Here is a 57,671-nt window from a genome sequence, read left to right as displayed (position 1 = left end):
TACAAAACAAATCCTGCCCTATTGAACTTTGTGAAAGGCACATCACAAGCTCTGGCACCAATCGGCGAGTTTTTCGCTGGAGTAAATAACGCTTTATTATCTGTAGCACCGGGCTTCAGAAATTTTGTCTTGGCTTTGGGCTCTGTTTTTGAGCCTTTAGCCAGTTTAGATAGTGTTGGAAAATATTTGGTTTTCCAGAATGTTGCGGCTTGGATAGCTGCTTTGGTAGCGTTGGTTTATGGGCAGTATATGCGGAAAAGTTACCGTTATAGGAAGAGTAGGAGAAGCTAAAGCGTTTTCTTGTTGCGATACATTTTTTATTATTGTTTACAATGCTGTTTTGGGGTACGCGTTTTGGTGCGACTGAAGGGATTCCAAAAGCTGACATCAGTGGATGAGGCATTACAAACTTTCTTTAACACAGTTCAAATCAGGAAACCAAAAACGGTTATTATTTCTTTAGATTTAGCCTTGAATCGCGTCTTAGCAGAAGATGTCGTGGCAGAGGAAGACTTGCCAAGATTCGACAGATCAACGGTTGATGGCTATGCGGTTAAGGCTAAGGATACTTTCGGAGCGTCTCAGTTTAAACCTAAGGTTTTTCGGGTCACGGACGAAAGGGAAGTGGATGAGGGAAAGGCTAAGCAAGTATGGACTGGAAATCCCATTCCAAAGGGTGCAGATGCAGTCGTCATGTTGGAAAACACCAAACGAATCGACGGTGATAAAATAGAAGTTTGGACGCCAGTTACGCCTGCAGAAAATGTTTCTAGAAAGGGCGAAGATGTTGCGAAAGGAGAAATAGCAGTAAAAGCTGGGACTCGATTAAAACCTCAACATTTAGGATTAATTGCTGCTTTAGGATTTTCTAAAGTTAAGGTTTTTGAATTGCCTAAAGTTGCCTTATTAGCCACTGGAAACGAGTTAGTTAGCGTAGGCGAAGAGCTTGGAGAAGGACAAGTTTTTGAGGTTAATAGGCTTGTTCTTTCAGCCATGTGCCGCGAATTAGGCGCGGAACTTGTTGATTTGGGAATAGCGAAGGATAACGTTGCTGAGATTGTCTCGAAATTGAAGGCGGGATTTGCGGCTGACGTAATAATAACTACTGGCGGGACTAGTGTTGGTCTTTCAGACCTTGTTCCAGAAGCGGTAAACAAGCTTGGGAAACCTGGGGTAATCGTTCATGGTGTTGCCATGCGCCCTGCAATGCCAACTGCTCTTGCTGTTGTGTCTGGAAAACCTATTATTATCTTGTCGGGCAATCCTGTTGCTGCGATGATTGGGTTTGAAGTTTTTGCTAGACCGTTAATCAGTAGAATGCTTGGAATGAAGCGGCAGGAGCTCAGACCAGTCGTGACTGCTAGGGTGACGAGAAAAGTAGCTATGACGTTGGGAAGAAAAACTTTTGTCCGTGTTCGCGTTTTTCAGAAAAATGGAGAGTTTTTTGCCGAGCCTGTGAGTGCAAAAGGGTCTGGGATGATTTCAACTGTGGCCAAAGCGAATGGTTATGTGATTGTTCCAGAGAACCGAGAAGGACTTACAGAAGGAGAAACTGTCACGGTTTACTTGTTCGGTTATGTAGAGATGGGTGAGGCAGATGTTTAGAAAGCTCCTTACGCTGGATGAAGCAAAACAGACTATACTGGAATATTTTAGACCAAAGCCTCTGGGCGTTGAAGAGATTCAATTGTTAGAAGCTTATAATCGTGTTCTCGCAGAAAATGTAATCGCTGATTTGGATATTCCGCCTTTTGACAGGTCAACTGTTGATGGTTATGCGGTGAAAGCTGAAGACACGTTTGGTGCAGAAGAAAACAAACCGGTAAAGCTTAAAATTTTTGGCATGGTCAATGTTGGAGAACCGCCAAAAATAGCTGTTGTTTCGGGCGAAGTTGTTGAGATTGCAACTGGAGCGCCTATGCCTAATGGGGCTGATGCTGTTGTGATGGTTGAACACACGGAGCGGAAGAATGGTGAAGTTTGGATTTACAATGCTGTTGTGAAGGATGAAAATGTAATGAAAGCTGGTGCAGATATTAGGGAGGGGGAAACTGTCTTAAAGAATGGACAGTTGCTTGGGTCAAGAGAAATAGGTGTCTTAGCGGCAATTGGAAAAACTAAGGCTAGGGTTTACAAGATTCCACGAGTTGCGGTTCTTTCAACAGGCGCTGAAATTACTGAGCCAGGAAGAGTATTGTCTTTTGGTAAAATTTATGACATAAACGCTTACAGTTTGAGCACTGCAGTGTTGGAAAGTGGCGGAAAACCAGTTTATTTGGGTGTTTTTCCAGACGATAAGGATGAAGTACAAAAAGCGTTAAAACAGGCTTTGGCATCTGCAGATATGGTCGTAACTTCAGGTGGAGTTTCAGTTGGTCCAAAAGATGTTATGCCACAAACGTTAAATTCGCTTGGAAAACCAGGAGTGATTGTTTGTGGAATCGCGACTAAGCCGGGAAAACCTACAACGGTTGCTTTGGTTGATGGGAAACTGGTTTTTTCGTTGCCGGGGCATCCAACTTCGGCGTTGTTAATTTTTCATTTGCTTGTTCGTCCAATTATTCAGCAATTGGCGGGACGAAAAGCGAAAGGGCTTTCAACTGTTAAGGCTTTTGCGGCTACGAGAATGTTTCCAGCGAAGGGTAGACGAACGTTTGTTATGGTTAAGTTGAAACGTGACAAGTCAAAGCGGTTGCTTGCGGAGCCAGTTCCATCGGGGCTTTCGGGAGCTATTACTACGCTTGCAAAGGCGGATGGTTTTGTGGAAATAGCTGAAAACCAGCAGTTCGTTGATGCTGATGAGGAGGTTTTGGTTCGTCTTTTTAGAAGCTTAGAAGAAAGGTGGTTTTAGCTTTCTAAGGTTTTTCTTTTGGTTGCTATGTATACTGTGAAAATCCATGTTAAGATTAAGTAAGCAATTGTACTTATGTCATAAATTAGGTTCTTTCCTAGCGAGGAAATGGACGTGAATATTGTGTAGGCTGAGAAGGTTGTGGCTGTGAAGAAAAGTATAATGACTAGCCATATTGTCCAGAACCGTTTTCTAATTAATCCATACGCTGTTACTATGCTTAGCATGCCGATTATGCTGATGTGTAGTGGAAAATTGGCGAATGGTAATATGGCGAGGAGTATTATTCCAGCAATTATGTAAAATACGGATGCAGCGTACATTCCCAAGTTTTCCATGGTAAATTTTGATTTAATGGACATTCAATCACCGCTCTTTTTAAAGATGCATTGACACTAACATTAATAAATTTAATGTTTTCTTGGCAAGCCATTTAAGAAGTGGATTAGCTTTAGCCAGTAGTTAACGAAAAAGTTTAGAACACCAGCATTAGAATAGAGAAGAGAAAAAGAGGAAAATGCATGAGTCACCATGAGCTTTTTGTTTCTCAATCGAACGTTTTCAGCGGTTTTCAGAAGCCTTTCGAAAAAGCGAAGTATGTGATTTTTGGCGTTCCCTTTGATGTTACAAGCACGTATCGTACTGGGGCAAGATTTGGTCCAAACGCGGTTCGGCAAGCGTCGCTTAATATAGAAACTTACAGTTTTCGCACGGGTGTGGATGTTGAGGATTTACAGTTGCATGATTTGGGTGATTTGCATGTGCTTGCAGACACGGAAAAGACTTTGGAAAGAATCAAGTTGGTAGTTGCTGATATTTTGGAAGCCGGAAAAATTCCAGTAATCATTGGCGGAGAGCATACTATTACGTTGGGCGTTGCGAAGGGGTTGGGTAAAAGAGCGTCTAAGACGGCGATTGTGAGTTTTGATGCGCACTTGGATTTGCGTAGCGAGTTTATGGGATTGACGCTTTCTCACACGACTTTTATGCGTAGAATAAATGAGGAAGTCAAGCCTGCGAAAATTGTTGAAGTGGGCACGAGAGCTGTTTGTAAGGAAGAGTTAGCTTACGCAAAGAAGGTTGGAATAGAATTTTTCACGGCGCAACAGATTAGAAAGGATGGAGTTCAGCGCGTTATAAAGCAGTTGCATGAGAAACTTGCAGGATGCGAGAGCATTTACTTGTCTGTGGACATGGATGTGCTTGACCCAGCATTCGCGCCTGCAGTGCAGAATCCGGAACCAGAAGGGTTAGAACCGCACGTTTTGCTGGATATTCTATGCGGTTTATGCGATAAGCGGGTTGTGGGCTTTGATGTTTTGGAAGTTGCGCCAAACTATGACCAAGGGGTTTCGGCTGTTCAAGCGGCTAAAGTGATTTTTGAAGTTCTTTGTTTTTTGGAAAAGTCTAGGAAAGGTGCGAGATAAAAGAGTTAAGTCGTACTAGTAATGAAAAAGCTAAAAAACTGTGTGTTTGCGTGTGTATAGCCCCCCCTTATATATAGGTTCAATTTTCTGGAGAAAGAGGGATTCACTGGGGTCTTATTCTTTTGATAGTTTGGCGATGAAGAAGCCATTGCATTGATGGATATGTGGGTATAGTCTTTGGCATTTTTCCAGTCCTCTCAGTGCTGGTAAGCCTATTTTCGGTGTTGTTTCAGCTAAAGCGAATTCTGGGTGCCATTTTAGAAATCGTTCAATGATTATTTCGTTTTCTTCTAATGTTATGCTGCACGTGGAATAAATCAGAGTGCCTCCGGATTTAACATGCGCTGCGCAATTGTTTATCATCCGCCATTGAATCTCAGCCATTCTATCAATAGAACGCCTTGTAAGCCTCCATTTTGCAGAAGGCAATTTTCCAAATGCGCCTGTGCTTGTGCAAGGCGGGTCTAAAACTACAATGTCGGCTTCAAGATTGAAAGGCAGCTGGCTGCATGCATCAGCAATGACTGGCACTGCATTTACAACGCCCATGCGTGCAACTTCGTTCTTCCACACGTTCATTCTGCACTTCGAATAATCCACAGAAAACATGACGCCTCGATTCTGCATGAGCTGAGCCAAATATGTGGTTTTAGCTCCAGGCGCAGCACAAACGTCTAAAACAGTCATTCCGGGTTTGGGATTTGCTGTTTCTGCTGCGAAGCAGCTTGCTTTGTCTTGGATGTAGAATAAGCCTTCGCGAAAACTTGTGGTTTGGGTTAAGGGTTTCTTTGTGCCAAGAACCTTGTATGCGTGTCTTAGCTGCTCAACTTTCTCAATTTTAATGCCTTCTTCCACAAGTTTTTTTAAAATCTCGTTTTCTTCAGCCTTAAGCGTGTTCACTCTTATGTATGCCGGCGGCGACTGCATATTTGCCTCTAAAAGAGTTATGGTTTCTTGCCTTCCGAACGTCTTTAAACAGTATTTCACGAACCATGTTGGATGAAACGTTAAAAGCTCAATTCTTTCTTCGTCGCTTAAGCCTTCAAAAATCAGCTTTGGCTTTTGCGTTAACAACTCACCAAGGACATGTTCAACTTTTCTGAGAGTTTTCCAGCCGAGAATAGAACGCGCAAGCTTTGCTATATTCTCAGCTTCTTTAATGTCGATTTTAGCCCAGTTCTTGGCTATGCGCGTTTGGTAAACATAGAGCCGCAAAAAAGCTTGAACACCAAGGTCAAACTCGTCTATTGTTTCTGGTTCCAATGTCTTGTTTATGAACGCGTCTATGAAGTTTCGCCGCCTAACTGTTTCGCACACAAGCAAGTGAGCCAATCGCACCGCATCAGCATCTCTTATGTCCAGTTGCTGAACGGTTTTCGCCAAAGCTAACCGCTCACTTAATCTTCGCATTTCCATCCAGCTTAAAGCTTCAATAGCAAGCGTCCAAGCTTCCTTAAGCAAACATTTCAACCCACAGACTTGGCAATCGTCAAAACAGCAACATGTTGTAAATGAGAATTAAAGACTTTCCTATACATACTCAGTGTAGATAATTGTTGGGCATAGTTTTTTGCTATTGTCTTCAAACACCGTATTAATAGCAACCGATGTGTTATCTTAAGAGAAATCCAAAAACAAAGTGGGTAGTAAGAGATTTTAGTAAATACTTCTCATAAAGTTAAGTAGGTCAACGACAAGATGGCGCAGAGACGTTTAGAGGACTTCTCTAAAGTTGAAGCTAAACCTTTAAAGGAAAAAGAAGCGGAAGCCTTACCATTCACAGAAACCATAACAAAAGAAAAGAAAGAACACGCTTTTCCACCGTTAGCGCCGGATAATCTGCCGCCTTCCTATTTTGTTTCAGCCACCTACGACGGAAAAACCGGAAAAGCCCTAATCAAACTTTACGAACCAAACTCCGGCAAAATCTACTTCTGGTACGACAACACTGGACATAAGCCCTATTGTCTAACCAACCTTTCACAATACGAACTGGAAAAAATCACCCGCTTAACACAACATGAAGGCTTCGACCATTTCGAAATTGTCGAAAAATTCGACCCACTATCCGAACGAAATGTAAAAGTAACAAAAATTGTTGCAAAAGACCCGCTTGCAGTGGGTGGACGCCCAACTGGATGCATAAGAGACATAATTCCAGAAGATTTTCCAAAAGTTTCAGAAACTCCCATTGAGCCGGAGAAAATTAGGGTTTGGGAATCAAAAATAAAGTATTACCAATCATACATTTACGATAGAAATCTTCAGCCTGGAATGCTTTATGAAGTAAAGAATGGCGAGTTAATTCCCAAGAGCCTAGAAGAAGCCGAAAGAATGGTTCATAATATACGTGAAATTTTCAAAGAAGCCACGGATGAGGAACTACAATATGTTGAGCAATGGGCTAGGCTGTTAGAGTATTCAGCTCCAAAATTCCACCGCGTAGCCTTAGACATCGAAGTTTACACGCCTGTCCCAACAAGAATGCCCGACCCCAGAGAAGCAGCTTACCCAATCGTGTGTGTTTCACTTTACGGTTCAGACGACCAAAAGAAAGTCTTACTCCTAAAGCGCGAGGGAGTCCGCGAAGGAAACGAACGCTTGCCAGCAGATGTAACCCTAGAATATTTTGACTCAGAAGAAAAACTAATCAGAGCTGTGTTTGACGCTTTATGGAATTATCCTTTCGCATTAACATTCAACGGCGACGACTTCGACCTACGATATTTAGCACATAGAGCATTAAATTTCGGCTTCAAAAGAAATGAAATTCCAATAGAGGTTGGCAGACGCGTTTGCCTATTAAAATATGGCGTGCACATTGACCTGTACAAGTTTTTCTTCAACCGTTCAATCCAAATTTACGCCTTTAACAACCGATACCGCGACGTAACGCTGGACGACGTAGGCAAAGCCCTAATCGGAATGGAAAAAATCAAACTGGAAAAAAGTTTAGGCGAACTATCCTACACAGAACTCGCCCAATACTGCTTCAGAGACGCAGAAATCACCTTCAAACTAACAAGCTTCGAAGACGAACTAGTCATGAAACTAATTCTCGTTTTAGCCAGAATCAGCAGCATGCCAATGGAAGACGTAAGCCGCCAAGGCGTTTCACGTTGGATAAGAAACTTCATGCACCACGAACACCGCCGAAAAAACATGCTCATCCCAAACATAGAAGACATTCTAGCCGTAAAAGGCAAAACAGTAACCAAAGCCATAATCAAAGGCAAAAAATACAAAGGCGCAATAGTTGTCGAACCAACACCCGGCGTCCACTTCAACGTTGCAGTCATGGACTTTCCAAGCCTATACCCATCAATAATAAAAGTTTGGAACCTCGGCTACCAATCCATACTCTGCCAACACCCAGAATGCCGCAGCAACCTAATCCCAGACACGCCACACTGGGTCTGCACCAAAAAACGAGCATTAGAAAGCCTCCTAATCGGCTCGCTTAGAGACTTGCGAGTACAATGGTACAAGCCGAAAACAAAAGACAAAACATTACCCAACGAACTTCGAAGCTGGTACAACCTAATCCAAGGAGCACTCAAAGTAATCTTAAACGCCAGCTACGGAGTCTTCGGAGCAGAAACCTTCGACCTCTACTGTCCACCAGTAGCCGAAGCAACAGCAGCAATTGCAAGACATTCGCTAACACAAATACTAAACAAAGCAGAGCAGCTTGGCATTCAAGTTCTTTACGGCGACACAGACAGCATATTCCTAAAAAACCCCTCAAAAGAACAAATCGAAAAGCTCGCCCATTGGACAGAGCACGAATTAAAAATGAGCTTAGACGTAGACAAAGTTTACAGATACTCCGTTTTCAGCTCCCGCAAGAAGAATTACCTCGGAGTTTTCGAAGACGGAAGCGTCGACGTGAAAGGATTAACAGGCAAAAAGAAGCATATTCCACCATTCATCAAAAAAGCTTTTGACCGAATGAAAGAACGCTTAGCAATGGTCAAGACGCCAGCAGATTTTGAAAATGCCAAAAAAGACATAAGCCAAATAATCCGCGACTGCTACATGCGACTAAAACGGAGAGAGTGGGAAAGCCTAAACGATTTAGCATTCAATGTGGTCTTAGGTGAAGAACTGGAACGCTACACAAAAACGACGCCACAACACGTCAAAGCCGCAAAAATACTGAAAGAAAATGGAGTAGAGTTGAGAGCAGGCGACTTGATAAGCTTTGTAAAAGTTGCTAAGGAACCTCATGTGAAGCCTGTTGAATTAGCCACAAACAATGAGATTGACGTGGACAAATACATAGCTTACTTGCATTCAACATTCGACCAAGTACTAGACGCGTTAGGTTTGGATTTTGATGAAATAATAGGGTTAACAAAACTGGAACGGTTCATGTAAACCACATTGCACATCTCTTTATCATGTATGCTTTTCAGCGTATTTCTTTGCTACACCACTTCGATAGAAAACTTCTAGAAGCGCAAAGCCCAGAATGTTTATCGCCACCAAAGAACCAATGAAAATGCCAAGCAACCCAATCTCAACTGGCACTTCGAACAGAAGCGCAAGATAACCTCCAACAATCGCTGTTATAACCACTGTCTCAACGAAAGCGCCTAGAAACCTTCGAGCAAACCCGCCTCTGCCAACATACCATGCTAAAGCGCACGCCACAAAGTTTGCAATTGTCCCGCCTATAATGTCTACAATGCCTAAGCCGCCGTAAACATTTGCGACCAAGCAGCCAAGACCTGACCCGACAGCAACGGGCATGCCAAAAATCATCGAAAGCGGCAACAAAGCATCGGCAATTCTAACCTGATAGACTCCAAAGCTTATAGGCGCCAGAAAGATAACTCCCGCCGCATATAATGCAGCGAAAACTGCACTCAAAGCCAAATCTTCAGTGTCAAATTTCACTTTTCCACCTCCTACTCCCGGGGTTTATAATGGCGGAACGGGTGGAGGCCCACTCACCCGCCAATAATCCATATGCACAGAGTTTTAGACTATTAAATGTTTACTACAAATCACTTTGCAGAAGTGCTGACCTCGCTTGTCTCTTCCGCCGCAGTTGCAGCTTGAACACTCACAGCCTCTACCGCTTCTGCTCCAACTTCAACGCTTACGTCCTCAACTGGAACCCCTTGCTTTGGCGGGACAAGCAAATTGTTTGGAGGCGGAGGCGCATTCAAAATTGTCGACATCAAATACATTGCAGTAAAGGCATGCTGGTAAATGCTTTGAAAAACATACGGCACTTTAGTTTCAGGGTCTACCTCTAGCATTTTTTTAATTTCTGCGTCCTTACCCGTTATGGTTGCTATGCCCTCAATCTCAAATTTTACAACGTTCGGTTTAGTATTTAAAAGCAAACCAAAACCCACAACAACTATTTGGCTTTTGCGTTCTTTTTCTTCCAGCTTTGCTTTAACATCAAAATTAATGTTTTCAACTCCGCCGCCCTTCACACCTAGACGGACGCCTATTAAATTGGTGATTTCCACTTTAACTGAAACGTTTGGAACATACAAAGCTGGGCAAATAATTGATTCCTCACATTAGCCAATTACATGGTGAGCTAGTCCTCTAACCTCTTGCAATTAAGCCTCGCTTGAAACTGATTTTTGCCTTTTGTGTGTAACACCACAATACATACAGCTAAGAATAGAACAGACATAAACTTGAACGTTAGTAAACTAGTAAAGCAAGCGTGGTTGAAGCTGCAAAAAGAAGCGAAATTGTAACAACTACTTGCCGTTCAGTCAAAGGACGATAATAAGTAATCAAAGTAACCAAACTACGCCTATGATCTGAAGACAACTTTTTACCATCAAACACAACCTGCGCTTTAGACTTATAAAAGAAATAAGTTAACAGAATAAGCACCGAATTAAAAACGTACGGCAATATAGAAACAATCAAAAAAGATTTTACATCAGAAATAATGGCGAAGGCAGCCAACGTTATTCCAATCGCAAAGGACCCAGTGTTTCCAACAAAAATTTTCCCCTGAAAATTAAGAAACGCAAGAAAAAGCCATGCAACTAACGGAGCATACAACATAATGGCATGCTCTCCAGAAACAACCATCAACCCAACCAAAACAATTGCGGGACAAACTGTTTCTACACCATTCAATCCTCCAAGCTGATTCACAGTATTAGTAGTCACGGTCACAATTAACGGAATAACCACAAAATAGTATAAGAGACCAAAATCTAGAGGTTCAAAAAACGGAATTGTCAAAGAAGTGCGCAATCCAAGCTTGACTGCTAAAGAAACGAGCGGAATAGAGGCTATTAGAGGAAAGAAAGCCTTGTAACGCCACCGCAGATCCATCCAGTCGTCAAGCAAGCCCATAAAACCTCCAAACAAAATGCAAACAGCTAATGTCAAAGCAGAAGAAATATTGTTGGATGCTGGTGGTTGGTTAAAGTAATATAAGGCAAAGAGGTAGGTTACGCTCACTAGAACATAAATTACGCCTAAACCGTTTGGGACTAAAGGCTTGTTTGGCTTGTGGTAGTCCGGAACCTTAGGAAACAAGCTATCTCTCCTTTGTTAGCTTGGATACTTAATCTCGTAAAGGCACACTAATGGAACAAGATTGCCATATTTGCTTTGGGCCTCGCTTGGAGATAAATTCAGTCCAGCGATGTAAGCTTCTTTGAAGTACAATAGTTCTACGGATGGTTCTGTTTGTCCTTGTTCATTAACAGACGCAGCATTATTGACCCCACACCATCTCTGTTTCCCATAAAGCATCAGTTTATATATTGTGGAGTTTTTTCCTACATCATTCCAAGCCCATCGATTTTCTGTGTAGTTCCCGAAAGTTGCTTCATCAGTCCACGCAGAGCCTTCATCAAGAATACCTTCCTGTATAAATCGGTCTTTTGCCTTGCCAGAGATGCGCGCCATCCACATCCATTTCCCTTCGTCGCCATAACCAGCCCAGCCAGCATAATATTGATTATTCTGCTGTCCCACCGAGAGCGTTGTGAATATTAAAATGTATTTTGCGTTGTAACGTTTCAACATGTCCACTGCTTGTGTCTCGTTAGCCATGAATGTGAAACCTATATTCTCTATTTGAGTGCCATTTATTGTCGCGTTGTCTGCAAGGGATGTTACGTTTCCAAGTATGGTTAGCCAGTATCCATAGTCCCACCAACTGCAAACAACTTTTTCGTCTATTGGTAGATATCCCACGTTGCTTTTCAGCCAGTCTAGCATGTCTAGCCATTCTTGCACTGGTTGATTAGGAACAATGGGAAGGCTTCCAGCAGTGATGGTTACTGGAGCGTAGGCTTGACTGTAGACTTTTGGTATTCCGCCTGATTGCGGTGAAAAAGCGAAGTTAGTCATTAAGATGATGAATATGAGAATGATAGCAACTCCGCTGAATTCTTTTCCAACATGTTCCAAACCGAACTTCTTTTTTGTAATAATCTTTGGAGGTTCTTTTAATAAGGCGACAAAGGGTTTCAAAACGCCCATTATGCCGACGGAAGCTAAAATGGCGAAAGCAGGAGCCAAAAGAACAAGCAGACGCACCATAGAGCTGGCGAAGTAAAGCGATGTGATACCAAAAAGCAACATAAACAAGTTTCTATTGTTAAGATTCTTAAGAAGGAAATAGAAACCAACAACAAAGAAGAGTATTCCAATTCCCAACTCGTAATAAATGGAACCCCACGCTGAAATTCTATGCTCAGCAACAGACTCTACGAGAGGAGATTCTGCCCGTGCAAGAGGGTTAATGACGGAAAAGAACTTCCCAGCTATAGTTCGCATGTAGCCTAGTTGCCAAAGTACTGCGAAGCCGCCAATGAGCAATGCTAAGAGTAACGCAACAAAAAGCACCTTTGATTTTGTTGACGTTAAAACACGGAGTATCTCACAAATACATAGCAACACGAAAACGCCTGCAACTGGCAAAATCACGAAAGTTGAAAGGTATGTTGGTGAAATATAAGGAACATTTATGGATATGAATAAACCTAACCCAAATGTCAGGCTGTAGGACAGTAACAATCGCGAGGTATACCGTTTCAACAAAACCAGTAAGAAAACAAAAAGTGCAGTGAGAGCAATTGGATAATACGCGGCACCCCATCCAGAAATGAAATATGCTAAGGCTAAACCTGCGCCAATTGAATATTTCACACTTGAACCTACAGGTCTTTCTGTCTCAATCGCTCTTAAAAATAGAAACGCGAACAGCAAAAGGGCAAATATACCTATTGTCTCGTCATCAAAAAATCCCAAAGAAGTCCTCTGAATAAAAGAGGGACTTAAAGCCAGAAAGAGCGAGGCAAGCAATCCAATAGATGTTCCGCCAACATCTTTACCGAGGAAAAAAATCATAAAACAAGCTAATGTGCCCATTATCGCTGGAAATAATGCACAGAAACTCATCAAATCAATGTTAACGCCTAACGCAGTAATTACCATGTACACCGAAGCCGCAGTCATCGGCAATGCTGGATAGGACATGCCCATATTTATTCCGCCAGGATACCAACGTTGAGTGTCAACCCACTGTGTTGGCCAATAAGGCGAAAGTAAACCATTCTTTACCATGTAGCTTGCTAAGCTAAATTGGTAGTAAGGGTCAAATTCAGAAAGATGTAGCGCTCCGGTTTGTATTTCCCAGCGCAATGGAAAGATGCGAACGGTAAACGCTACTAAAAGGATGAGCAATAAAGCTGAAAAAGTCATTATTGCACTGTGGCTTATTTTAATCCGCAGTTTTCCAAGATTCTTCAGAGCACTGACAACGCGTTCTCTTGCTGGGAACTTCATTTTGAATTCATCTCTCCTACAGAGATTAGTGAGGTGTTTTATTTCCCTTGCGGTTAACTGAGAATTTTCACGTTGTGATTTTTCGTTTATACCCGTATTTTTCAGCGTCATAAAATGGAAATGACACTATCTTTGCACGTGCCAGTTTGCCACGTATTTTCACATTTACGATTGTTCCTTCCAAGGTTTGAGACGCTTCCACGTAACCCATTCCTATGCCATACCGCAATAATGGAGAAAACGTTCCACTGGTCACGTATCCAATTTTTGTGCTATCAGCGCTATAGATTTCGAAGTTTGGTCTGGGTATTCCTTGGTCTATCATTTGTACTCCTACCCGTTTGCGTTTAATTCCATCAGTTTTCTGCTTCAGCAAAGCCTCCTTTCCTATGAAGTTGTCTTTTTGAAGTTTCACCACAAATCCTAATGCCGCTTCCAAAGGCGTTGTGCTCTCGTCTATGTCGTTTCCATAAAGGCACATTCCAGCTTCCAACCTCAATGTGTCTCTGGCTCCTAAACCGCATGGTTTTACTTCAAAGGCTTTTCCCGCCTCAAGAATGGCATTCCACAGTTTTACTGCGTTCTCTGGTTTGGCGAGTGAAACATTCCACACGAAAACTTCGAATCCGTCTTCGCCTGTATAACCAGTTCTGGAAACAAAAACTTCCACATCTAATAATCGTGTATGCCCGCATTTGAATCTTTCAATTTTACTCAAATCTTCCGTGGATATTTTCTGCAAAGTTTTTTCAGCTTTTGGACCTTGAACCGCGAACATGGCTACGTTATCTGAAACTTCTTCAATTTTCACGTTAAACGCGTTGGAGTTTTTGATTAGCCAGTTATAGTCTTTTTCTCGGTTGCTTGCATTGAAAACCACCAGAAATTTCTCCATTTCTAGCCGATAAACAACGAAATCGTCGATTATACCGCCTTTCTCGTTGCACATGACCGAATATTGAGCGCTGTTTGGCAGTAATTTTGAAACATCATTGGTTATAACATAATTCAAAAAGCGCTCCGAATCTGGACCAGTGACTATTACTCGCCCCATATGCGAAATATCAAAAATGCCAACACTGTTCCGCACAGCTAAATGTTCTGGTATCACATCCGTGTACCATAAGGGCATCTCAAAACCCGCAAAAACAGTCATCTTTGCCGTTCGCTTATGTACTTCGTAAAGTTGTGTCCTACGCAGTTTTTCAGTCAAAAATTATCCCAGCAGTTCTCATTTTACTGGCTTAACCTCTACATTAATGGGGATTAGCGAAAGTTTCTTTCCACATCCCGGACATTTTCCATTATGTTGATGTAGGATTTCATCAGGAGGTTTGAGTTCAGCGCCTTCATACAAAACACAACCACACTGTTGACATACAACACGCTGAGGCAACACAACACACTCCTTTCACGCAAAGCAATAAAGTTCTCTCGCGTATTTATCAATTGCTGGTCAAAGTATACAACATCGTTTATTTGGCACAGAAACTTTTAATTTCAGATAACGCTTAATTCTGGGAAACCATTCCCAATAAACTGCGTGGTTTGTGCTAACCATGGGAAAATACACTTTAATTGTAACTGAGAAGCCGGATGCAGCACAAAGAATAGCTTTAGCTTTAGACGCAAAGGGGAAAGCCAAAAAAATGGAAGACAATGGAGTCCCATATTATGTGGCTAAACGGGACAAGGAAATAGTTGTCGTTCCGGCTCTTGGACATTTATACACAGTTGCGGAAGAAAGAAGAGGAAGAAATTACTATCCTGTTTTCGGTTTCAAATGGGTACCAAGATACGTCGCCGAGAGAGGCGTAAAACAAATTCGCACATGGTTAGAAACCATATCAAAGTTGGCAAACGAGGCTGACTTGTTCATTGACGCTTGCGACTACGACATTGAAGGAAGCATCATTGGATATTGCATACTAAAATATGCATGTGGTGATAAAGAAAACGTCGCAAAACGAATGAAATACTCCACTCTAACCAAAGAAGAATTAGAAGAATCATACACGAAACCACTACCAAAATTAGATTTTGCGTTGATAGAAGCAGGACGCGCAAGACACGAGATTGACTGGCTTTACGGCGTGAACCTTTCCCGTGCCTTAACCATAGCAGCAAGAGATTGGAGCGGAAAATACGCCACATTAAGCACGGGAAGAGTGCAAGGACCCACATTAAAGTTTCTTGCTGCCAGAGAAAAATCCATCAGAAGCTACGTGCCAACGCCATACTGGGAAATCAAGGCTGAAGTGGAAATAGACGGAAAACCCTTCGAGGCAGAGTATGAAAAGGAAACAATTGAAACAAAGAAAGAAGCAGAAGCCATCCTAAGCGCATGCAAAGAAAAAAATGGAATAGTTGAAAAAATCGACGTTAAACAATTCCAGCAATCACCGCCGCTGCCCTTTGATTTAGGCGCTCTACAAAGCGAAGCCTACGGTTTATTCGGATACACGCCAAGACGAACATCAAACATTGCTCAACGCCTATACCTAGACGCCTTAATATCTTATCCACGAACAAGCAGCCAAAAACTTCCACCAGCAATAGGCTACGAGGCAATTTTGAAAAATCTAAACAAGCTTCCGCAATACAGCAAACTCACAGCAGAATTGCTAGCAAAGCCGGAACTAAAACCGAAAGAAGGAAAAAAGGAAGACCCCGCACATCCAGCCATTTATCCAACTGGAAAATTGCCAGAAAGAGAACTTGACGATTCTGAAAGAAACATCTGGGACCTCGTAGTAAGAAGATTCATGGCAGTTTTTGACGAGCCAGCCATAAGACAAAGCATGAGAATCAACATCAACGTTAATGGGCATCACTTCTACCTAAGAGGAAGACAAACCCTAAAAGAAGGCTGGCTGCGTTTTTATGGACCCTACGTAAGATCAGAAGAAGTCCTATTACCGCCAATAAAAGAGAAACAAACAATCAAAATCAAAAAAGTTATTGTAGAAGACAAGTTCACAAAACCACCACCAAGATACAACCCCGGCAGTTTACTAAAAAAAATGGAAGAAGCAGAAATCGGAACCAAAGCAACAAGAGCAGACATTATACAGACACTTTATGATAGAAGATACGTCCGAGACGAAAGAATCGTTGTGACAGACTTGGGCTTCGACGTTCTAGAAGTTCTAGAAAAATATTGCCCAACAGTTGTTTCAATAAAACTAACAAAGGAACTTGAAGAAAGAATGAATAAAATACAATTGAACGAAGAAAAGAGAGAAAATGTTCTTGTAGACGCTGTAGAAATCCTCAAACCAGTAGTGACAGAACTTAAAACAAAAGAAAAAATAATAGGCGAACAACTAAGCAACGCAATAAAAAAATCAAGAATTGAGGAACGAACAATAGGCACTTGCCCAATATGTAACACTGGAAAACTCATGATATTATACTCAAGAAAAACAGGCAAACGCTTCATCGGCTGCACCAACTACTTCAAAGGATTATGCAAAACATCATTTCCACTACCGCAAAGAGGAACACTAAAGCCCCTTGGAAGAAACTGCCGCGGATGTGGCTGGCCTACCGTTCAAGTTAAAATCAAAGGAAGACGCCCGTGGACGTTATGTTTTAATCCACAATGTCCCTTAATAGAGGAGAGGAAGAAAAGAATTGAAATGCGCAATATGCAGTAGAGAAGCAGTTGAGAATCACTATTGCGAGTTACATTCAAAGGCTTACGAAAGCATAGTGAAGAAATATGAACAGTGGAAGAAAGCCCTAGAAATTTCTTGGAAAGAGTATTTAAGTGAGATTGCTAAGAATCCCCTAACAGGAGAATGGGCTAAAGAAGTGGCAGAATACCTAAGCAAAAGCGGAGAAAAAGAAAATGTCAAAACAAGCTAAGAAAAAAGTCTCCTCAATGTCATTTTCCATGAACAGACTTTACAGGAGAATATCAACGACAAAACCATCAACTCTTATCATCTCGGTAATTATCATGGGTTTTGCGGTGTTTCTATTCGGAGGCGGTATATATGATATTGTAATGAGACCACTTCCATCGTATTACGGAGGTAGCAGAGTAGGTTTTGTCTTATTCTATCCACGGTTGTCAGAACAATTCGTATATGACAGCGTCATCGCGATTGCTCTTTATTCTTTAGGGATAGTAGGGTTGATAGTCATGTATCAGAGTACAAAGTATGCTTATAAGCCAAGACAAGCCCACATGATGTTTCTAGCAGGAATAATCTTGTTAGTGATAGCTTACATATTCTTAGAAACTGTCATTCGCTTAAAACTTGGCTAGAATTCACCAAGGGTTAGTTTTTAATCCTAACTTGTACGCCACAAAATTTGTTAGCAAATGTATAGGTGGCGTTATAATTAACACTACAATAATAAGCTCCAAAGACATCATGGGCATGGGAAGAAGAAGCGAAAACAAAACCGCTCCTAACACGAAATCAACTTGGTCAACCACAGGCAACAGTTCTCCCGGTGCAAGACCAAGCCTTCTTTTTAGGAAAGCTCCAGCTAAATCTCCGAGTAACGCTCCTAAAGATAGCACGAAGCCAAACAGTACTGGATATTCTGGGAAAAGCGCAGTTTCAACTAAACCGACAGCCGTTCCGACTGCGAGACCAGCGAAAAATCCTAGAAAAGTTTTGTTTTTTCCGAAAATTGGTTTCCCATCAAAAAACTTCTTTCCAAAATCTAAAGGGTAACCTCCACCCACAATTACGGGTATTGCATTCGCGCAATATGCTGGAAATATGAATTTTAACGCTTCGATAAGTAGTTTTGTTATGTCCATTTTAATAACCATCAATGTGGCAGATACTCGTGTATGCCTGTTTCGTCTATTTTTAGGTAGCAAGTTATTGGTTGAGGCTTTTTATCTTTTATTGGGATTTTTTCTAAAATTGCCTTGATTTTTTGGGGTGTTTCGGTGGGTTTCATGTCAATTATTGTTTCTGCCCAGAATTTCAAAACTCTTGTGGCAACTGGTTCAACATGGACATAAGTGTCGTTTAAGACGCTTCGCACTTGACTTGTTACTAAGACTGCGACTTTTTGGGTTTTAGCATTCTGCGCTAACAGCGCCATTTGCCTGTTTAATTCGCGGTTTAAGTCAAATGTCTTTTCTGGAGATTCCGCAATTTTAACGCGATAAAGCGATGTAATCGTATCTATGATAACGAGTCCGAAATTTTTTGCTATAAGGTCTGTTAGTTGGTCTATTAGCATAGCTTGTTCTCGAAAATTGTTAGGTTTTGCCAGAATTACAAGATCAGCAATTTCCTTGAAACTTTCAGAAGCGATTTGAGACAGCCGCAGTGCTGAAAAAGTGCCATCACAATCTACAAACAATGTTTTGTATCCTTTCTTTGCACAGTTTACAGCGCACTGCATTGCCAGAGTGGTTTTTCCGGTTTCTGCTTCGCCATAGATTAAACTAATTGTTTCGGAGTGAATGCCTCCTTGCAGAATTTTATCAATAGTTCTGCAGCCCGTTGGAATCTTCTGTAACACGTTAATGCACATCAACAGATATAAACCGCCAAACTAATAATTTGCTTTGCGCTTGTATAACGCAAGAAATGGAAAGCCGTATGAAAGCAAATATCGCGGTTGCAACCGTTTCGGGGAAAGCCTACTACTTAATTGTTAATGAACTAAAGAGAAAGAACATACCCTTTGTAAGTTTAACACCAAACGAACCCATTCCAATAGATATTAAAGCGGTCATAACCACAGAAGAAGAACAACACTTGATAAAACACGAAAAAATCTTGGTTTACCATAAAGAAGGAGAAGAGGAAGCGTTAATAAACGAGGCTTTGCAGATCATTCGAGGAAAAGAGTTTTATGAAAAAATCGTCATAGGCGTGGATCCCGGTGAAGTCTTTGGGTTAGCTGTTTTGGCGAATGGAAAAGTCATCGAGACAGAAAACTGTTTTAGCGTCGCCGAAACTTTAGAAAAAATAAAAAGTATTATAAGAAACCTTGAGACTGCACCGGTGACATCAATTTCAGTCAAAATTGGTGACGGAGTTCCAACATACAGAGAACAATTACTGCATGATTTAGATAATGTGTTACCTTCAAATGTAAGTTTAGAAAGTGTAAGTGAAGCAGGAACAAATCGTAACTTAAATGAAACTAAACATAGACGAGGCTTAAGAGATATCGTTTCAGCCATAAGGATAGCTGGAAGAAATGGACATAAATTTCCACGGAGGAAGACAAGTGAACCGCACAGTTGAAAAAGGTAAGACTCTATTAGTGGACGGCCCAGCTTCTGTCACGGTCGTTTCTGGTAAGACAGAAGTGTTCGGCGCCTTTTTGAGTAACGCAAAGAAAGTTGTAATACGTGAAGGAAAACGGTTGCCTTTTATAGTTGAGGAAGCAGCAACGTTCGAAATCTCGTTAGGTGAAGGCGCCAACATAGAGGAAGTTGAAGGAAGCACCATTCCGTCTTCTTGGGTGAAGGCAAGCGAGGAACTTTCTAATCTTCAAGCAAAGCCTTGCACAGTGGTAGTGTTAGGCGCCGTTGATTCTGGAAAGTCAAGTTTTTGCACCTACCTAATAAACAGGCTATTGCAAGAAAAAAGAAAATGTGTGATTTTGGATGGAGATTTGGGTCAGTCTGATGTGGGTCCTCCATGCACTATTGCTTATGCGGTAGTCACTAAGCCGATTACTGATTTGTTTAGTTTAGAGGCAAAAAACGCCTTTTTTGTAGGCGTAACTTCACCAAGCAGAGCTCTCAACAAGGTAATAGAAGGGTTAAGCTTACTAAAAGCGGAAGTTCTGAATGAAAATCCAGACTTTATCGTTGTAAACACTGACGGGTGGGTTGAAGGAGAAGACGCAGTCAACTATAAAATGCAGCTTGTCAGCAAGCTCCACCCAGACCTAATTTTCTGCATTCAGCAAAAAGACGAGACAAATCAGTTTTTGAACGTCTTTGAAAAATTTAGAACAATAGCCGTTGATTCACCCACTGCTATAAAACAAAAAGACAGAGAAAAACGCAAAAACCTACGAGAACTCGGATATATAAAATACCTTAAAAACATGAAAATGCGGTCGCTTCCGCTTAACTGGTTAAAAATTGAAGGAAATGAGTTGTTTAATTTGGATAAGACTATGAGGAATACAAGGAAGACAGAGAGGATGTATGAAATTTTAGGAATGAAACCGTTGAATATTGCGGAATCTGAAGATAAAATTGTGATACTCATAGGAAGAAAACGGTGGATTGATGCGGAAAAACTACTCAAAGCTGAGGAATTTGCAAAAAAGAAAATTGTGATAGCACGCAAAGGCGACGAGGAAGGATTACTCACAGGTCTATACGATGCTAATGGGAAATTTCTTGGAATAGGTATCCTACAAGAACTTGACTATACCAGAAAAACTTTGAAAATTTTAACTCCAGTTAAAGAGGAAATTTCAACTGCTGCCTTAGGAAAAGTAAAACTAGACAAGAACTTGAAAGAAATTCTGTTTTTGGAAGAAGAAAACCAGTCTGAATTTTCCACGGTCAGAGAACTGTTTTAGAAGTCTATTTTACTTTCTGTTTATTGTTGTTTGGAAGGGCAAAGCAGGTTTAGTGGACACTGCTTGCATAATGGATTTCTGGCTTTACAGTATTTTCTACCAAGCGCAATCAGCAATACATGGACGGCTAAATAATCCTCTGGTCTGTAAAGGTATTGCAGAGATTCACGAATAACTGCATAGTTTCCATTGTTAGGCGCAAGGCCGAGCCGTTTTGAAATGCGGTTGACATGTGTGTCTACGGGAATTGTTGGCTTTTCTGAACAAAAAAGCAATACTACATCAGCTGTTTTGGGTCCAACACCGGGAAGTTGCAGCAATGCTTTTCTTGCTTCTTCGAATGGCATTGATAAAATTGGCTCTAGAGTTCCGTGGAATCTTTCAAGAATTATTCGCGAGACTTGCTTTATTGTCTTGGCTTTGTTTTTGTATAAACCTGCCACTTTCAAGCATTCTTCAATTTGGCTTGTTTTGGCATTTGCCAACACTTCGGGTGTTATTTCGAACCGCTTCGAGAGGCTTTCGAAAGCTTTTGCCGTGTTTTTGCTTGCAGTGTTTTGTGAAATTATTGTCGCTATTAATGTTTCGAAGGGTTCTTTCTTGACAGTCGCCCATTTTGGCATTGCAAATGTCTTTCGGAGTAACTTCAAGATTTTTTCGGCGTTAGTTTTGGTCATTTACTGAATCGCCCTTGAAAATAATAAATAGTGAATGTGTGAAGCTATAAATAAGCAATGGAGATTTGTTGATGGAACGGGCAAAAATCGTTAAAGACGAAATAATCGAGCAGAACATGCACATTCTTGCAGTTTATTTGGAAACAAAAAATGCATGCCTAGTTCTTCTAAGCGAAAAAGAAGACAAGCTTGGAACACTCGCCATTGCAGTTCCGAAACCAAAAGATTTGCTTGGACCACCTTCGTCATCAGTACTTTTAGGCGATAAAAACGCGATTTCCGCTCGCATGTTCGCTGAATACGTATCTTCCATCAAAAAGAAGATTGCGCTGGTTTCTATCTATCTGGAGACAATCAACGAAATACAAGCACAATCAATCTTCAAGAGGTTAATTGAAAAGGTTGTTCGCGTAGAAGCCGAAAAGGAAGGTGCTGTCGCATGAGTTTAAGAGAATTTCTCAAGCAGATGGAACTGGAAAAACAAGTATTACACATCAAAGATGAGGTTTCTACAAAGTTTGAAATCTCTCATATAATGAAAAGCTTTGACCATCAAGGCGCGATGCTATTGTTTGAGAAAGTAAAAGGTTACAATACGAAAGTTGTTGCTAATATTTGCGGAAGCAGAAACAGAATCTACACGGCACTCGCTACAAGCCAAAATGAATTTTACAAAAAACTGACAGAGGCTTGGCACTTTCCGAAAAAACCAAAAATTGTTAGAAACGGGTCAGTGAAGGAAGTTTTTGAGAATGACTTGTCTAAAATTCCTATACTAACACATTTCGAAAAGGATGCTGGACCATATATTACTTCAGCAGTTGTGCATGCAAAAAGCTTGAATGGGAATGCCGAGAATGTATCAGTGCATCGTCTTCAAGTTTTAGACAGAAAACATTTGGCAATTCGTTTGGTTCCTCGACATCTTTTCAAACTGTGGCAAGAAGCTAAAAATGCTGGTAAAGATTTGGATGTTTCAATTTCTATTGGTGTTCATCCAGCGGTTATGCTTGCAGCGTCTTCGCCCATTCCATTTGGAGTTAGCGAGTTCGAAGTTGCAAACACATTGATGAAAGAGAAACTTCAACTAATAGAATGCGAACATGTAAACGCTTATGCTCCTGCCGAAGCAGAACTAGTTTTGGAGGGCAAGATATCTGCACAGAAGGAAGTTGATGAAGGCCCATTTGTGGATATAACAGGCACGTATGACATCGTTAGGAAACAGCCAGTTGTCGAGATTATTGGCGTCATGCATCGTAAGGACTATTTTTATCAAGCGCTTTTGCCTTCAGGAACAGAGCACAAGCTTTTGATGGGCTTGCCGCATGAAGTTTTGATTTGGGAGGCTGTCTCTAAGGTTGTTCCAAAATTGCATGCAGTTAACCTTTCAATTGGTGGAAGCGGATGGCTTCATGCAGTAATAGCTATTGAAAAACAACTTGACGGGGATGGAAAAAATGCTTTGCTAGCTGCGTTTGCTGCGCATCCAAGCTTGAAGCATGCGGTGGTTGTGGATTCCGACATTGACGTGTTGGACGCTTCAGATGTGGAGTGGGCTATAGCGACGCGCTTTCAAGCCAACGAAGACCTCATCATCATAAACAATGTGCGTGGTTCAACGTTGGACTCTTCTGCCGACCAGGAAACTGGTTTGACAACTAAAATGGGTTTAGATGCCACTAGACCTTTCGTTAAGCCAAAGGAGAAGTTTGAGCGGGCAAAAATTCCAACCAGTAAGCATGTAGAGGCATTGGTTAATAAGTTGCGCAGTTTGTGACGCTAAATTTCTGCACACCTATTTATATAGGGGATATGAAGAGAAAATACAGAAGTTGGTGATTTTATTGTCTGAAGAGAAAAAAGAAGAAAGCGGCGTGTCATTGAAAGTTGAGGATGTTATGGTTAAAGAAGTAATAACCATAGATGAGAACGCGACTGTTAAAGAAGCAGCAGAAGTTATGAACAAGTTTGAGATAGGCTGCTTGATCGCAATTAGAAAAGGAAAAGCAATGGGGATAATAACTGAAAGAGACCTTTTAAAAAGGGTTGTTGCAGATGCAAAAGATGCTAATAAAACTAAAGTGAAGGATGTCATGTCAAGTCCGCTTGTTGTTGTTGAACCCAATATGGATTTGGAAGAAGCTGTTAAGTTGATGTTTCAGATGAAAATCAAAAAGTTGCCTGTCGTCGATGGAAAACGCCTTGTGGGCTTAATCTCCCTGACAGACATAGCTCGTTTTCAACCTCAAATGATAAGAATATTGAAGCAACTTGCTATGAGACAAACAACACCAAAAAGCATGAAGAAAGTAATAGATTACTACGTTGTTTAAGGGAACAGAAACTTCTATCTAACTACTCCTTTTTAAAGAAGTTTAATTTTTAGGTTTTACTCTAATCAAATAAGCAATAAAGGAACCCGATATTCCTTGAAAGAGACTTTAGTGTTAAAGGTAGATTCGCAGAAACCAGAAATCGAGAAAATTCGAATAGCAGCAGACTTCATCAAAAAAGGCGGTTTGGTAGCGTTTCCAACAGAAACCGTCTATGGCTTAGGCGCAGACGCATTAAACAAAAATGCGGTTTTGGCTCTTTTCGAAGCTAAAAAAAGACCATTGGATAATCCTCCAATAATACACGTGGAAAACATCAGAGACGTTTACAGATTAACACAAAGAGTGCCTTACAAAGCTGAGCGGCTTATGAGCGAGTTTTGGCCTGGACCTTTAACTTTGATTTTTAAACGTTCGGAGATTGTTCCAGATGTGACTGTTGCGGGTTTGAGCACTATAGCTATTCGTATGCCTAATCATAATGTGGCTTTAGCGTTGATTAGAGAAAGCGAATGCCCAATTGCAGCTCCAAGCGCAAATCTTGCTGGGAAGCCAAGTCCAACAACTGCGAAGCATGTTTTGGATGACCTTGAGGGAAGCATAGATGCGATTTTGGATGCAGGACCAACTTGTATTGGAGTTGAATCAACTGTTCTGGACATGACGGTTGACCCTCCACAAATTCTGCGCCCTGGAGGAACACCTTATGAAGTGTTGAAGAAAATTCTTGGAGAAGTTAGACTTCACCCGATTGCGATTGCTGAAAAACAACTTTCGATTGAGCAAGCGCGTTCTCCTGGGTTAAGGCATAGGCATTATGCTCCAAAAGCGGAGATGTTTGTTGTTGAAGGTGAATTGTCAGCTGTTGCTGCGAAAATTAAGGAGTTAGCGGAAACATTTATGCGTGAAGGCAAGAAAGTTGGCGTTCTTGCCACCGATGAATCTGCTGCGTTTTATCGGGCTGACGTAGTGAAATCGCTTGGAAGTAGGAATGATTTTGTAACTATTGCAAAAAACTTGTTTAGGCTTTTGAGAGAGTTTGATTTCGAAGGGGTTGACGTTATAATTGCTGAAGGTGTACCATTAGAAGGGTTAGGATTGGCTGTTATGAACAGATTAAGGAAGGCTTCTGGATACAAGATCATTAGAGTTAGTGATTGTTAGAAAAATTTATATTTAAGCGCTTTTCCCTTTGATTTTTGCTAAGTTTCAGTTTCACTTCCATACATGAAAACGTGTAGGAGGTGATGTTTAATGGCTGCTGCACCATCTGGTACAGTGCCAGTGTTGGTTTTGAAAGAGGGAACTGGCAGAACTACGGGAAGAGAAGCGCAGAGAAATAACATTATGGCTGCGAAGATAATAGCTGAGACTGTGAAAACCACTTTGGGTCCGAGGGGTATGGATAAGATGTTAGTCAGCAGTTTCGGTGATGTTGCCATAACTAATGATGGCGCTACAATCTTGAAGGAGCTTGATGTGCAGCATCCGGCAGCGAAAATGCTTGTTGAAGTTGCGAAGGCGCAGGACAATGAGGTGGGCGATGGAACAACTACTGCTGCGGTCTTAACTGGAGAGTTGCTTTCGAAGGCTGAGAATTTGCTTGACCAGAACATTCATCCAACAGTAATTATTGAAGGATTTAAGAAAGCTAGTGAAAGGGCCCAGGAAATTTTGGAGAAAATGGCGATTCCAGTGAGCATGAGTGACGAGGAGAAACTCATCGACGTGGCAGTGACATCCATGGGCAGCAAAGGCATCGCTGGCTCCAAAGAACATTTTGCTAAGCTGGCTGTGGAAGCGGTTAAGCATGTTGCAGAGAAGAAAGATGGAAAAATCAAGGCTGATGTGGACTTGATTAAGGTTTTGAAAAAACATGGAAAAAGCTTGGAGGAAACAGAGCTTGTCAAAGGCATGGTCATCGACAAGGAAGTAGCACATCCGCAAATGCCGAAAATTGTCAAAAACGCGAAGATAGCGTTGCTAAATGCGAAGTTGGAGATTGAAAAGACGGAGTTTGACGCTAAAATTAACATTGAAAGTCCAGAGCAGATGAAGCTTTTCTTAGATGAAGAGGAACGAATGCTTCGAGAAATGGTTGATAAAATAGCGGAAGCCGGTGCAAACGTGGTCTTCTGTGAGAAGGGCATTGATGATTTGGCTTTGCATTTCTTGGCAAAGAAGGGCATCTTGGCAGTGAAAAATGTAAGCAGTAGTGACATGGAGAAACTTGCAAGGGCTACTGGCGGCAAAATCATGGCTAGCTTTAAAGATTTGTCAAGCGAGGTTTTGGGAGAAGCAAAGGTTGTTGAAGAAGTCAAGATTGGCGAGGACAAGCTTGTTTATGTCAAGGAATGCAAGAATCCGAAGGCTGTCACAATTGTTGTTAGAGGCGGAACAGAACACGTTATTGACGAGGCTGAACGCTCACTGCATGATGCGCTGTGCGTTGTTAGAAATGCGGTTGAAGACGGAAAGATTGTTCCTGGTGGTGGTGCACCTGAAGCGGAGGTTGCAAGGCAACTTAGGGAGTACGCAGTGAAAGTTGGCGGTCGAGAACAGTTGGCAATTGAAGCTTTTGCTGATGCTGTGGAGTCTATTCCTTTAATTTTGGCTGAAAATGCCGGTTTGGACCCTATTGATATCATGGTGGCTTTGCGTGCTAAGCATGAAAGTGCTGCTTCGCCTTCTTATGGTGTTGATGTGTTTTCTGGTAAGGTCAGGGATATGCTGGAGTTGAAAATTGTTGAGCCATTGCGTGTGAAACAGCAGGTTGTGAAGTCTGCGACTGAAGCGGCGAACATGATACTGAAGATTGACGATTTGATTGCTGCGAAGGGTATGGAAAAAGAGAAAGAGAAGAAACCACCTAAGGAACCATCAGAGTTCGGCGAAGAATACTAGAAGACGACAATTCGTCTAAATTTCTTTTTCTTATTTCTTTTTGTTGTAAAGTTTTAGATTATGATAAGTGTGTTGTTAAGCTTGTGGAGGCTATAGCCCCCCTTATTTATAGGTTGAATTTGTAATATTCTGTTTGTTACGAAAGAGGGGTCTAAGTGATGATTGAGCGTGAGTCTTGTCCAAATGTGCAGATTAATCTGCGGGATTGTACATGCAGTTATGGCAGTTGTGAAAAACGTGGAAAATGTTGCGAATGTATAAGTTATCATAGGGAAAGGGGAGAGTTGCCGGGTTGTTTGTTTCCGTCAGAGGTTGAGAAGACGTATGACCGGACTATTGAAAGGTTCGTTAAGGTTCACAGTCGTTAATTTGCTATTTGTCTTTCTTTTTCGGATTTCTTTTCATGTGCATTTCTAGGTAGTCCTTTCCATACGGAAAGCACCATTCAAAATATTTCTGACATGGAAATTCTTCGCAATCACGCATGCAATAAGCAATGCCACACTTCACTGCACAATCTAAAACTAAACATAAAACGCCCTTACCGCCCCATTGAGTTTTAACCTTCTCTTTTGCTACTTCCTCAACGCCTGAACTGCAAACACAACCCAGTTTAGTGTGAAGAGCGCAAACATCACAGCAGATGCCGCAAGCAGCAACAAACTTCAAAGTGCACCAGCCTACTTTAGCATGGGTACTTTGACGCCCTTTTCCTTTGCTATTTTTTGTGCTTTTTCGTAGCCCGCATCTGCATGTCTCACTATTGCTGTTCCAGGGTCTGTTGTCAACACTGTAACTATGCGTTTTTCTGCTTCTCTTGTGCCGTCCGCTACAAGACACATTCCAGCGTGTATACTGTAACCTATGCCCACACCTCCGCCATGATGCACACTAACCCATGTCGCCCCACCAACAGCGTTGATTAAAGCGTTGAGTATAGGCCAATCAGCCACTGCGTCGCTTCCGTCTTTCATGGCTTCTGTTTCGCGGTTAGGCGAAGCCACGCTTCCACCGTCCAAGTGGTCTCGTCCAATCCAAACTGGTCCAGAAAGCTCTTTTTTAGCTACCATCTCATTGATTATTTTGCCAAATCTTGCTCTTTCACCGAACCCAAGCCAGCAAACCCGTGCTGGTAAGCCTTGAAACTTCACTTGTTCTTTTGCCTTTTTTATCCAGCGGCACAGTTCCTTGTCGTAGGCGAACTCTCGCAGAATCACGTCATCTAACGCGTAAATGTCTTCTTTGCTGCCGACAAGCGAGGTCCAACGGAACGGTCCGCGTCCTTCGCAGAACATGGGTCTAATGTAACGCTGAACAAAGCCTGGATAAGCAAAAGCGTCTTTGAACCCAGCGTTGTAGGCTTGTTGCCGTAGGTTGTTTCCGTAATCAAAAGTAACCGCTCCCTTCCGCATCATCTTAACCATAGTTTCAACTTGCACGCGCATGCTTTCATTTGCCCTTCGCAGATATTCCTTTGGGTCATTATTTCGAAGCTCATCAGCTTCTTTTTTGGATAAACCAGCAGGATAATAACCATTCAACGGGTCATGCGCTGAAGTCTGGTCAGTTAAAACATCTGGGATTATTCCACGCTTTAGCAGTTCTGGATGAACTTCCGCTGCGTTGCCAAGCAAGCCTATACTGCGTGGAACACCATCACGTTTGGCTTCCATGACCAGTTTTACAGCTTCATCCAAATCGTCAGTCCACATCTCCAAATACTTATGCTTGAGTCTGCGTTCAATAGCCCACTTATCAATCTCAACAACAAGTGCAACACCATCATTCATGGTAACCGCTAAAGGCTGAGCCCCGCCCATCTCACCCAAACCGGCAGTCAAAACAAACCGTCCACGCAACGAACCGCCGAAATGTTCCTTTGCAACAGCCGCAAGAGTCTCGTAAGTGCCTTGTAAAATTCCTTGCGTTCCTATGTAAGCCCAAGAACCAGCCGTCATCTGCCCAAACATTATTAAGCCCTTCTGCTCCAGCTCGTAAAAGTAATCCCAAGTAGCCCATTTCGGCACAAGCATCGCGTTAACAATTAAAGCACGAGGAGCCCACTCATGAGTTTTAAAAACGGCAACAGGCTTGCCGCTTTGAACAAGCATGGTCTCGTCAGGTTCAAGCTCCGTTAACGTCTCAACAATCTTTTCGAAGCATTCCCAGTTTCGCGCAGCTTTACCCGTGCCGCCATAAACAATGAGCCTTTCTGGGTCTTTAGCCACTTCTGGGTCAACAACGTTAAAGAGCATGCGTAGGATGCCTTCAATCTGCCAGTTCTTACAATGCAGTTCTGGACCCGTCAAACACTTAACGGGTCTCTTAATCTTAACCATTCAAGCTCACTGTGAACCACAATGACAGAAGCACATTATAATTTTTGCTCACACCCGTCACGTTTATTAAGGAACGCACTAACGTAAATCGAAAGGAGAAAGAAGCATGAAAGGAGTATTAGTGTTCCTTGCAATCTTCTTCATCTTCTTAGCCGCAACCTTATACTATGCTGAACTACCACCCGGCAACACAATCAGCGAAAACATGAACGTAGACCCAACAGTAGAATATGGAGGGTTCAAAGTTAAAACAATAACTTCAGCAATATTCAACGCAGTAATTTATGGCATAATAATCTGGGTAATCTTCACAATCATAGACAAAGTAAGAAAACGTAAAAAATAAACTAATACGCTCCTATTCAGTCTCGCGAATAAGCACCATCTCGCCTTGCTTTTCTCTATCAACAACCACTCTGCCGTTTTTGATAACCTTGTCCACGAGATTCACGCCAAAATGATAGCCGAGAAACTTATGATTCGGCACATCCAAAATGACGACGTCAGCTTTTTTGCCAACCTCTAAACTACCAACTTCGCCGGCTCTGCAAACTGCATGAGCCGCATTTATCGTTGCAGCCGTTATGGCTTCGGCAGAAGTTAACCTCATAAAATGACAGGCAAACGCTATAACCAACTGCATATTCTCGACCAAACAGTTAGGATTAAAATCTGTTGCCAAAGCCACAGGAACGCCAGAATCAATCATTAACCTAGCGTCTGCATAGCGCCCCATCATAAGGCTAAAGGCGGCGGCAGGAAGCAAAACTGCAATCACTCCCTTTTCAGCCATGGCTTTTATGCCCTCAACCGAAGAAAAAAGCAAATGCTCAGCAGAAACAGCGCCTACATCAGCCGCAAGCTCCGCACCACCAAGCATACTCATCTCATCAGCATGAACCTTAGGCTTCAACCCATGGCTTTTGCCTGCACTCAAAATGCGCCTAGACTGCTCAAGAGTGAAAACGCCTCTCTCACAGAAAACGTCACAAAACTCTGCCAAGCCCTTCTCAGCCACTTTCGGAATTATATCCTCAACTACAAGGTTAACATAACCATTTGGGTTGTCCCTAAATTCTGGCGGAATAGCATGAGCGCCTAGAAAAGTTGAAACTACATTCACGCAATGAAGCTGGTTTATGCGCTTTGCAGCCTCCAAAATCTTTAATTCATCTTTAGTTGTTAAGCCATAACCACTTTTAGCTTCAACAGTGGTTGTTCCATGCTCCAACATAATATCAAGCGTTTTGATGCCTAAATCAACAAGCTTTTCCATACTTGCCTTTCTTGTCTCTTTAACAGTTTTCAATATGCCGCCGCCCGCGCTGAGAATCTCCATGTAAGAAGCGCCTTCAACCCGCATCTGAAACTCTTCTTCACGCGAACCAGCAAAAACCAAATGCGTGTGAGGGTCAACAAAACCGGGTAAAACAGTCTTGCCATTAGCGCTCAGTATGGTTTCTGCTCTGTAAACCTTTGCAACCTCAGGCGTTTTTCCAACGGCTACAACAACGCCGTCTTTAATCGCCAAACCACCATTGCGTATTATTCCAAGCTCACGCATCTGCTTGCCAACACGAGGTTTCTGGTTGCCTCCGCCAAGAGTAACAAGCTCATCAGCATTCACGATGAGCAAATCTACTTTTTCTCTGGCTCGTGGCTTGACAGTTTTATTCAAAGGCACCGCCTTTCTCCATGACATTGTGTATGGCTATTTCTAAAACGCGGTCTTCTGTTAAATTGTCAACCTTCAAGTAATATGCAGCCACATCAATAAGAGCTTTTAAAGGAGCCATACCACAGAATTCTGAGCCTACTATCGGCACGTTATACCGTGCACACTCAACCTTCAGCAATTCAAATACTCGATAAAGCGGCGTCTTCTCAAAATCGTTTATGCTCATGCCTATCTGCGTAATGTTCTTTTCAGGAATAAAAGCAGCCATAGCCTTAACATTTGAAAAACCGCCCTTTTTCGCATGCAAAGCCTTCGCAATTTTCTTCGCAACCGCCAAATCCGCAGTGCCCAAATTAACGTTAAAGCCAGCCATAAGTTTACGAGCCCCAGCTATAGTCGCGCCAGCTTTGGGATTAAACTTGGCTGGACCAAAATCTGGCTTACGCTCGGGCTTAGTAATGTTTTCAGCGAGCTTTTCGTATTCACCTTCACGAATCCAATCCAAATCTTTACGTTCAGGCTTCGGCTGCGCCTCCCCATAGAGATAAACTGGAACGTTACATTTTTCTGCTAATGTTTTGCCAAATTTTTTTGCAAGCTCAATACAGTCTTCTAACGTTACGTTTTTAATAGGTATGAAAGGCACAACATCAACTGCGCCTAAACGTGGATGCTGACCCTTATGCTTGCGCATGTCAATAAGCTCAACCGCCTTAAAAGACGCATTCAAAACAGCGTCAAGAACAGATTTCTTGTCACCAACAACCGAAACCACAAGCCGATTATAATAACCATCAAAGGTATAATCAAGCAAAAACGCGTTTCGCGTTTTTCGAACCTCGTTAAGAATTGACTCAACAACTTTCGGGTCTGAAGTGCTAAAGTTAGGCACACACTCAACGATTTCAGCCATCTCCAAGCCTCCACGCACTTTATGAGAAGGGTGTTTATTAGATAAGCATTTTTGAAGAAGAATAAAAAAAGAATGGGGTTTCGGTTTACTTAGAATTAAGAGGTTGCCTTTGGCTTTCTGACCGCGTAGATTATTATGCCTATGCCAATGAAAACCCAACCGAGCCCGAAGACAATGTAGCCTAATCCAACCATAGTAATTGCGCCTGCACCGTTAGATAAGATGTCCTTGAACGCTTTTTCGAATCCCAAGAACGTTTCGGTTTCGCTATTCCATGCGTCTTGGTATAGGCTTAAAGCGTCTTGATAATTGCTTACTGCGTCGCTAAATCTACCTTTTTTATAATCATCGTCAGCAATGTCTTCTGTAGCTTCAGCCTTACGAAATAGTTCTCTTGCCTTTGCAGTAAGGGACATATAGCCAGATGAGTATTTGTTAATCTCTCGTCTCAATTCTATTGCATCTGCTTGTTCGTCGGATAAAACTGCAAAATTGCTTCCACCTTGCGGAGTGTTTGACCCTAAGTTTGTTCCGACGGCATTAACGTCTTCTATATAAATCGTGTAGCTATGTTTTACAATGTTTGAAGCCACTGTTGTGTCTGGAACAGTAAACGTAATGGTGAACACATGCGACAATCCTGGCGGTAATCGATAAATGAGCAACTCAGTTAGGTTAACTTCAGTGGAAGAGTAGTTGATTCCCCAGTCAAAACCTACGTAAACGGCAGTGATGTTCATCGTGTCAGAAAGATGGTTATAAACGTTGACTTTCAGAATTGCTGTGGACCCAGTTTTGTATCCAGCGGAAACGTATCCTAGAAAACTGTCAGTTTCGTCTTTTAATAAAGCGTCAATCCAGTTATGCGATGATATAGTCGCTTTAGCCGGTCTAGCAGTTGCGGATAATGCGAAAATCGCTAGCATTGAAACTAAAAGCAACATATTCAGCTTTTTCATTTTTGAACCCACATGATAAATCATAACGTACCATTTTTAACATTTTCTATAAAGCTGCCAACTCAAATGCAATGGTAAGAGGAAACCGCACTCTAAAACTTAATAATTGCTCCAACAAAATTATTCGCCAAAGAAAATGAGGATTGAATACGCATGGAACTTGAGTTTGAAAGCCCTCAATGGAATCAAATATACACTATGCTTTTGAACTTGGCAGAAAAAATACGAAGAAACAAGTTCAAGCCGGACGTGATTGTGGGCGTTTCCAGAGGCGGTTGGCCACCAGCAAGAGTACTCTCTGATTTGCTGAACAATCCTAACCTTGCTAATGTCAGAGCCGAATTTTACGTTGGAGTTGCAGAAACAAAAGGCGAGCCATGTTTAACGCAGCCAGTTTCTGTACCCGTCGAAAATAGGCGAGTGCTTGTTGTGGACGAAATTGCGGACACTGGCAACAGCCTAAAATTAGTTAAAGAGCACTTGTTTGAAAAAGGCGCAAAAGAAGTCAAAATAGCCACTGTTTACTACAAGCCATGGAGCATCATAAAACCAGACTACTACGAAAAGGAAACAAGCCGTTGGGTGGTTTTTCCATGGGAAATAAAAGAAACTGTTAGAAAAATAGTCAAAAAATGCAGAGAAAAAGGAACGTCTGTGGAAAAAGAAATTGAGAAACTTGTAAAGTCGGGGATTCCGGCTGAACTTGCCGAGAGGTTTTTGAAGGAAATTTTTGAGGAAGAAAATTGCTGAGACACGTAGAAGAGTTTGGGAAGTATGCGGCAATAGAAGGCTTCAAAAACGCGAAAATTTGGGATGTTAAGAAATTTTTAGAGGACATTCGGAAGGAAAAGCCTTCAACTGTGGAGATTCAATTTTTTGATGCAGAATTTGTGGCTACTTGGCGGCACTTGTATTTTGCTGTTTTAAACGCATTAACAGCCTTCAAAAACAAATGCAATATTTCAAAAAGTTTTGAAATGGAAACAATGCTTTATGCTTCGGCGCAGCGCCAAATTCGAAAGGCTATGGAGCTGCTTGGAATCAAGTCCAACACAGCGAACATAGCAGTGCTCGTTGTTGGAGACGAAAGAGAAAAGGTAAAGGCAACAGCATCAGCCATTTCAAAGCGGATTGCTGCACAAGTTGACGATAAAATTTTGGAAATGTCTAGACAAAAGATGGCAACGATTCGAAAAACTTTCAAAATATCAGACAAGGAACTTGAAGCAGTAACGAGGGAAGATAATATAGAAGACGCTTTAACTGACCTTGTTATTGAACGGATGGCACTGTTGGCTACTCAACGTTAATTTATAGCACTTTTTCTTTTATGACTGCTAAGATTTCGTCTGGTTTTATAACGGAGATTCCAGTCAATCCGCCGACAACTTCGATTAGGAGAATTTTGTCGGGTTTGTTTAAGTCGACTTTTCTTTCAATGTTTACCGCTGCATTCTCGATTATGTCTCTTGTGGATGTTTCTGTAAAGCGTTTCTCAACCGTCACGCGGAACGTCTCATTTTCCATTATTTTCGTGCTTAATTCAGTAGCAGCTTTCTGAATAGCGCCTAAATCTGTGCGGACAACCTTCTCTATCGGAATTATCCTAAGAGTGTAGCGGAACTCGTAGGGACGCTCATGCAAGATTTTGCGAAGCTTCTCTATAACCTCAAACGGGTTAAACGCGGTTTTTGCAGCAATCAAACCCGCAACACCAGTTTTATCAACAGTCGCCGCTGAATCTCCCACTTCTCCAAGCAAATACCACAATTCAGAACAAGCTTCATCCTCATTTCCACGAGAAGTTGTAGCTAAAAGATTAAAATCTCTAAGCACAACCTCACCCTCACTAGTAATTAAGTCAACAACCAAATTTAACGTTTAATTGTTATAAAACAATTTTAGGGTCAGTGCAGGTTAGTGGCTATCTCACAGCTTTTGGCTCTCAGCCGTCGCCTCACATCATCCCACATTTAACATGCAATCACAAAGATTTATCCATTTTGATGCATAAACGTAAACATTAGGCTTAAATTTCTCTGCAAATGACTTCTATAACTCTAAAGAGAAGGAATCAACATTGACAGAAAAAAAGCCCGTAATCGTAGTTCACGGCGGAGCCGGTACATGGCAACCTGAACGCAGCCAACCAGGATTGGAAGGAGTCAAAAGAGCAGCAAGAACTGGTTTTGAAATTTTAAATAATGGCGGCAGTGCTGTTGACAGCGTCATGGAGGCTGTCGTAGTCATGGAAGATGACGGCGCGTTCAATGCAGGCTACGGTTCGACCCTTAACATTGAAAAACAGGTGGAGATGGAAGCGTCAATTATGGATGGAAAAACGTTGCAAGCTGGCGCTGCAAGCCTTTTGAAAGACATTAAAAATCCTGTCCGTTTGGCAAGAATAGTTATGGAAAAAACAGACCATGTTTTCGTGGCTGGCGAAGGCGCAGAAAAACTTGCCAAAATTTTCAACCTTGAAAGAAGAAGCCCCGTAACGGAGCTCAGGCTAAAGTATCATGAGCAACAGAAGAAAATCCTTCTTGAAGGCAAGTTTGAGCTGCCAAAACTGTATAATCTAGTTAAAAATCACCCAGAATTTTTCGAGCTTGAAACCGTAGGTGCTGTTGCATTAGACAAAGATGGAAATGTCGCAGCAGCAACTTCAACCGGTGGGTTCCCATTAAAACTTCCAGGAAGAATCGGTGATTCTCCGCTGATAGGATGCGGCACATACGCAGACAATCAAGCTGGAGCATGCTCAGCCACAGGTGTTGGCGAAATAGCCATACGGCTTGTTCTGGCGAAAACAGTTTGTAACTATATTGAAATGGGAAAAAGTGCGCAAGAGGCTGTTGAATCAGCTATAAGTCTCGTAAACAAGAGAATGTCAGCCACTTACAATTCCATGGGATTAATCGCGGTTGACGCTCAAGGAAGAATTGGTGCAGCCCACAGCTCGCCAAACATGTGCTGGGCATACCTAACGCAAGAAAAAAAAGAGCCAGTTGCTTCTTTAACAGCTAAAATCGTGAAATAAAGCATCCAAAAATACGTAAGCGAACAAGATTTTTGGTTGCTATTCTCGACAACTGACGTATAAAAATGCTTAAAGCAACGGTAGGTTTCTCTTGCATCCCTAAACATAAAACAAGTGGAGGTGAAAAAATGCGAGAGGAAGAAGAATGGGAAGAAGAGGAATGGGAAGAAGAAGAGTGGGAAGAGGAAGAATGGTAAATATTTAGCATCATCTAGAATTTTTTTGTATCTTTCTTTATGAGAATATTCAAACGGTTTTTATATAATTTTGATGTTTATGTTTAGACCATACTAGTTGACATTATGATATGGGAAGAGACATGACGAGAGTTGCAGTGATAGACTTTGACAAGTGCAAGCCAAAACGTTGCAATAGACTATGCCATCACTTTTGCCCCATAGTGCGCACGCGCGTTGAAGCTATACGATTTGAAGATGACAAAGCCGTAATTGTTGAATCTCTCTGCACCGGATGTGGAATATGCGTAAAAAAATGCCCGTTTAAAGCCATCTCCATAGTCAACCTTCCAGACGAATTAGAAAAAGACTGCAGCCACCGCTTCGGAGAAAACACATTCAAACTCTACAGACTACCAACACCAGCCCCCAGCACGGTTTTGGGATTGCTTGGACAAAACGGAATAGGCAAAACAACAGCACTCAAAATACTCTCCGGAGAAACCAAACTAAACCTTGGAAATTACGAAACGCCACCAGAATGGAACGAAATAATCACACATTATAGAGGGTCAACACTCCAAGAATATTTCCAAAAGATGAGCGAAAACAAACTCAAAATTTCACATAAGCCACAATACGTAGACAAAATTCCAAAAGCCGTGTCTGGAAAAGTTGGAGAACTACTCGAAAAAGTAAACGAACGCAAGAAACTCGAAGAAATCTCTAAACAACTTGAACTGAAACAACTCTGGAACCGCTCATTAGACGTTTTAAGCGGAGGTGAACTGCAACGTGTAGCTGTAGCAGCAGCAATTTGCCGCGAAGCTGACGTGTACCTTTTTGACGAACCATCAAGCTATTTAGACGTAAAACAAAGATTGGAAGTAGCTAAGGCAATAAGGAGCCTAAAGAATGAAGAAAAAACAGTTATTGTAGCGGAACATGACCTAGCAATAATAGACTACTTATCAGACCAAATCTGCATTTTTTACGGAGAACCAGGCGTCTACGGCGTAGTTTCCAACGTTCACGGCGTAAGGACAGGAATAAACATTTACTTAGAAGGTTACATCCCAGACGAGAACGTCAGATTCAGAAAAGAAGCCATAATATTTCACGAGAAACCCCCGCGAACAAGCTTTGGCGCCGGCGAAACACAACTAAAATGGGGACAAATCGAGAAAACCTATGAAGGGTTTAAGCTTGTCGCAAGCCCAGGAGAAATAAAGAGAGGCGAAATCATCGGCATTCTCGGACCTAACGGTATTGGAAAAACAACCTTTGTGAAAATCCTTGCCGGAATCGAAGAGGCAAATGGCGGAATCAAATTTGGAGAATTAGAAGTAAGCTACAAGCCCCAATACATTTCCGCAGAATACGAAAGCACAGTCCACGAGCTCTTGAAAAATATCGCAAAAGAAAACTTCACCTCAAGCTGGTACAAAACAGAAATCCTTCAACCCCTAAATGTAGAACCTCTTCTAGATAGAAATCTAACTGAACTCAGCGGCGGCGAACTACAAAAGGTCGCCATTGCCGCTTGCTTATCGCGTAAAGCCCAACTATACCTACTTGATGAGCCAAGCGCTTACTTAGACGTTGAAGAACGATTGAGCATGGCACGAACCATCAGAAGAATCGTAGAAGCACACAACGTGACAGCCTTCGTCGTCGAGCATGACGTGGTTGCCCAAGACTTCATAGCAGACCGCCTAATGATTTTCACAGGAGAACCCGGAGTGAAGGGAATTGCAAACCCGCCTACAAGCTTGAGAGATGGGATGAACATGTTTTTGAAGGATATGGAAGTCACTTTCCGAAGAGACCCAACTACGAAAAGACCGAGAGTTAACAAGGAAAACTCGAAGTTGGACAAGTTTCAAAAACAAATTGGAGAGTACTATTACGTACGTGAGCTGCGAAAATGAAGCAGAAAGTGAATGCCATGGTTAAGCTGAATAAAATAGAAAACGAATTGCTAAATACCGCCTTAAAAGCCATGGATAACGCGTATGTTCTTTGGGGCATCAAAGTTGGCGCTGCTGTCCTCGCAGAAGACGGAAAAATCTATGGCGGTTGTAACGTGGAAAGCTGGATTTCTGGACTTGGCATATGCGCAGAAAGATGCGCAATAAACCACGCAATCTCACATGGAAACTGCAAAATCAAAGCAGTAGCTCTCGTTATGAATGCAAATGCAAATAAAGAACCCAGACCATGCGGAGCATGCTTACAGTACATTTATGACTTTGCAGAAAATCCCAAAATTAAAATCCTCATGGCAAAAGCAAAAAATGGCAAAATCCTGTTTGAAACCGTTGAAGTAAAGAGTATTAAGGAGTTGTTGCCATTTCCTTTCCGGAAATGAATTATCTACACTGAAAAGTGTAGTTAAATTAAAGAATGAGCAAAGCATATCGTAGGATGTTACCTTTCGGGAGAGAGGCTGGTGGAGGCTTAAAGTGGCTCAGATAACCTTCGAAGAAATAAGTGCTTCAGACTTTTTCTACCGCAACCGCGACATTGCTGGCTTCACAAATCCGTCAAGAGCCATTTTCGCAGCAATAAGAGAACTTGTTGAGAACTCTTTAGATGCTGCAGAAAGCCTAAAAATTCCACCAGACATCTACGTCCGACTCTCATATGAAGGAGAAGCCAGCAAAGAAACCCAAATTTACAAGCTAAGAGTGGAAGACAACGGAATAGGCGTCCCGCCGAGGCACATACCATCAGCCTTCGGACAAGTGCTTTTCGGCTCAAAATACAAACTAAAACAACAAAGAGGAACATTCGGTCTCGGCGGAAAAATGGCAATCCTATACGGACAAATCACCACACATCAGCCGGCCACGATAATCTCAAGCACCGGCGGAATGACAAAAATCTACAGTTATAAACTCATGATCGACATCCAACGAAACCGCCCAATAATACTTGACAGAAAAGTGCTCATAAACAAGGAACAATGGAGAGGAACAATAGTCGAATTCTGCTTGGAAGGCGACTATTTGAGGGCTATGCCCAAAATTTTGGATTACTTCAAACAAACAGCAATGGTTAACCCATATGCAAACTTAACTTTCGTTGACCCAAAAGGAAGGTTGTACAGATTCACAAGAGTAACCAAAGAAATGCCCGAACCACCCAAAGAAACATTACCACACCCCTACGGCGTAGACGTGGAGCTCCTTCAACGGCTAATCCAAGTCACACCGTACAAGAACATGCTGGAATTTCTAAAAAACCATTTCCACAGAGTCGGAGAAATCACAGCACAAAAATTTCTAGAATTCAGCAACATAAGTCCATCAAAAAATCCAAAGAAACTATCACATGAAGAAATCGTAAGATTAATGCACATGCTTAAAAAATTCAAAGACTTCTTACCACCCGACGCTAGTTGCCTGTCCCCTTTAGGCGAAGAGCTATTAAAAGCAGGAATAATGAAAGAACTAAAACCAGAGTTTGTAGCTGTCCACCAGCGTAAACCATCCACATACGCAGGTCACCCATTCATAATTGAAGTCGGCATCGCCTATGGAGGAGAAATTCCAAAGAGAGGAGCCTTCATAATCTACCGATTTGCAAACAGAATCCCACTGCTTTACGACGAAGCAAGCGACGTCTCAGTCAAAGTCATAAACGCAATGAACTGGAGAAGATACAAAGTCACACCAGAAATGCCAATCGCAATCTTAGTACACATTTGCAGCACAAAAGTCCCATACAAAACAGTCGGAAAAGAATTCATCGCCGACCGACCAGAAGTCAGAAGAGAAATCGCCAACGGACTCAGAGAAGTCGCCCGCCAAATCCAACATTTCCTAACAAGAATAGAACATGTAGACAGAGAAAAGAAACGACTCGGCGTCTTCAGCAAGTACCTGCCAAAAATAGCCCAATTCTCAGCAAAACTTGCTGGAAAAGAAAAACTCCCCGATATAGAAAAACTTTTGAAGAGCGTGAAAAGGTTTGGAACAGAAGAAACATAAAGTTAGCATGATAGAAAAAAGAAAGGAAGTCTTAGCAAGTTTAGAAGGTTTAGGGCTCAAAATTTACGACCAACTTGACAAAGGCTATTTTCCATCGATAGAAATGCCAAGTCGGTCAACAGAAAACATATACTACGACCCGCAAGTTAGACAATTCATCTTAGGCGACCGAAAGGTTCGAAGAAGCGCCCGTAACATCCGCCATCTTAAACCTTTCACTCAACTCACTTGGGCTGCAACGTTTTCTCACGAATTAACTTCGCAACGAAAGACATCAACGTTAAGGGATGTTTACTATTCCGCACAAGCTTATGAGATGACTTTCACAGACCAACAAGAATCAAACAATATAATAACGGATTTGGAAACGGTTCTGGGCTTATCAAGAGAAGACTTTAACATTTTCCCAGAAGAACGCTCAGCTGTTTTCGGCGACTTAACAATAGAATACACTGTGCCAGGCTATGAGGGAAGAACACTAAACCTAACATCACACCCAGACGGTGTCCTAATAGGACCAGCCTTAACCTCGTCTGAATTCGTCAAAACATCCGCCGACAAAGTCATAGCTATAGAGAAAGGCGGTTTGTTCACACGCTTCATAGAAGAAAGTGTGCACAAAAAATTCAACGCGTTGCTTGTTTTAACGGCTGGGCAAGCCCCGAGAGCAACAAGACATTTTATCAGAAGACTCAACAGAGAACTAAACCTTCCAGTTTACGTTTTCACGGATGGCGACCCATGGGGAATGCACATAGCCATGGTGATAATTTCGGGTTCGGCAAACGCTGCACATCTCAGAGAACTAAATACGCCGGACGCAAAATGGAGCGGTGTATGGGCAACAGACATAGTAAATTACAAACTGCCAACAGACCCATTAGATGATGTAGACATGAAAAGGCTCTACGAACTACAGAAAGACCCACGTTACAAAGACCCACTTTGGCAAAGAGAAATTAAGACATTCATGAAAATCAAACGAAAGGCAGAACAGGAAGCTTTCAGCAGATATGGCTTAACATACATTGTTGACGAGTACTTGCCGGCGAAACTTGAAGAAACAAAATAACATGAAATTGCATATTACCATCTCGAAATAACCCTTTTTATACAAGAATTGGAGTTAGCATCTGGGAGAAAGGAGAATGCGAAAACTCTTAGCTGTTAGCCTTAACATTATCTTGCTATTCTTAATAATCTCTCCAGTGTTAGTTACAAACGTTTCAGGAAAACGGTACTACAATCAAAGCCAATCCATTATTCTGTTACTGCAACAGCTCTGCGACAACGTTTCAATGTTGCCTAATGAAGCATTTGAAAATTCCAAACATGCAAGCATGGAAAAGAACACTTTCTGCAACAAAATTAACGCCATTATAAATCAGATTGAGGCTGGAGCTTATGATGGCGCAGTAAACAAGTTAAGAAACGACCTTGAAAATGTAGTTACCAAATGGATTACCAGCCCATGGAAGGAATGCTTGTTTGATTTAATCGAGGAAATCATAAAGTCCATTAAAGGATGCTGTTGTCCTCCGCATGATTTGACGCCACCAGTAATTCATGGAGTTTTTTATTACCCAGAAACGCCTGAATATGATGATTACGTGGGCGTTGTAGCGTATGTTACTGATTCAAAAAGCGGAGTTGCCAACGTAACCTTAAACTATTCAACAGATTTAGGCGAAAATCTTAATCTAACAATGAGTAAAACCGATGGCTTCTACACAACGGAGATTCCTCCTCAACCATATAATGCGAATGTTACTTTCCTCGTTTATGCATGGGATAAAGCTGGAAACATTGCGGTATCATCAACTTACTCATATAAAGTGGGAGATTTTCACCCACCAACTATAACATACATTGAACGAGTGCCAGCAGAACCAAACTACAATGAAACCGTTTTAGTTTCCGTGAATGTGACTGAGCCGCAATTTGCCAGCGGTGTCAAAGAAGTAATCTTAGCTTATAGCAGTGGAACAGGCTGGATGAACACTACAATGAGTGTTCAAGGTGGATTGTATGTTGCAACAATTCCAGAATTTCCTTATGGAACATTTGTTCAATATCGAGTCTACGCGTTTGATAATGCGGGAAACTGGATGGCTATGGATGTCTACTCTTACTCTGTACAAGACCGGTTCTTGCCAGTCGCAAGAATTGATGCTCCAACTTGTGGAAGTTGTTTAGCGGGAATCGTTAGTATTGAAGTTTATGTTTATGATGATAATTTTGTCGAAGCAAACTTAACAGTTAACGGAACAATTTTAACTTCGTGGAGTGAAGTTGAACATCATACATATTTATTGGACACAACAACATTGCCTGACGGCACTTACACATTAAAGCTTGAAGCACACGACCAAGCGGAAAACACTGCCAAAACAGAATGTACAATAATAGTGGATAACACAGCGCCAACAGTGGAAATTGTATGGCCATTGAATGGGAGCTATGTTAGAGGCATGGTTATTGTTGAGGTTAGCGCTGAAGACGCCAACTTTGATGAAATGGAGCTTGAAATTGATGAGTTTGTCCATGTTTGGAATGCGGATGGAAGCCAAACTTACATTTGGGAAACGCCAGAGTATGATGATGGCATCTACACAATTGTTTTGTCTGCACGTGACAAGGCTGGAAACGAAGCTGAAACTAGCGTCTCGGTTACTGTGGACAACACGGTGCCGTTGATTAGTAATCTTACTTGGAATCCACTGGAGCCCATGGCTGGTGAACAAGTTAATGTTTCTGTAAAAGTGTTCGAAGAAGGGAGCGGAATTCAAAATGTCACTTTGTGGTTCAAAATTGGCGAGGGTGAATGGAACAGTTTGGCTATGACTTTGCAGAATGGCAACTGGACAGGCGTGATTCTTGGGCAAGAGGAAAATGTTACTGTCACGTTCTTTGTGGAATGTTATGATAACGCTGGAAATTCTGCTGTGACACAAGAAAAAGCGTATACGGTTAAGGCTGAAGGCGGTGGTGCAGGCACGGTTTCCGGTTTTCCGTTGAGTTGGCTTCTGTTAATAATTGCGATAATTGCTTCAGTGATAGGCGGAACTGTTTACTACTACAAGTATCGGAAGAAACGTGTGTAGTGTTTGAGAAGGAAATGCTTTAAATCTTGGACGGTTATTTCTATAGAAAACACGTTCAAGGAAGAAGCAGATATGAGCAGCGAAGAAGGCGGTTTCGGATTAACGCTTGCAGAAAAATTCTTTGGATTTATACTTGTTATTATCGGCGCTATAGCAACGTATTACACTTTCACAAGCGCCGACACTTTGGGAGTATTCACGGGATTTTTCGGATTCCTAAGTATTCTGCCAATAGTGATAGGAGTACTTTTGGTTACTGCGAAGATAGAACAGTAACCGTTGTGCTGCATGGGTTACTTTCTTCTTTCGACTACTATTTTGCAGTTTGTTGCTAACGCTGCTATCACGCCTAACGCTGCAAGCCACGGCGCAAGAACCGTGCCGATTACGCCTACCGTAGCGGGAATTTCAAGCATGACCTTGCCTTTTTCGTCTTTTACGATTATTCGCGTCACGTTTCCTTCGTGGAGTAGTTCTTTGACTCGTTCGATCAGGTTGTCGGCAGATATGATGAATTCTTCTTTCACTATTTTTGTTGCGGGTGTTCCGCAGTTGTAACAGTGCTTGTCGTCTTCTTTTAGTTTGGCTCCACATTTTGGGCAGTATGGCACGTGTGTTTTCTCCTTTTGGTTAGTGTTTATATGGGTAATGATTTATTAGTTTTGAAGTGCGTGTTTGAAAAAGGCTTGTTGGCGGGTGATGTGTTAAGATGCCGATTCGTCAGCCGATTGTTTGTGTTCTTGGGCATGTGGATACTGGTAAGACTTTGCTTTTGGACAAGATTCGCAAGACGAGTGTGCAAGCGCGTGAAGCTGGTGGAATGACGCAGCATATCGGCGCTAGTTTTTTCCCGGTTGACACGCTGAAGCAATTGGTTGGTCCTTTATTGTCGATGGTTAAGGGCGAGGTTGAAATCCCGGGTTTGCTGATTATTGACACGCCGGGGCATGAAGCGTTTACTAATTTGCGTAAGCGAGGCGGAAGCGCGGCGGATATTGCGATTTTGGTAATTGATGTTTTACGTGGGTTTGAGGCGCAGACGTATGAGTGTATTGAAATTTTGAAGGCGCGGAAGGTTCCGTTTTTGGTTGCTGCGAATAAGATTGATCGTGTTCCGGGTTGGAAGGCGTTGGAGGATACGCCGTTTTTGCGTTCTTATCAAGCGCAGGATAGGTATGTGCGGGAGGATTTGGATAATAGGATTTATGAGATTATTGGCGTGTTTTCGCGTTTGGGTTTTAGGGCTGACAGGTTTGACCGGATTAAGGATTTTACGAAGACTGTGGCTGTTGTACCTGTTAGTGCTAAGACTGGTGAGGGCATTACGGAGTTGTTGATGGTGCTTGTTGGTTTGACGCAGCAGTATTTGCAGAAGCGTTTGCAGACGACTGAAGGAGCAGCGAAAGGGACGGTTTTGGAGGTTAAGGAGGAGCCTGGTTTGGGTTTGACGTTGAACACAATTGTTTATGATGGTGTTTTGCGGCGGGATGATGTTGTGGTTGTTGGTGGGCGTGAGAAGCCTATTGTGACGCGTGTTCGTGCAATTTTGGTTCCGAAGCCTCTAGATGAGATTCGTGATCCGCGTGATCGTTTTTCGAGTGTGGATGTGGTTTCGGCTGCGGCTGGTGTGAAGATTGTTGCGCCTGGTTTGGAGGGGGCTTTGGCTGGTGCGCCGTTGTATGTGGTTGCGGAGGGCGAGAGTGTTGATAAGTATGTGCGGTTGGTTGGTGAGGAGGTTGAGCGGATTCGTATTGCGACGGGTGTGGATGGGGTTGTTGTGAAGGCGGATACGTTGGGGAGTTTGGAGGCAATTGCGGATTATTTGAAGCGTAATGGTGTGCCTATTAGGTTGGCGGATGTTGGTGATGTTAGTAAAAGGGATGTTACTGAAGCGGCTGTTGTGAAGGAGCATGAGCCTTTGTATGGGGCTGTTTTAGCTTTTAATGTTCGTGTTTTGCCGGATGCAGAGGAAGAAGCGGAAATTAATGGTGTTCAGATTTTTAAAGAGCAGATTATTTATCATTTGGTGGATAATTATTTGGTTTGGCTTAAGGGGCAGCGGGAAGCGAAGTTTGAGGTGGAGTTTGAAGGTTTGGTTAAGCCTGGGAAGATTCGGGTTTTGGAGGGTTATGTGTTTAGGCGTGCTAAGCCTGCGATTTTTGGTGTCGAAGTATTAGCGGGAAGGATTAAGCCGAGAGTTGCGTTGATTCGTGCTGAAGATGGCGAAGAAATAGGCGAAATACAGCAGATTCAAGAGAAAGGCGAAGCTTTGTCGGAAGCTAAGGCAGGTATGCAGGTGGCGATTTCGATGGATAAGCCGATGGTTGGGCGACATGTGTTTGAGAGGGATGTGCTATTTGTTAAAGTGCCTGAAGCAGATGCGAAGGTGTTGTTGTCGAAGTTTATGGATAGGCTTGGTGAGGATGAGCGTGAAGCGTTGAATGAGTTTGTTGCGTTGATGCGGAAGAAAGTGCCTTTTTGGGCTGCATAGTGGAGGAATAAGTGCCTTCACGGAGGTTATAGCCCCCTTATATATAGGTTCAATTTGCGCCTCAATCATTGATAGAACGGATGTGATGTGATAATTGTGTTACTTTTTCAGTTCTTCGATTAATTTGACCAGTTCGCCTATTATGTAATCGTTTATGAATTTTCCTTTTTCAGCCGAAGCCACAGTTGGGTCGCCTCGTACTCCTTCTGGTAAAAATTCTCTTGAGTCAACAATTACTTCGAATTTTGGAAGTCTCTGAAAATTCTTTTGTCCTTTTTCTTTTATTAAGTCGGGTTGTATTGCCATTATTCGTGAGGTTTCAATTGTGCCACCGTGTCCGTCTTTTTCGTCAAAATATTTTCCGCGGAGCTCATACGCAAAATCGTAGTCGGAGCACACTATTATTCGCAGTTTTTGTTTTTCAGCTTCCTCTCTATGTTTCCACATTACACGGTGTGCAGCAAGTCTTAGCGCAGCCATCTGCTCTTCGTCTGCGTGACCGCTGAGGATTAAGAATCGTTTGAAGCCGTTGCGTATGAATTCTTCGATTATTTCTCGAGTGATTTTGTAGAGTGATTGGAAACTTACAGAGATTGTTCCGGGAAAAATGCGTGTAGTTGTGCAGATACCATATTTTAATGGCGGTGCGACTAGGCTGTGGGTTTTTTTGGCTACTTCAACTGCAATATATTCTGGTTGTAGGCTATCAGTGCAAAGCGGCAAATGAGAGCCATGTTCTTCGACGCTTCCAACCGGAAGAATTATCACCTTATTTGTTGCCGCAGCTTCTTTTACTTCTTTCATTGACAACTCAGCAAACCAAACCGTGCTTTCTGAAGCCATAACCTTTCCCTTCCAATGCTTAATGCGGCTTAAGAGAATAAAGCTTTGTTTTTAAACTTAGAATCTTGCTTTTATTGGGTTTCGCGGTTTCATTATTTCTCGTAGAAAAATTGTTGCGTATGAGCCACGGTATAACATGAAGCTTACTTCTGCGATATGTTTGGACGAGTGTGCAAAGTCTTTTTCTAGCTTGTTTAAGGAAAAGTTGTTTAATGGAGTTATGGCGGCTCGCAGTTCTCCTTTTGTGGTAATTTCTGGCATCGCTTCGATTTTAAAGTTTTTTTGAGTTATGCCCTCTTCTTCAAGAATCTGCTTTTCGATTTCTCCTTGAACACCTCGTGAAGTTCGTTGTTTCAAGCCCATGAGGGGAAGAGCTAAACGCATTTTTCCAGCCGCGACTGCCTCGTTAATTTCTTTAAGCGCTTGTGAGTTTGCTGTTCTATACATTGTGGTCATTGGCAATCCTGAACGCTCAATGTTCACAACGTAATCTCCAACTTCAATCTTATTCAATGCAAAACCGCTTGCAATTCTCTTGCTTAGAAACTTGTTGAAGAGATAAGATTGATAGGCTTGCGGAAAGAGCAGACGCAATTTTGTTGGTAATCGTCGGAAGGCGCCTACGAAATCGTCTGGTTTTTGAATTAAGTGCCGCAGCATCAACCGTTCATAGCGCAGTTGCTTCGGAAAATTCTTTAGCGCTTGCTTAAAATCCTGTGTGGCGTGCAATTCTTTGCGCGCTTGTCTTGATTCTGGATGCTCGTAGTGGCTGGACTTAGCCAAGAAAAGCATGGTTGCCTTCTTGAAGTTGCCTTTAACAAGAGCTTTACCCACAAGATGCGTTATCGGACGTGTTGTGCCGAAGCGTTGATGACCAAAAAAGTTGGGAATGCCACCTATAGCTTCAAGTTCTTTAACAATTTTTGCTGTTCTCTTTTTTATTGTGGATTTGGAGTGGCGTATTGCTCTGATTGTGATGTTGAAATTGTTTCCTAAGAGGTAATATGGTGAAAGTTTACTGCGAAAATAGCCTATGGGATGGATTTCTATGTCTTTGACTTTAATCTGCTGAACTGTTTCGGCTGTTGCGTCTTCAATTGTGATGTACTGGGCTGTGAGAGCCTTAGCGTCTTTTATGCCTGCAATGTGAATTTGTCTAGTGCTTATGCCCATTTGCTCGGCAATCATTCTAATGGCTTGGAAAGTGTCCCAATTTCGCTTAATCATAACGCATAGTAGATAACGGTCTTTTGTTGATGATACCCCTAATGGTTGGCACCCCAGAGTGGGGTTAACTTCGGCTTTGGAACCGTCGACCAACACTTCTTTAACAACGAAATCCTCGACAGACTGCCGAATAACTCCGCCGATGCCAGAAGAAGCAGTAGCATAAACTTCAATGCCGATTAACTTCTCAACTTTAGGAACAAACAAGCCACATTACACTCTTTTTTAACGCTAAAAAAGAGGAAGAGCACCAGTTAACCTATCCACCTTCTCAACCGGTGCCGGACCAATACCTAAACAAGTAACAGTTCCCGGCGGAATCTCAGTCAAACCTCTATCAACAATCAATGCACAAGGCAACGCCAACTCCTTCGCTTGCTTCTCTAACTCCAACAATTCCTTTTCACTCTTCACCTTAACAGCTATCTTGCACTGTCCTTCACTCAACCAATTTTCCCACCACGCCTTGTGGTGTTTGCGGGCTTCTTCAGCCGCAGAAACTGCCGCGTGACCCGCCTGAGCAGCAATTTTACCCTTACTCAAACGTAAATCAGAACGAAAAACAACCACTTGCTTATAACGAAACTCGCTCATGCGTTTCCAACCGTCCCTAACAGTTTGTTCTCCAGAGATTTTAAGGATTCGCAGATAAGTGTAAAAAGAATAGGTAGAAAAGAGTCGAGAGAATCCGTGGACTCCGCAAAGCATGTATAAGCGCTTGTCCTTGAAAATCTATGTCTTCAACATTTCGAAAAGTTTTATCCAAACCTAGTTTTGCACAGAAGCCAATGGCATCATCCATTTTCTTATCAGACAGCGCATTGAGCATTTTTCTTATTCTAAGCATGGCTTTCATGTCAAAACCTAAAAGTTTCTCACATCGCTTCTGATATTTGCTTAGAAAATTGGATGAAAAATCATCCGCGTATAAAGCCTCATGTGCTACTTCTGCGGCAATTCTTGCACAGTTCATTCCCATAATCACTCCGCCGCCAGTTGTGGGCTTCACATGAGACGCAGCATCACCGACAGCTAAAAATCCGTTTGAACATGCCTTCGGAATGGGTCCTCCAAGCGATATCGGGTGAAAAGTGCTTCGCAATATTCTTGCTGCACGCAATTTCCTAGACGCAATAGGATGATTGCATATCAGTTTTTGCAAAAATTCCTTTGGATTTCCAGTTTGCGCTGCTAATCCCACTTTCGCTTTTCCGTCATGCTTCGGAGCCAACCATGCATAAAAACCGGGCGCATAGTGTTTTCCAAGAAAAACATCAACCATGTCTGGCTCTACGTCTTTAACGTTTTCAACTTCCGCCTGCACAGCATTAACAAGCATTTCTCTGTTTAACGGTTGCAAGCCCGTTTGCCTCAAAATTCGCGAAGATATTCCCTCTGCGTCAACCATAATTTTAGCCGCAAACTTACAGTCAACTTCGCCGTTCAGCCTTACTGATGCACCCTTTACAAAATTGTCCTTGACGATTAACGATTTAACTTGCGAATTAAGGCAATATTGCGCGTCTATATTTTCTGCCTTTTCTGCAATGTGTTTGTCAAATAAAGCACGGTTAACAATGCATGTTACAGGCTGAGAAAAACGAACCGAGAGGGTTTTTCCGCTTGGCGAGTGAATGTTTGCTCCATAAAAAACATTTTCAATAATCCCATCTGGAAGCGGATAAAGTCCTAGATTCCTTAAGCCTTTGATGCTTAAGTGCCCAGTGCAATGGCATGGAACGCCAATTTCTTCATGTTCTTCAAAAACTCTAACGTTAAAGCCATGCTTTGCCAAGTTTAGAGCCGCAAATGAGCCGCATGGTCCACCTCCAACAATAATGGCGTCTGAAACTGTTTCCATCGAATGCACACTGATTACGTTACAAGCTCAACCCGTCTTTTGCCGCGAGCCAATGACATCGTCCGAATTTTTCCACCGATTTCCAGCCGCATCAGAAGCTCATTGAAATCCTTAAAGCCCAAATCTTCATACTCTTCACTTAACGCATCAAACAACTCCGTGTCTGTCATAGCGCCTTTCTTCTTCAAAATCTCCAACAGAACAAAATAGGCGGGATGAGTCTTCCAAGTTTTAACCGGCAAAACTATGCGCTCCTAAGCAACAGGTGTGGCAGGCTTCTGAACTTGCCGAACTTGCTGCATGAAACCCTTATACCATTTCTCCATGTCCGGCGTTATTGACGGACCAGTTCTTTTCATTGCTTCTTGAAAGTCCACCATCGCAACCTCTTTTGTATTTACATCTCTTCGCAAGGCTTGCATGGCGGCTTCTCTGCAGAGAGCCTCTATGTCTGCACCCGAATAACTCTTTGTCATAGCCACTAGCTCTGATAGGTTAACGTCTTTTGCCAAAGGCATGTTTTTCGTGTAGATTTTGAATATTTGCAGTCTGCTTTTCTCGTCTGGCTCAGGCACGTATATGAGTCTGTCAAATCTTCCAGGACGAAGCACTGCTGGGTCCACAATGTCCGGTCTGTTTGTCGCTGCTATAACAACAATGTCTTCTAAAGCGACAATTCCATCCATCTCGGTTAAGAGTTGACTTATTACCCGTTCTGAAACGCCGCTGTCTGCGAAGCCTAAACCTCTGCGGGGCACAAGCGAGTCTATTTCGTCGAAGAATATGACTGAAGGCGCTGCCATTCGGGCTTTTCTGAAAACTTCTCTTATGGCTTTCTCTGATTCGCCAACCCACTTTGAGAAAACCTCTGGACCTTTAATTGTTATGAAGTTGGCTTCGCTTTCGGTAGCAACAGCCCTTGCCAAAAGCGTCTTTCCACAGCCTGGCGGTCCGTAGAGAAGTATGCCCTTTGGCGGTTTGATGCCGAGGCGTTTGAACATTTCAGGGTTTTTCATAGGCCACTCCACGGCTTCCTTTAGTTCTCGTTTTACTTCTTCTAGTCCGCCTATGTCTTCCCAGTGAACAGTGGGCACTTCAATGTAGACTTCGCGCATGGCTGTGGGCGTGACTTCCTTGTAAGCGTTCATGAAATCTTCCATTTTAACTTCCATTTTCTCCAGGACGCTTGGCGGTATGCGTTCTTCTTCAAGATTTATTTGCGGCAGGTATCTACGTAGGGCTTTCATGGCTGTTTCACGGCATAACGCTGCTAAGTCCGCGCCAGTGTAGCCATGTGTCATTTCAGACAGTTTTTTAAGGTCAACATCCTCCGCCAATGGCATTCCACGGGTGTGAATCTGTAAGATTTCGTGTCTTCCCTGCTTGTCCGGCACGCCTATTTCGATTTCTCTGTCGAATCTGCCAGGTCTGCGCAGTGCCGGGTCGAGTGCGCCGGGTCGGTTGGTGGCGCCTATGACAATGACGTTTCCTCTTCCAGACAATCCGTCCATTAAAGCTAGAAGTTGCGCAACCACTCGCCTTTCAACTTCGCCGGTGACTTCTTCACGTTTTGGCGCGATTGCGTCAAGCTCGTCGATAAATATTATGCTTGGCGCGTTCTGTTGGGCTTGCTGGAAAATTTCTCTAAGCCGCGCTTCTGACTCACCGTAGAACTTGCTCATTATTTCTGGTCCGTTTATTGAGAAGAAGTTTGCTTCTGATTCATTCGCAACAGCCCTAGCTAATAGCGTTTTTCCACAGCCGGGTGGACCATGAAGCAGAACGCCTTTCGGCGGTTCTATTCCGAGTCTTTGGAAAAGCTCCGGATGCCTCAGCGGAAGCTCAACCATCTCTCTTACTCTTTGAATCTCTTCGTGTAAACCGCCGATGTCTTCGTATGTTGTTCGCGGTAATCCTTTTCCTTCTGGTGCTGGCTCGTTTAGTATGGTGAGTTTTGTTTCTGATGTGACTTTCACTATGCCGTGTGGGCGGGTTTTTGTTACTGTGAAGGGTATGGCGTGTCCAAGCATCATCACAAGCGTTGTGTCGCCTTCGACAAGTGTTCTTTCCATGAGACGGTTTTTCACGAAATTAGTGAAATCTTCATCCACGTTTAGGCGCATGTCCACTGGCGCCAAGGTTATGCTTAGTGCAGTTTTGACTTTGGCGGGGCGCACAACGACGTATTCGTTTATGGCTACGCCGGCGTTTTTGCGTGTGAAACCGTCTATTCTTATCATGTCTCTGTTTTGGTCTTCGCTGTAGGCTGGCCATGCTATGGCGGAAGTTGTTCTTTTTCCAGCTATTTCTATGACGTCGCCTGCTGTTATGCCTAGTTTCTGCATTGTTTTTTGGTCTACGCGGGCTATGCCTCTTCCAACGTCTCTTTGCCTTGCGTCTCCGACGCGTAGTTGTACTTCACTCAATTAGAATCCTTCCCATTATTTGTTGATTGGGATACATCACGAAACAAAGTTTCAATCCTATATAAATGTTTAAACCAAGTGTTTAAGGTTATCTGCTTGTTCTGCGCACCATGACAGTTTGCACTTGGCTTATTTCGTTCATGCTTTCCAGTTTCTTTTCAAGCTCTTCGAGTATGCCCGTCTTGTCTTCTGGAAAGGTTATCTGCACCAGCAGTGCTTTTAAGCCGAAGGCTATTGGTTCTTCGCCGTATCCGCGGACCGAGGCAAACTCTGGCAGAGTCTTTTCGATTTTCTTTTTCAACGGGTCAAAGTTGTCAATTACTTCTTTTGGAAAGATTTTGTAAACGATTACGACACTGCCCATTCTTTAACCTCCAGTATTATGGTCCGATGAAACCGCATTTTGGACATTTATATGGACGCCCAAATTTTCTGCATTTTCCGCAACGGCGTATCTGGATTTCGCCGCAGTTTGGGCAGAGAAATTTTGTGGCTTCCGCTGCGGGCGGGATTGGTTTGCCACAGCTTGTGCATGTAATTAGAGTGATTGTCGCGGTTTTTTCAGTCATCATGACCCCTTCATGTGGTGGTTCAGTAATTGTCAGACTTCCTTATATCTTCTATGTTCACCTCGCAAGTTTATTATTATAGTTCAATGTGTATATTTCATGGGATTCTTTTGGGCGTAAACCTCCGCGACCTCGTTCCAAAAGCAACCATAAGCCTCGAAAACTTAGCCGGGAAATCCATAGCTATAGACGCTTACAATGCGTTATACCAGTTTCTAGCCATAATCCGCCAGCCAGACGGCACACCATTGAAAGACAGCAGCGGAAGAGTCACGAGTCACTTGAGCGGTTTACTTTACAGAACAAGCAACCTCGTGGAGTTAGGCATAAAACCAATCTATGTTTTCGACGGAATCCCACCCGCACTCAAGGAAGTGGAAATAAAGAGACGCATGAAAGTCAAAGAACAAGCTATGGCGCTGTACGAAAAAGCGTTGAGTGAAGGCAGAATGGAAGAAGCCCGCATGTACGCGCAAGCAACATCACGCCTGAAGGATTACATGGCAGAAGACAGCAAAAAACTCTTAGATTTAATGGGAATCCCATGGATTCAAGCGCCTAGCGAGGGAGAAGCACAAGCGGCGTTTTTGGCAAAACGCGGCGACGCTGATTACTGCGCAAGCCAAGACTATGACAGCTTACTTTTTGGTGCTCCAAGGCTTGTGAGAAACGTGACAATTTCTGGTCGGAGAAAACTTCCAAGCAAAAACATCTACATTGAAGTTATTCCTGAAGTGGTTGAGCTCGAAAGTGTCCTAAAAGAATGTGGAATAACATATGAGCAATTAGTTGACGTGGGAATACTGATTGGAACAGACTTCAATCCAGACGGCATTGAGGGTTTAGGACCAAAAACTGCCTTAAAACTGATAAAAGAACATGGAAACATAGAGAACGCAATGCCACATCTTAAAAACGCGAATTTTCCAGTTGAACCTCAAAGAATTAGGGAGATTTTTCTACATCCAAAAGTGACGGAGAATTACAAAATAGAATGGAAGGAACCAGACATTGAAGGCATAGTAAGCTTCATCTGCGGAGAAAGAGACTTTTCAGAAGACCGCGTGCGAAAAGCTCTGGAAAAAATGCAAGAAGGAGCTAAAAAACTTAAAGGAAAAACCACATTGGAAAAATGGTTCGGCTGAGGCATTGAGTATAGAAATCTTTAACTTCTCTCCAAACATAATGCATTGCTCCAAAAATGGTGAAGTCTCTTGGAAAAAAATCAATTTTCGCTTCCAGTGGATGAATTACCAACAAAATGGTTCAACATAATTCCTTATCTGCCAGAACCTTTGCCTCCACCGAAAGAACCAGAAAAGGGTCCTTCAAGGATGGAGTTCCTTGGAAAAACAATGGTTCACGAATGCCTAAAACAAGAAATGTCAACCGACCCATGGATACCAATTCCAGAAGAAATAAGAGAACTATACATTCAAGCAGGACGCCCCAGACCACTTTACCGCGCAAAAAGATTAGAAAAATACTTAAAATTGAAAAAAGTGCGACTTTACTACAAACGCGAAGACTTGTCACCAACAGGCTCTCATAAAGTAAACACAGCGCTGGCACAAGCGTATTACGCAGCAAAAGAAGGAAAAACAACATTAGTCACAGAGACAGGAGCAGGACAGTGGGGAAGCGCTCTTTCCTATGCCGCTTCAATAATGGGTCTCAAATGCGTAGTCTTTTGGGTTCGAGCCGTGTATGACTGGAAAACTGAACGGCGCACGTTGATGAAACTCTTAGGCGCAGAAGTGCACGCTTCTCCAAGTAAAGAAACAAGCATTGGAAGAACACTTTTGACGCAAAATTCGAATCATCAAGGGTCACTTGGCATAGCAGTTTCAGAAGGACTGGAATACGCTGAAAAGCACAATGACAGTGTTTACTGTTTAGGCTCCGTTCTCAACCATGTTCTGCTACATCAATCAATCATTGGATTAGAAGCCATAAAACAGTTTGAACTTGCCGATGACTCACCAGACTTGATTGTTGGATGCCTAGGCGGAGGCTCAAACTTCGGCGGAATCGCATTGCCTTTTGCAGGCGAAGTTTTACAGAAAAAGCGAGAATGTGAGTTTTTAGCTGCACAATCACAAGCGGCGCCAAACCTTGTCAAAGGCGAATACCGTTATGACTTTGGCGATGTTGCTGAGCATACGCCTTTGCTAAAAATGTACACGTTAGGACACAAAACTGACATGGTGCCGATAAAAGCTGACGGTTTAAGATACCACGCTGCAGCTCCGCTAATCAGCGCCCTAAGACACCACAATATCGTGAAGGCTGTGGCGTATCCAGCAGACGAAAAAACAATCTTTGAAGCAGCGAAGATTTTCCTGCAAACCGAAGGCTGGCTCATAGCGCCAGAATCAAGCTACGCAGTACGCGCTGGAATAGACGAAGCATTAAAAGCGGAAAAGGCTGGACAAGAAAAAGTCATATGCATGAACATTAGCGGACATGGGTTCTTAGATTTGGTGGCATACAAGGAGAAATTGGAATTCTAAAAATTGCACTTGAAATCTTCACTTCGCATACTCTGAGACAAGCATCAACCTCTTAGTTGTCAACTCAGCCAAAACCGCAAGGTCTTCAGTTGGCAAATAGTGGCTTGCTGACGAATCAAAAAATATGCTCGCTGAAGGCTGAAGTTCACCGTTGCCTTTCCATAAGACATACGTCAAAGGAACAAGAGGTAAAGCTGGAACCTCAACCGACACGTCACCATACTGGCGTTTGACCCCACCTAAAACTTCAGCCGCCCCAACCAAACTTTCAGGGTGGTTTCCAAATCTTTTGGTTATTGGGTGAACCGCTTTCCTTAAGAATGCTTCTTCATACGCGTAGCCTCCTGGCAAGTTTCTAAACTTAACAAGTTCACCAGTCTTCGGGATAGGTTCAGCCTTAGAATAATGTGCAAGCAGAAGATACAGGGTTTCAGGATGAGCTACGTGCATGTTTTTTATTTTATCGTAAACTTTGCCAGAACTTAACTCTACGGTATAGCCTAAAAACTCAAGAAAACCATGTTTGAAGCCGAGTCTACCACTTAAACTGCGTATTTGTTCAGCAAATGTCTTCCACAAAAATCTCAAACCTGCAAGTTAGAATTTGTGACCGTACTTTCCTGTTAAAGGAACAAAGGCTACTCCGCCTAAGTTTTCCTCCTTAATCTTTCCATTAACTCCTTTGGTGATTTTCATGAGCGTCTGGAATAAGTGCGCACTCCCAACGGGGATTAGCATGATTCCGCCAGGTTTTAACTGTTCAATAAGCGGTTTCGGAACGTCAGGTGCCGCAGCCGTCACGAGAACTCTGTCGTAAGGAGCCTTTTCCGAGTAACCCAAAGAACCGTCAGCGCAAATTATTGTCACGCGGTCTCCGTAACCTTCATTCAAAACATTTTTTCTCGCATACTCTGCCAAGCCTTGAACAATTTCGACTGTGTAAACGTGACCCCACTCGCTTCTTGGCGCATCTTTAGGCGCAACTATCTCTGCTATCGTGGCTGCGTGCCATCCGCTTCCCGCTCCAACCTCCAACACTTTATGCCCAACTTCTAACTGTAGAGCTTCATTCATTATTGAAACCATGTGTGGAGCCGAAACGGTCTGTCCAAAACCAATCGTAAGCGGCGTATCAACAGCGCTGTAAGACTGCATGTTTTCTGGAAGAAATTTCCCCCGCGGCACAGAACGCATCGCTTTGATTACTTTTGGCGACCGCAGAATGCCCTCTCTCACAAGGCTATCAATGAGTTTTTCCCAGTCCTTCCTCTCCAAATAAAGGCACCAAATGAATAATTGCAGCGTAGCCTTTTAACATTATTTGATTCAAGAAAAGGTGTTGGGTGAAAAGTTATTTCACAGTGACTGATTTTGCAAGGTTTCTCGGCATGTCCGGGTTATGTCCCCTTTCAACCGACATGTAATACGCAAGCAACTGCAACGGAATAACAAAAGGTATCGGCGACAAAACCTCAGGAATACCCTTGGGCACCTCTATGTAATCATCTGCTAACTTCTTAATTTCGTCGTCACCTTCCTCAACAACAGCAATTATGGATGCGCCTCTGGCTTTCATTTCCATTATGTTGCCAATCAGAGTCTTGTGCGTCTCATCCTTCTGGCATATGAAAACCACAGGGAAACCTTGTTCCACGAGGCTTATTGGTCCGTGTTTGCTTTCGCCCGCTGGAAAAGCTATGGCTGGCACGTAAGCGATTTCCATAAGTTTAAGTCTTCCCTCATAGGCTGTGGCTGTGCTTATTCCTCGACCGAGAAAGAAGAAGGTTTTTGCGTCTTTGTATTTTTTTGCGATTTGCTTTATTTTTTCCTCTTGTGTTTGAATTATTGTTTCAACAATGTCTGGTAGCTTCTCCAACTTTTCAGCCAAAAAGTCCATCTCGTCCTGAGAAACTTTTCCTCTTTTCTTTGCAAGCCTCAAAGCTAATTGGGCTAAAACTGAAAGTTGAGATGTGAAAGTTTTCGTTGCCGCCACGCCTATTTCTGGACCGGACTGTTGTCCAATGTAAACCCGCGAGACACGCGTCAAAGTTGAGCCGATAACGTTAGTTAACCCAAGAACAGTTGCGGCTCTCTGACGTGCGCAGTTCACTGCAGCTAACGTGTCTGCTGTTTCGCCGGATTGGCTTACCGCTAATATTGTGCTGTCGATGTTGACGGATTTGCCATGTTGCTCAACAAACTCTGAAGCGATAACGGGGTACGTCGCAAGAAAGGCGAGTTTGGAGAACATGTAGGATGCGGCTAAGCATGCGTGATAGGATGTGCCGCAGGCTACGAGGAACACTTCTCGAGCACGGTCTAGGAAAGTCGCCATCAAATCAAGATAATGCTCTTGCAGTCTAAGCGTGTTCCGCAAAGTTTCTGGTTGCTCATGAATTTCCTTCAACATAAAATGCGGGTAACCTTGTTTAACAGCCATTTCAGGCGTCCAATCGATGATTTTTGGCTCTCGCGGAACAAAGCTTGCGTCGGCGATTTTCTTTATTTCGTAGCCCTCAAGCGAAAGAGTGACAAGCTCTCCGTCATTGATTATGACAGCTTTGTTGGTTAATGGCAGAAACGCGGGAATGTCAGAGGCACAGTAAATTGCGTTTTCGTTTACGCCGACGACGAGTGGGCTTTCGTGTCTGGCGCATACTATTTTGTTTGGTTCTTTTGTTGAAACCACGGCTATTGCGTATGAGCCGTCAAGTCTTTTTGTTGCTTCGAGAACTGCGTCAGCAAGACCCAAAGAGGGATTATTTTTCAAGACTTGTTCGATAAGATGGACAATCACTTCCGTGTCGGTTCTAGATTTAAAAACATGACCTAACCCCTCTAACTCAGCCTTTAACTCAGCGAAATTTTCTATAATACCATTATGGACGAGGGCAATTTGTCCGCTGCAATCCACGTGTGGATGCGCATTTACCTCTAAGGGCGCGCCGTGCGTCGCCCATCGTGTGTGTCCGATGCCGAGGTTTCCAGGCAAATCGTCCAAGTTGCGCGTTTT

General features: G+C 42.7%; 59 protein-coding genes (2 of these 59 cut by a window edge). 30 read left to right on the top strand and 29 right to left on the bottom strand.

What is annotated here, in order from left to right:
- The 3 genes from QXW63_07345 to QXW63_07335 all read left to right on the top strand — a co-directional run.
- Positions 1-291, top strand: partial view of a hypothetical protein gene (locus tag QXW63_07345; protein ID MEM3461706.1) — the end only. 519 nt of this gene lie to the left of the window's left edge; the window shows 291 of its 810 coding nt (coding positions 520-810); its start codon lies beyond the left edge, outside the window; its stop codon occupies positions 289-291.
- 66 nt (positions 292-357) lie between these two features.
- Positions 358-1,605 (top strand): molybdopterin molybdotransferase MoeA, encoded by a 1,248-nt coding sequence (locus QXW63_07340; protein ID MEM3461705.1) that lies wholly within the window; start codon positions 358-360, stop codon positions 1,603-1,605.
- Entirely contained in the window at positions 1,598-2,851 is a 1,254-nt protein-coding gene (locus QXW63_07335; protein ID MEM3461704.1) for a molybdopterin-binding protein, read from the top strand. The genes QXW63_07340 and QXW63_07335 overlap by 8 nt, the downstream gene beginning before the upstream one ends.
- Here QXW63_07335 and QXW63_07330 read toward each other — a convergent pair.
- Positions 2,848-3,213: a hypothetical protein gene (locus QXW63_07330; protein MEM3461703.1), complete on the bottom strand. Its 366-nt coding sequence runs from the start codon at positions 3,211-3,213 to the stop codon at positions 2,848-2,850. The two genes, QXW63_07335 and QXW63_07330, sit on opposite strands and share 4 nt — an antisense overlap.
- A gap of 159 nt (positions 3,214-3,372) precedes the next feature.
- Here QXW63_07330 and speB point away from each other — a divergent pair, with 159 nt between their 5' ends.
- A complete protein-coding gene (speB, locus tag QXW63_07325; GenBank protein ID MEM3461702.1) occupies positions 3,373-4,278 on the top strand; it encodes an agmatinase in 906 nt (301 codons plus the stop codon).
- Positions 4,279-4,392: 114 nt separating this feature from the next.
- On the opposite strand, the gene QXW63_07320 is transcribed toward speB, so the two are convergent.
- Positions 4,393-5,739, bottom strand: a complete 1,347-nt coding sequence (locus QXW63_07320; protein ID MEM3461701.1) for an RsmB/NOP family class I SAM-dependent RNA methyltransferase — start codon at positions 5,737-5,739, stop codon at positions 4,393-4,395.
- Positions 5,740-5,976: 237 nt separating this feature from the next.
- Here QXW63_07320 and QXW63_07315 point away from each other — a divergent pair, with 237 nt between their 5' ends.
- Entirely contained in the window at positions 5,977-8,658 is a 2,682-nt protein-coding gene (locus QXW63_07315; GenBank protein MEM3461700.1) for a DNA-directed DNA polymerase I, read from the top strand.
- 21 nt (positions 8,659-8,679) lie between these two features.
- On the opposite strand, the gene QXW63_07310 is transcribed toward QXW63_07315, so the two are convergent.
- The 6 genes from QXW63_07310 to QXW63_07285 all read right to left on the bottom strand — a co-directional run bounded on the left by QXW63_07310 (position 8,680) and on the right by QXW63_07285 (position 14,467).
- Positions 8,680-9,180, bottom strand: a complete 501-nt coding sequence (locus tag QXW63_07310) for a QueT transporter family protein (protein MEM3461699.1) — start codon at positions 9,178-9,180, stop codon at positions 8,680-8,682.
- A 110-nt stretch (positions 9,181-9,290) separates the two neighbouring features.
- Entirely contained in the window at positions 9,291-9,767 is a 477-nt protein-coding gene (locus QXW63_07305; GenBank protein MEM3461698.1) for a hypothetical protein, read from the bottom strand.
- Between the two features lie 184 nt (positions 9,768-9,951).
- Positions 9,952-10,809: a hypothetical protein gene (locus tag QXW63_07300; GenBank protein ID MEM3461697.1), complete on the bottom strand. Its 858-nt coding sequence runs from the start codon at positions 10,807-10,809 to the stop codon at positions 9,952-9,954.
- A 15-nt stretch (positions 10,810-10,824) separates the two neighbouring features.
- On the bottom strand, positions 10,825-13,071 hold the full coding sequence (locus tag QXW63_07295) for an STT3 domain-containing protein (GenBank protein MEM3461696.1): 2,247 nt from the start codon (positions 13,069-13,071) through the stop codon (positions 10,825-10,827).
- A gap of 67 nt (positions 13,072-13,138) precedes the next feature.
- Positions 13,139-14,284, bottom strand: a complete 1,146-nt coding sequence (gcvT, locus tag QXW63_07290) for a glycine cleavage system aminomethyltransferase GcvT (protein MEM3461695.1) — start codon at positions 14,282-14,284, stop codon at positions 13,139-13,141.
- 18 nt (positions 14,285-14,302) lie between these two features.
- Complete coding sequence (locus QXW63_07285) at positions 14,303-14,467, bottom strand: hypothetical protein (GenBank protein MEM3461694.1); 165 nt, start codon at positions 14,465-14,467, stop codon at positions 14,303-14,305.
- A 163-nt stretch (positions 14,468-14,630) separates the two neighbouring features.
- Between QXW63_07285 and topA the strand changes: the two genes are divergently transcribed.
- Genes topA through QXW63_07270 form a run of 3 tightly spaced genes read left to right on the top strand, consistent with a single transcriptional unit; the run spans position 14,631 to position 17,347 of the window.
- Positions 14,631-16,730, top strand: coding sequence for a DNA topoisomerase I (gene topA, locus QXW63_07280; GenBank protein MEM3461693.1), 2,100 nt, complete (start codon positions 14,631-14,633; stop codon positions 16,728-16,730).
- The gene (locus QXW63_07275; GenBank protein MEM3461692.1) at positions 16,708-16,941 is read left to right on the top strand and encodes a hypothetical protein; all 234 of its coding nucleotides are present in this window, start codon (positions 16,708-16,710) and stop codon (positions 16,939-16,941) included. Before topA ends, QXW63_07275 begins: the two co-directional genes overlap by 23 nt.
- 28 nt (positions 16,942-16,969) lie before the next feature.
- Positions 16,970-17,347 carry a hypothetical protein gene (locus QXW63_07270; protein ID MEM3461691.1) on the top strand — a complete coding sequence of 126 codons (378 nt, stop codon included), beginning with the start codon at positions 16,970-16,972 and terminating at the stop codon, positions 17,345-17,347.
- 3 nt (positions 17,348-17,350) lie between these two features.
- Here the strand turns inward: QXW63_07270 and QXW63_07265 are convergent, their stop codons facing one another.
- Together QXW63_07265 and QXW63_07260 are read right to left on the bottom strand one after the other, a co-directional pair.
- Complete coding sequence (locus QXW63_07265) at positions 17,351-17,854, bottom strand: CDP-2,3-bis-(O-geranylgeranyl)-sn-glycerol synthase (protein MEM3461690.1); 504 nt, start codon at positions 17,852-17,854, stop codon at positions 17,351-17,353.
- Between the two features lie 11 nt (positions 17,855-17,865).
- Positions 17,866-18,585: an ATPase domain-containing protein gene (locus QXW63_07260; protein MEM3461689.1), complete on the bottom strand. Its 720-nt coding sequence runs from the start codon at positions 18,583-18,585 to the stop codon at positions 17,866-17,868.
- A gap of 68 nt (positions 18,586-18,653) precedes the next feature.
- Here QXW63_07260 and QXW63_07255 point away from each other — a divergent pair, with 68 nt between their 5' ends.
- A complete protein-coding gene (locus tag QXW63_07255; GenBank protein ID MEM3461688.1) occupies positions 18,654-19,307 on the top strand; it encodes a hypothetical protein in 654 nt (217 codons plus the stop codon).
- On the top strand, positions 19,291-20,607 hold the full coding sequence (locus QXW63_07250; GenBank protein ID MEM3461687.1) for a Clp1/GlmU family protein: 1,317 nt from the start codon (positions 19,291-19,293) through the stop codon (positions 20,605-20,607). The genes QXW63_07255 and QXW63_07250 overlap by 17 nt, the downstream gene beginning before the upstream one ends.
- 20 nt (positions 20,608-20,627) lie before the next feature.
- Here the strand turns inward: QXW63_07250 and nth are convergent, their stop codons facing one another.
- Positions 20,628-21,284, bottom strand: a complete 657-nt coding sequence (nth, locus tag QXW63_07245) for an endonuclease III (protein ID MEM3461686.1) — start codon at positions 21,282-21,284, stop codon at positions 20,628-20,630.
- Between the two features lie 71 nt (positions 21,285-21,355).
- Here nth and QXW63_07240 point away from each other — a divergent pair, with 71 nt between their 5' ends.
- The 6 genes from QXW63_07240 to QXW63_07215 all read left to right on the top strand — a co-directional run bounded on the left by QXW63_07240 (position 21,356) and on the right by QXW63_07215 (position 26,892).
- Entirely contained in the window at positions 21,356-21,727 is a 372-nt protein-coding gene (locus QXW63_07240) for a hypothetical protein (protein MEM3461685.1), read from the top strand.
- The gene (locus tag QXW63_07235; GenBank protein ID MEM3461684.1) at positions 21,724-23,064 is read left to right on the top strand and encodes a UbiD family decarboxylase; all 1,341 of its coding nucleotides are present in this window, start codon (positions 21,724-21,726) and stop codon (positions 23,062-23,064) included. The genes QXW63_07240 and QXW63_07235 overlap by 4 nt, the downstream gene beginning before the upstream one ends.
- Positions 23,065-23,131: 67 nt before the next feature.
- Entirely contained in the window at positions 23,132-23,620 is a 489-nt protein-coding gene (locus QXW63_07230) for a CBS domain-containing protein (GenBank protein MEM3461683.1), read from the top strand.
- Positions 23,621-23,731: 111 nt separating this feature from the next.
- The gene (locus QXW63_07225; GenBank protein ID MEM3461682.1) at positions 23,732-24,784 is read left to right on the top strand and encodes an L-threonylcarbamoyladenylate synthase; all 1,053 of its coding nucleotides are present in this window, start codon (positions 23,732-23,734) and stop codon (positions 24,782-24,784) included.
- Between the two features lie 90 nt (positions 24,785-24,874).
- Positions 24,875-26,524, top strand: a complete 1,650-nt coding sequence (gene thsB / locus QXW63_07220; protein MEM3461681.1) for a thermosome subunit beta — start codon at positions 24,875-24,877, stop codon at positions 26,522-26,524.
- Between the two features lie 158 nt (positions 26,525-26,682).
- Positions 26,683-26,892 carry a DUF6485 family protein gene (locus QXW63_07215; protein ID MEM3461680.1) on the top strand — a complete coding sequence of 70 codons (210 nt, stop codon included), beginning with the start codon at positions 26,683-26,685 and terminating at the stop codon, positions 26,890-26,892.
- 4 nt (positions 26,893-26,896) lie between these two features.
- Here QXW63_07215 and QXW63_07210 read toward each other — a convergent pair whose 3' ends face one another.
- Complete coding sequence (locus QXW63_07210; protein ID MEM3461679.1) at positions 26,897-27,193, bottom strand: hypothetical protein; 297 nt, start codon at positions 27,191-27,193, stop codon at positions 26,897-26,899.
- An 11-nt stretch (positions 27,194-27,204) separates the two neighbouring features.
- The gene (gene hutU / locus QXW63_07205) at positions 27,205-28,863 is read right to left on the bottom strand and encodes a urocanate hydratase (GenBank protein MEM3461678.1); all 1,659 of its coding nucleotides are present in this window, start codon (positions 28,861-28,863) and stop codon (positions 27,205-27,207) included.
- A gap of 106 nt (positions 28,864-28,969) precedes the next feature.
- Here hutU and QXW63_07200 point away from each other — a divergent pair, with 106 nt between their 5' ends.
- Positions 28,970-29,209, top strand: coding sequence for a hypothetical protein (locus QXW63_07200; GenBank protein ID MEM3461677.1), 240 nt, complete (start codon positions 28,970-28,972; stop codon positions 29,207-29,209).
- Positions 29,210-29,221: 12 nt separating this feature from the next.
- On the opposite strand, the gene hutI is transcribed toward QXW63_07200, so the two are convergent.
- From hutI to QXW63_07185, 3 genes are all read right to left on the bottom strand, one after another.
- Positions 29,222-30,499, bottom strand: a complete 1,278-nt coding sequence (gene hutI, locus QXW63_07195) for an imidazolonepropionase (GenBank protein ID MEM3461676.1) — start codon at positions 30,497-30,499, stop codon at positions 29,222-29,224.
- A 34-nt stretch (positions 30,500-30,533) separates the two neighbouring features.
- Entirely contained in the window at positions 30,534-31,454 is a 921-nt protein-coding gene (ftcD, locus tag QXW63_07190; protein MEM3461675.1) for a glutamate formimidoyltransferase, read from the bottom strand.
- 95 nt (positions 31,455-31,549) lie between these two features.
- A complete protein-coding gene (locus QXW63_07185) occupies positions 31,550-32,413 on the bottom strand; it encodes a hypothetical protein (GenBank protein MEM3461674.1) in 864 nt (287 codons plus the stop codon).
- A gap of 153 nt (positions 32,414-32,566) precedes the next feature.
- Here QXW63_07185 and QXW63_07180 point away from each other — a divergent pair, with 153 nt between their 5' ends.
- Both QXW63_07180 and cgi121 read left to right on the top strand, forming a co-directional pair.
- Positions 32,567-33,163, top strand: a complete 597-nt coding sequence (locus QXW63_07180; GenBank protein MEM3461673.1) for a phosphoribosyltransferase — start codon at positions 32,567-32,569, stop codon at positions 33,161-33,163.
- On the top strand, positions 33,157-33,723 hold the full coding sequence (gene cgi121, locus QXW63_07175) for a KEOPS complex subunit Cgi121 (GenBank protein ID MEM3461672.1): 567 nt from the start codon (positions 33,157-33,159) through the stop codon (positions 33,721-33,723). Before QXW63_07180 ends, cgi121 begins: the two co-directional genes overlap by 7 nt.
- A gap of 1 nt (position 33,724) precedes the next feature.
- Here the strand turns inward: cgi121 and QXW63_07170 are convergent, their stop codons facing one another.
- Positions 33,725-34,249: a THUMP domain-containing protein gene (locus tag QXW63_07170; protein ID MEM3461671.1), complete on the bottom strand. Its 525-nt coding sequence runs from the start codon at positions 34,247-34,249 to the stop codon at positions 33,725-33,727.
- 244 nt (positions 34,250-34,493) lie between these two features.
- Between QXW63_07170 and QXW63_07165 the strand changes: the two genes are divergently transcribed.
- The 8 genes from QXW63_07165 (at position 34,494) to QXW63_07130 (ending at position 43,004) form a co-directional block, all read left to right on the top strand.
- Positions 34,494-35,453, top strand: a complete 960-nt coding sequence (locus tag QXW63_07165; protein MEM3461670.1) for an isoaspartyl peptidase/L-asparaginase — start codon at positions 34,494-34,496, stop codon at positions 35,451-35,453.
- Between the two features lie 65 nt (positions 35,454-35,518).
- The gene (locus QXW63_07160; protein ID MEM3461669.1) at positions 35,519-35,650 is read left to right on the top strand and encodes a hypothetical protein; all 132 of its coding nucleotides are present in this window, start codon (positions 35,519-35,521) and stop codon (positions 35,648-35,650) included.
- A 122-nt stretch (positions 35,651-35,772) separates the two neighbouring features.
- Positions 35,773-37,560: a ribosome biogenesis/translation initiation ATPase RLI gene (locus QXW63_07155; GenBank protein ID MEM3461668.1), complete on the top strand. Its 1,788-nt coding sequence runs from the start codon at positions 35,773-35,775 to the stop codon at positions 37,558-37,560.
- A gap of 17 nt (positions 37,561-37,577) precedes the next feature.
- Positions 37,578-38,000 (top strand): cytidine deaminase, encoded by a 423-nt coding sequence (locus QXW63_07150; protein MEM3461667.1) that lies wholly within the window; start codon positions 37,578-37,580, stop codon positions 37,998-38,000.
- A 94-nt stretch (positions 38,001-38,094) separates the two neighbouring features.
- The gene (locus QXW63_07145; GenBank protein ID MEM3461666.1) at positions 38,095-39,624 is read left to right on the top strand and encodes a DNA topoisomerase VI subunit B; all 1,530 of its coding nucleotides are present in this window, start codon (positions 38,095-38,097) and stop codon (positions 39,622-39,624) included.
- 7 nt (positions 39,625-39,631) lie between these two features.
- On the top strand, positions 39,632-40,696 hold the full coding sequence (locus QXW63_07140; protein MEM3461665.1) for a DNA topoisomerase IV subunit A: 1,065 nt from the start codon (positions 39,632-39,634) through the stop codon (positions 40,694-40,696).
- 76 nt (positions 40,697-40,772) lie between these two features.
- Complete coding sequence (locus QXW63_07135) at positions 40,773-42,728, top strand: Ig-like domain-containing protein (protein MEM3461664.1); 1,956 nt, start codon at positions 40,773-40,775, stop codon at positions 42,726-42,728.
- Positions 42,729-42,800: 72 nt separating this feature from the next.
- The gene (locus QXW63_07130; GenBank protein ID MEM3461663.1) at positions 42,801-43,004 is read left to right on the top strand and encodes a hypothetical protein; all 204 of its coding nucleotides are present in this window, start codon (positions 42,801-42,803) and stop codon (positions 43,002-43,004) included.
- A gap of 17 nt (positions 43,005-43,021) precedes the next feature.
- On the opposite strand, the gene QXW63_07125 is transcribed toward QXW63_07130, so the two are convergent.
- Positions 43,022-43,339, bottom strand: coding sequence for a DUF4342 domain-containing protein (locus QXW63_07125; protein ID MEM3461662.1), 318 nt, complete (start codon positions 43,337-43,339; stop codon positions 43,022-43,024).
- A gap of 98 nt (positions 43,340-43,437) precedes the next feature.
- Here QXW63_07125 and infB point away from each other — a divergent pair, with 98 nt between their 5' ends.
- Complete coding sequence (infB, locus tag QXW63_07120) at positions 43,438-45,219, top strand: translation initiation factor IF-2 (protein ID MEM3461661.1); 1,782 nt, start codon at positions 43,438-43,440, stop codon at positions 45,217-45,219.
- Positions 45,220-45,318: 99 nt separating this feature from the next.
- Here infB and QXW63_07115 read toward each other — a convergent pair whose 3' ends face one another.
- The 8 genes from QXW63_07115 to QXW63_07080 all read right to left on the bottom strand — a co-directional run bounded on the left by QXW63_07115 (position 45,319) and on the right by QXW63_07080 (position 52,145).
- Positions 45,319-46,062 carry a creatininase family protein gene (locus QXW63_07115; GenBank protein MEM3461660.1) on the bottom strand — a complete coding sequence of 248 codons (744 nt, stop codon included), beginning with the start codon at positions 46,060-46,062 and terminating at the stop codon, positions 45,319-45,321.
- A 57-nt stretch (positions 46,063-46,119) separates the two neighbouring features.
- A complete protein-coding gene (gene truD, locus QXW63_07110) occupies positions 46,120-47,496 on the bottom strand; it encodes a tRNA pseudouridine(13) synthase TruD (protein ID MEM3461659.1) in 1,377 nt (458 codons plus the stop codon).
- 24 nt (positions 47,497-47,520) lie between these two features.
- The gene (gene pth2 / locus QXW63_07105; protein ID MEM3461658.1) at positions 47,521-47,883 is read right to left on the bottom strand and encodes a peptidyl-tRNA hydrolase Pth2; all 363 of its coding nucleotides are present in this window, start codon (positions 47,881-47,883) and stop codon (positions 47,521-47,523) included.
- Positions 47,884-47,923: 40 nt separating this feature from the next.
- Positions 47,924-49,150, bottom strand: a complete 1,227-nt coding sequence (locus tag QXW63_07100) for an NAD(P)/FAD-dependent oxidoreductase (GenBank protein MEM3461657.1) — start codon at positions 49,148-49,150, stop codon at positions 47,924-47,926.
- 14 nt (positions 49,151-49,164) lie between these two features.
- Positions 49,165-49,392, bottom strand: a complete 228-nt coding sequence (locus tag QXW63_07095) for a hypothetical protein (GenBank protein ID MEM3461656.1) — start codon at positions 49,390-49,392, stop codon at positions 49,165-49,167.
- Positions 49,393-49,404: 12 nt separating this feature from the next.
- Entirely contained in the window at positions 49,405-51,576 is a 2,172-nt protein-coding gene (locus QXW63_07090; GenBank protein MEM3461655.1) for a CDC48 family AAA ATPase, read from the bottom strand.
- An 88-nt stretch (positions 51,577-51,664) separates the two neighbouring features.
- Positions 51,665-51,940, bottom strand: coding sequence for an elongation factor 1-beta (locus QXW63_07085; GenBank protein ID MEM3461654.1), 276 nt, complete (start codon positions 51,938-51,940; stop codon positions 51,665-51,667).
- 16 nt (positions 51,941-51,956) lie between these two features.
- Positions 51,957-52,145, bottom strand: coding sequence for a zinc finger domain-containing protein (locus QXW63_07080; GenBank protein MEM3461653.1), 189 nt, complete (start codon positions 52,143-52,145; stop codon positions 51,957-51,959).
- 110 nt (positions 52,146-52,255) lie between these two features.
- Between QXW63_07080 and fen the strand changes: the two genes are divergently transcribed.
- Together fen and QXW63_07070 are read left to right on the top strand one after the other, a co-directional pair.
- Entirely contained in the window at positions 52,256-53,290 is a 1,035-nt protein-coding gene (gene fen, locus QXW63_07075) for a flap endonuclease-1 (protein ID MEM3461652.1), read from the top strand.
- A 69-nt stretch (positions 53,291-53,359) separates the two neighbouring features.
- Positions 53,360-54,658, top strand: a complete 1,299-nt coding sequence (locus QXW63_07070; protein ID MEM3461651.1) for a TrpB-like pyridoxal phosphate-dependent enzyme — start codon at positions 53,360-53,362, stop codon at positions 54,656-54,658.
- An 18-nt stretch (positions 54,659-54,676) separates the two neighbouring features.
- Here the strand turns inward: QXW63_07070 and QXW63_07065 are convergent, their stop codons facing one another.
- The 3 genes from QXW63_07065 to glmS form a co-directional block, all read right to left on the bottom strand.
- Positions 54,677-55,237, bottom strand: coding sequence for a DUF3786 domain-containing protein (locus QXW63_07065; GenBank protein MEM3461650.1), 561 nt, complete (start codon positions 55,235-55,237; stop codon positions 54,677-54,679).
- Between the two features lie 18 nt (positions 55,238-55,255).
- The gene (locus QXW63_07060) at positions 55,256-55,933 is read right to left on the bottom strand and encodes a protein-L-isoaspartate(D-aspartate) O-methyltransferase (GenBank protein MEM3461649.1); all 678 of its coding nucleotides are present in this window, start codon (positions 55,931-55,933) and stop codon (positions 55,256-55,258) included.
- A gap of 76 nt (positions 55,934-56,009) precedes the next feature.
- Positions 56,010-57,671 carry the 3' portion of a glutamine--fructose-6-phosphate transaminase (isomerizing) gene (glmS, locus tag QXW63_07055; GenBank protein ID MEM3461648.1) on the bottom strand. The gene runs 168 nt beyond the window's last position, so the window shows 1,662 of its 1,830 coding nt (coding positions 169-1,830); its start codon lies beyond the right edge, outside the window; it ends in the stop codon at positions 56,010-56,012.

The organism is Candidatus Bathyarchaeia archaeon (assembly GCA_038873195.1).
Lineage (GTDB): Archaea > Thermoproteota > Bathyarchaeia > Bathyarchaeales > Bathycorpusculaceae > DSLH01.
The sequence above is the reverse complement of the archived record's forward strand: the minus strand, read 5'-3'. Positions and strand labels throughout refer to the sequence as shown.

Bases quoted from the DNA above. Each gene is read 5' to 3' on its own strand.
- QXW63_07335 (MEM3461704.1), top strand. From the start codon at position 1,598: ATGTTTAGAAAGCTCCTTACGCTGGATGAAGCAAAACAGACTATACTG.
- QXW63_07330 (MEM3461703.1), bottom strand. From the start codon at position 3,213: ATGTCCATTAAATCAAAATTTACCATGGAAAACTTGGGAATGTACGCT.
- speB (MEM3461702.1), top strand. From the start codon at position 3,373: ATGAGTCACCATGAGCTTTTTGTTTCTCAATCGAACGTTTTCAGCGGT.
- QXW63_07315 (MEM3461700.1), top strand. From the start codon at position 5,977: ATGGCGCAGAGACGTTTAGAGGACTTCTCTAAAGTTGAAGCTAAACCT.
- QXW63_07295 (MEM3461696.1), bottom strand. From the start codon at position 13,071: ATGAAGTTCCCAGCAAGAGAACGCGTTGTCAGTGCTCTGAAGAATCTT.
- topA (MEM3461693.1), top strand. From the start codon at position 14,631: ATGGGAAAATACACTTTAATTGTAACTGAGAAGCCGGATGCAGCACAA.
- QXW63_07270 (MEM3461691.1), top strand. From the start codon at position 16,970: ATGAACAGACTTTACAGGAGAATATCAACGACAAAACCATCAACTCTT.
- QXW63_07265 (MEM3461690.1), bottom strand. From the start codon at position 17,854: ATGGACATAACAAAACTACTTATCGAAGCGTTAAAATTCATATTTCCA.
- QXW63_07260 (MEM3461689.1), bottom strand. From the start codon at position 18,585: ATGTGCATTAACGTGTTACAGAAGATTCCAACGGGCTGCAGAACTATT.
- QXW63_07255 (MEM3461688.1), top strand. From the start codon at position 18,654: ATGAAAGCAAATATCGCGGTTGCAACCGTTTCGGGGAAAGCCTACTAC.
- nth (MEM3461686.1), bottom strand. From the start codon at position 21,284: ATGACCAAAACTAACGCCGAAAAAATCTTGAAGTTACTCCGAAAGACA.
- QXW63_07240 (MEM3461685.1), top strand. From the start codon at position 21,356: ATGGAACGGGCAAAAATCGTTAAAGACGAAATAATCGAGCAGAACATG.
- QXW63_07235 (MEM3461684.1), top strand. From the start codon at position 21,724: ATGAGTTTAAGAGAATTTCTCAAGCAGATGGAACTGGAAAAACAAGTA.
- thsB (MEM3461681.1), top strand. From the start codon at position 24,875: ATGGCTGCTGCACCATCTGGTACAGTGCCAGTGTTGGTTTTGAAAGAG.
- QXW63_07215 (MEM3461680.1), top strand. From the start codon at position 26,683: ATGATTGAGCGTGAGTCTTGTCCAAATGTGCAGATTAATCTGCGGGAT.
- hutU (MEM3461678.1), bottom strand. From the start codon at position 28,863: ATGGTTAAGATTAAGAGACCCGTTAAGTGTTTGACGGGTCCAGAACTG.
- QXW63_07200 (MEM3461677.1), top strand. From the start codon at position 28,970: ATGAAAGGAGTATTAGTGTTCCTTGCAATCTTCTTCATCTTCTTAGCC.
- ftcD (MEM3461675.1), bottom strand. From the start codon at position 31,454: ATGGCTGAAATCGTTGAGTGTGTGCCTAACTTTAGCACTTCAGACCCG.
- QXW63_07185 (MEM3461674.1), bottom strand. From the start codon at position 32,413: ATGAAAAAGCTGAATATGTTGCTTTTAGTTTCAATGCTAGCGATTTTC.
- QXW63_07180 (MEM3461673.1), top strand. From the start codon at position 32,567: ATGGAACTTGAGTTTGAAAGCCCTCAATGGAATCAAATATACACTATG.
- QXW63_07160 (MEM3461669.1), top strand. From the start codon at position 35,519: ATGCTTAAAGCAACGGTAGGTTTCTCTTGCATCCCTAAACATAAAACA.
- QXW63_07155 (MEM3461668.1), top strand. From the start codon at position 35,773: ATGACGAGAGTTGCAGTGATAGACTTTGACAAGTGCAAGCCAAAACGT.
- QXW63_07150 (MEM3461667.1), top strand. From the start codon at position 37,578: ATGGTTAAGCTGAATAAAATAGAAAACGAATTGCTAAATACCGCCTTA.
- QXW63_07140 (MEM3461665.1), top strand. From the start codon at position 39,632: ATGATAGAAAAAAGAAAGGAAGTCTTAGCAAGTTTAGAAGGTTTAGGG.
- QXW63_07135 (MEM3461664.1), top strand. From the start codon at position 40,773: ATGCGAAAACTCTTAGCTGTTAGCCTTAACATTATCTTGCTATTCTTA.
- QXW63_07130 (MEM3461663.1), top strand. From the start codon at position 42,801: ATGAGCAGCGAAGAAGGCGGTTTCGGATTAACGCTTGCAGAAAAATTC.
- infB (MEM3461661.1), top strand. From the start codon at position 43,438: ATGCCGATTCGTCAGCCGATTGTTTGTGTTCTTGGGCATGTGGATACT.
- QXW63_07115 (MEM3461660.1), bottom strand. From the start codon at position 46,062: ATGGCTTCAGAAAGCACGGTTTGGTTTGCTGAGTTGTCAATGAAAGAA.
- pth2 (MEM3461658.1), bottom strand. From the start codon at position 47,883: ATGAGCGAGTTTCGTTATAAGCAAGTGGTTGTTTTTCGTTCTGATTTA.
- QXW63_07100 (MEM3461657.1), bottom strand. From the start codon at position 49,150: ATGGAAACAGTTTCAGACGCCATTATTGTTGGAGGTGGACCATGCGGC.
- QXW63_07085 (MEM3461654.1), bottom strand. From the start codon at position 51,940: ATGGGCAGTGTCGTAATCGTTTACAAAATCTTTCCAAAAGAAGTAATT.
- QXW63_07080 (MEM3461653.1), bottom strand. From the start codon at position 52,145: ATGACTGAAAAAACCGCGACAATCACTCTAATTACATGCACAAGCTGT.